Genomic DNA, 45,804 nt, shown 5'->3' with positions numbered 1-45,804 from the left:
GGACACGCGCGGCGCGACGGTCGGCGCGGCCCCGTCGGGCGCGGCGGTCGGCGCGGACACGCGCGACGCGGCGTTCGGCGCGGCCCCGTCGGGCGCGGCGGCCGGGGACGACGGCTCGGTGGAGGGGGTTGGTCCTTCTGTTCCGGTGTGACCGGACGTTCCGTACCCACCCCCTTCGTGGAAGGTCTCGAAGACCGGGTGGGCCGGGACCGCCGTCGACGGCGGCGGGGTGTAGGGGCCGGGAATTTGGACCTCGCCCGTCGCCGGGAGCGCGGAGACGCGGCGCCAGCGCGGGCCTTCGACCGCCAGGACGAGCTCCTCGAGCGTCTCCCAGGCGTCCACCGCGGACGGGGGCCGCGCGGCCGGGTCCTTCTCCATCAACGCCGAGATCCAGTCCGCGAGGCGGGGGTCGACACCGGTCGCCCGCGGGGGCGCTTCGTTGATGTGGCGCAGGAGGATCGCCATCGGGGCGTCGGAGTCGCCGAACGGGAGCCGCCCCGTGACCAGCTCGAAGGCCATGCAGCCGACCGAGTAGAGGTCGGTCCACGGGCCGACGGTCTGGCCCATCGCCTGCTCGGGTGCCATGTAGTGCGGGGTGCCGAGCGTCGTGCCGGCGGCGGTCAGCAGGCTCGCCGCGCCCGTGGCCTTCGCGATGCCGAAGTCGGCGAGCTTCACGCGACCGTCGGCGGTGACCATCACGTTCTCGGGCTTGAGGTCGCGGTGCACGATGCCGTGGCGCTCGGCGCAGCCCAGCGCGGCGAGCACGCCTTCGAGCACGCCGGCGACCTGCGCGAGGGTCAGCGCACCCACGTACGGCCGCAGCGAACCGCGCGGGACGTACTCCATCGCGATGTAGCCGACGCCGTCGGCCTCGAAGAAGTCGTGGACGGTGACGATGTTCGGGTGCGAGAGCGAGCCCGCCAGGCGGGACTCGCGCTCCAGGCGCCGGACGAGCGACGGATCGCGGCCCTCGGGATGCAGCTCTTTGAGGGCGACCCAGCGGTCGAGATCGGTCTGGCGCGCGAGGTAGACGACGGCCATCCCGCCACGCCCGAGCTCGCGGCTCAGCTCGTAGCGGTCGAGAACGGGCGTGAGCTTCACGACCCGTAATGAGCGCCGTCGCGGTGCGGGAAATACACGTTCCTGCACCTGGGTCGCAGGGAGTTTTACAACCGCGGATGAGGGTCGCGCGCAGTGCCTGTTGTCCCTCTAACCCCAGGAGTTCCCACCATGCGGACACGCCTAGTGGGGGCGGCCACTGCTGCCGTCCTCGCCGCCGGCGCGCTGGCCACCACCGGCGTCTTCGGCTCCTCGCACCGCGAGGCCCCACGCATCATGCTCGACCCCAGCGCCGACAACACGGACGTCTACGCGTTCGTCGCGCCGGACGCCCCGGGCAAGCTCACCGTCGTCTCCAACTGGGTTCCCCTCCAGAACCCGGCCGGCGGCCCGTACTTCGGCAAGCTCGATCCGGAGGCCCGCTACTACGTCAAGATCGACAACACCGGTGACGGCGTCGAGGACGTCGCCTATCGCTGGCAGTTCCACAACAAGTTCCGCAACCCGAAGTCGTTCCTGTACGCGGTTCCGCCGGTCAACTCGATCGGCGACGCGAACCTGAACTTCGTCCAGACGTACGACCTCTACTACGAGACCTACCGGGCCGGGCGCCAGGTCTCCTCGCGACGGATCGCGAACAACGTGCCGGTCGCCCCGGACAACGTGGGCCCGAAGACGATGCCCAACTACGCCAACGTCTCCAACGGCGCCATCAAGGGCCTGCCGGGCGGCGGCAAGTCGTTCGTCGGCCCGGTCGACGACCCGTTCTTCGTCGACCTCGGCGCGGTCTTCGACGGCATCAACATCGACAAGCCCGGCCGGCCGATGATCGGCCTCGGCAACCAGGGCGGCGGCAAGGACGACGTCTCCGGCTTCAACGTGCACTCGTTCGTGCTGCAGGTCCCGGCCGCCGACGTGACCCGCGACGGCAAGGCCGTCACCGGTCCGAAGGCGGGCAACGCGGTCGTCGGCGTCTGGTCGAGCACCGAGCGCAAGTCGATCAAGGTCAACCGCGGCCACGGCGACGATCAGTACACGTGGAAGCAGGTCAGCCGCCTCGGTAACCCGCTCATCAACGAGGTGATCATCCCGATCGGCCTCAAGGACAAGTACAACGCGACGTCGCCCGCCGACGACGGGAAGAACTTCGGCGCCAACGCGCTGAGCCCCGAGCCCGCCGCGATCCTGAACGCGCTGTTCGGCCTCGGCATCAAGGAGAACAACCGCACGGACATCGTGCAGGCGCTGCTGACCGGCGTTCCCGGCCTGACGCAGATCTCCCGCAACGCGGTGCCCGCCGACACGCTGAAGATCAACCTCGGCGTGCCCGCGTCCGCCACCCCGAACCGCTTCGGCGTGCTCGCGGGTGACACGCAGGGCTTCCCGAACGGCCGCCGCCTGGCCGACGACGTCACCGACATCGAGCTGCGCGTCATCGGCGGCGCGCTGCTGAAGCCCGAGGACGGCGGCAAGCAGCTCCCGCTCGGCGACGGCATCGACACCAACGACAAGCCGTTCCGCGCCGGGTTCCCGTACGTCGCGCTGCCCGACAGCGGCTTCGACGCGAAGTTCGGCCGGATCGAGCCGGCCCACGCCCCGGTCCCGCAGCCGCCGGCCTGATGATGAAGGCGCTCGCCGTCATCGCACTCGCGTTCGGCATCGGCCTCGCCGTCCTCCTTGCGGAGGGCGGCGGGGCCGCGGCGCCGTCCCCGGTCGCGCGCCCCGTCCTGACCGGGACGTCGGCCGACATCCCCAAGCTGCAGAGCGCGGTGCGCCGGTCCCCGAACCGCGAGGACCTGCGGGCCTCACTCGCCGCGGCCTACCTGCAGCGCGTGCGCGAGACCGGCGATCCGTCCTTCTACACGCGCGCCGAGGGCGTCCTGCGCAATCCGCGCACCCCCGACGGCCTCGCCACGGCGGGCGAGCTCGCGCTGGCGCGACATGACTTCTCCGGCGGCCTGCAGCTCGGCCGCCGGGCCGGGGCCGAGGGCGCGTTCGTGCGCGTCGACGCCCTGGTCGAGCTCGGCCGCTACGCCGCCGCCGAGCGTGAGCTGCAGGCGATGGTCGACCGCAAGCCGAACCTCGCCGCCTACGCGCGGGTCTCGTACCTGCGCGAGCTGCATGGCGACCTCACCGGCGCGGCGACGGCGATGCGGCTGGCCGTGGCCGCCGGCGGGCCCGCGCCGGAGAACAACGCCTACGTGCTCGCGCTGCTCGGCGAGCTGGAGCGGCGGCTGGGCCACGCGGGTGAGGCGCACGCGGCGTTCGCGAAGGCGCTCGCGCTCGTGCCGGGCTTCCCGGCCGCGGAGGCGGGAATGGCGCGGCTGGAGAGTGCGGCGCGCGTCGAGCGTCGACTTTCTCGTGTACAGCGCGAGAAACTCGACGCTCGCGGACTCGCCGCCGCCGCAACGCGCCTGCGCGGCATCGTCGACACGCTCCCGCTGCCCGAGTACGTCGTCGCGCTGGGCGAGACCGAGCTCGCCGCCGGCAAGGCCGGCGCGGCGAAGCAGGACCTCGCGCTCGTGCAGGCGGAGGAGCAGTTGCAGCGGGCCGCGGGGGTCGACGTGGACGTCGAGCTCGCGGTGTTCGAGGCCGACCACGGCGATCCGGCCAAGGCGGTCGCGCTCGCGCGGCGCGGCTGGGCCAAGGCGCCGAGTGTCCGCGCGGCCGACGCGCTCGGCTGGGCGCTGACCCGTAGCGGCGACCCGCGAAGCGGCTACCGATGGGCGAAGCGGGCACTGCGGCTCGGCGCGCTCGACCCGGTCTGGCGGGCGCACGCGGGGCTCTCCGCGCTCGCCGCCGGCCACGCCCGCGAGGGTCGCAAGCAGCTGCGGATCGCGTTCGCGCACGGGCTCGACGGCTACCCGTGGCAGGCGCAGCGCGCCCGCGCCGCGCTGCGATGACGTGGGGGGTGCCCCGCCTGGGCGGGGCACCCCTTCGCGCTGAAGTGATCCGAACCGGGGGTCGGTGCGCTATGCAGCCACATGAGCCTGCCGACCCTGCTTAACACGGTCCGTTCACACGGCATGCGGGTGTCCACCGCACGCCGGTCGGTGCTCGAGACCCTCCTCGCGGCGGGTGAGCCGCTGACCGCGGAGGAGCTCGCCGGAGACGCCGACCTCGCGTCGACCTACCGCAACCTCGAGACGCTCGAGGCGATCGGCATCGTCAACCACGTGCACCTCGGTCATGGGCCCGGCCGCTACGAGCTGAGCGGCCGCAGCGCGGGCTGGACCACGTGCGAGGCGTGCGGGCGCTCGACGCCGCTCCCCTCCCCGGCGCTGCAGGCGATCCGCCTCGCGGTGCGCGAAGCGGCCGGGTTCGAGGCCGCCTTCACCCACTTCCCGCTCGTCGGGCGCTGCCGGGACTGCAGCACTTCCTTATAGCCTGACGGCCATGTCCGACGTCGCCATGCCCCGCCTGTCCGACTCCATGGAGGAGGGCACGATCCTGAAGTGGCTCAAGTCCGACGGCGACGAGGTCTCAAGGGGCGAAGAGCTCGTCGAGATCGAGACGGACAAGGCCAACATGACGTACGAGGCCGGCGAGGGAGGAACGCTCGAGATCGTGGCCTCCGAGGGCGACACGCTCGCCGTCGGCGCGACGATCGCACGGATCGGCGAGGGTGCACCGGACTCGCCCGAGGCCGAGGAGGCCGAGCCCGAGGGGCCCGCGGAGGAGCCAGAGCCAGAGCCCGAGCCCACGGAGGAAGCGCCCGCCGACGCCGACCGCGTGAAGGCCTCCCCGATCGCCCGCCGGATGGCGAGCGACCGCGGCCTCGACCTGTCCGAGATCCAGGGCACCGGCCCGGGTGGGCGGATCGTCAAGGCCGACATCCAGGCCGCCTCCGGCGAGACCGACCCTGAGCCCGAGCCTGCGCCAGAGCCCGAGCCCCAAGCCGCAACGCCCAGCCAGGAGCCGAAGCCACCCGCCCGCGACAGCGAGTCCGGCCGCGGCGACGTCACCCACCAGGAGCTCAACCGGCTGCAGCGGACCGTCGCGCGCCGGATGGCCGAGTCCAAGGCGACCGCCCCCGACTTCGTGATGACGCTCGAGGTCGACATGGAGGACGCCGTCGAGTTCCGCAAGCAGCTCAAGGTCGCCGCGGGCGACGGGCCCGCCCCGTCCTTCAACGACCTCGTGATCAAGGCCGCCGCGCTCGCGCTGAAGGACTTCCCGCGCGCGAACGGCGCCTACCGCGACGGGCAGTTCGAGCTCTACTCCCGGGTCAACATCGGCATCGCGGTCGCGGGTCAGGACGCGCTCGTCGTCCCCACGGTGTTCGACGCCGACAAGAAGAGCCTCGGCACGATCGCCGGCGAGGCCCGCCACCTCGCCGGGCGCGTCCGCGACGGCAACATCACCCCGCCCGAGCTCTCCTCCGGCACGTTCACGATCTCCAATCTCGGCATGTACGGCATCCGCCGCTTCGTCGCCGTGATCAACCCGCCGCAAGCCGCGATCCTCGCCGTCGGGGAGCTCTCCCCCAAGGCGGTCGTGCGCGACGGCGAGCTGACCATCCGCAACACGATGGAGCTCACCCTGACCTGCGACCACCGCATCCTCTACGGCGCCGAAGCCGCCGAGTTCCTCGCGAAGATCCGCGAGTACCTGCAAGCACCGCTGCGCCTAGCGCTCTAACGGTCGGCGAACGGGGCGTTCGGCTCGCGCGAGGGGTCGCGCTTGACGCCCGCGGGCGACTGGTCCGTGTTCACGAACATGCAGAGCGGGAGGTTCTCCCGGCCCATGACGCAGACGCGGTAGCTGTCGGCCTCGAGCTTGACGCGATCCATGGTTCCCAGGCCGACCATGAAGCGCGGAGCGGACGCGGCGACGTAGTGATTCACGGCGGCGGTCACCGCGCGCTGGTCGGCGCGCTCCTCGACCACCGCCGAGCGGTGCACCAGCCCGCCCGCCAGCAGCCCGCAGGTGGTGAGGACGAGCAGCGCGGTGCCCGCGTAGTCGCGGGCGATCATGAACGGCAGATCGCGCCGCCGGCGGCGCAGCAGCATCCCGAACGCGGGCGCCAGCAGCGCGACGGCGAGCAGGTTGAAGAAGCCCGCGACCAGGAACGCGCCGATCACGTCGGTCCCCTCGCCCTGGAAGGGCAGCCGCGCGACCAGGAGCGCGTCCACGAACGTCAGCACGACGAACGCGGGCCACTGCCACGCACCCCGCAACTGCCAGCGCAGCCGCCGCCAACGTACGGACTCGACCATCGGAGGCGTCAAGCCTAAACCCCCATCGAATAGTCTGGGACGGACCGTCGACCCCGAGCTCAAGCGGAGATCCCGCCCGCCCGGAACGGCGCGCCACCTGGCGATCCCGGGCGGCGCTTAGACACCTGAAGGGAGAGAAACCGCCAGATGGCGACCGAAACCGCTCGTACCGAAGAACTACCGCCCGACGTAACCGAGCATCTCACCACCGAGGATCGCGCCGGACTGTTGCGCGCGATGCTGATGATGCGAGGTATCGAAGAGCGGGCGATGACGCTCTACCGCCAGGGCAAGGTCCCCGGCAGCTTCTACGACGGGTTCGGCCAGGAGGCCGTGTCCGCGGGGGCGACGTGGGCGATGTCGGCCCAGGACCGCCTGTGCATCCTCCACCGCGACCTCGCCGCCCACATCATCCGCGGCGTCGAGCCACGGCGGATCTTCGCCCAGTACATGGGCCGCCAGGACGGCATCACCCACGGGCGCGACGGCAACGTGCACTTCGGCGACCGCACCAAGGGCTGCGTCGGCATGGTCTCGATGCTCCCCGACATGATGCTGATCGCGACCGGCATGGCGATGGCGTTCAAGCTGCGCAACGAGCAGCGCTGCGCGATCACCTGGTTCGGCGACGGCTCCACGTCGCGCGGCGATTTCCACGAGGCGATGAACTGGGCGGGCGTGCAGAAGCTCCCGGTCATCTTCGTGCTGGAGAACAACCAGTACGCCTACTCGACCCCGCTGGACCAGCAGTTCGCGGTCAACCCGGTCGAGCGCGCCGCGGCGTACGGCTTCCCGGGCGTGAGCGCCGACGGCAACGACCCCGAGGCGATGTTCGAGGTCGTCCGCATCGCCCGCGAGCGCGCGCTCGCCGGCGAAGGCCCGACGCTCGTCGAGGCCGTGACGATGCGCATGCACGGCCACGCCGCGCACGACGACATGAAGTACGTGCCGAACGAGAAGGTCGAGGAGTGGCGCCGCAAGGACCCGATCGACCGCCAGGTCAAGCGCCTCGAGGCGCTCGGCGTCGACACACAGGCGATTCGCGAGAGCGTCAAGGCGGAGATCGAGCAAGCCGTCGAGGAGGCGCTGAAGTCGCCGATGCCTGACGGCAACACGGTGCTCGACGGGCTGTTCGCGGACGAGCCCGCCCTGCTCGAAGACGGCAACGCCCCCTGGTCGGGCTTCCAGAAGGCATAGCGACATGGCCACCATGACCTACCTGCAGGCCATCGCCGATGCCATGCGCGAGGAGATGCGCTCCGACGAGCGCGTCTTCCTGATGGGCGAGGACATCGGGACGTTCGGCGGCGCCTTCAAGGTGACCGACGGCTTCATCGACGAGTTCGGCCCCAAGCGCGTGATGGACACGCCGCTGGCGGAGTCCGCGATCGTCGGCTGCGCGATCGGCGCCGCCGTCGAGGGGTTGCGCCCCGTCGCCGAGATGCAGTTCTCGGACTTCGTGAGCTGCGGCTTCGACCAACTGGTCAACGTCGCCGGCAAGACCTACTACCGGATGGGCCTCTCGGTGAACATCACCGTCCGCCTGCCCTCCGGCGGCGGGTTCTCCGGCGGCCCGTACCACTCGCAGAACCCGGAGGCGTGGTTCATGCACGCGCCGGGCTTGAAGATCGTGGCGCCGTCGACCGCCGAGGACGCGAAGGGCCTGCTGATCTCCGCGATCCGCGACCCCAACCCCGTGCTCTTCATGGAGCACAAGCACCTCTATCGCCGCGTCAAGGGCGAAGTGCCCACCGGCACCTACGAGACGCCCTTCACGGCGCGGATCGCGCGACCCGGTGAGGACCTGACGGTCATCGCCTACGGCGCGATGGTCCATACCGCGCTGGAGGCGACCGCGGACCTCGACGGCAGCATCGAGGTCCTCGACCTCCGCTCGCTCGTCCCGCTCGACGAGGAGGCGATCCTCGCCAGCGTCCGCAAGACGAGCAAGGTCGTGATCATCGACGAGGCCAACCAGACCTGCGCGGCGGGCGCCCAGGTCGCGGCGCTGATCGCCGAGCGCGCGTGGGAGGACCTGGACGGCCCGGTCGTCCGCGTCGCCACGCCGGACGTGCCGATCCCGTTCTCGCCCCCGCTGGAACAGGCGGTCCTGCCGCAGGTCGAAGACGTCAGGGAGGCGTGCCGTGAGCTCCTCGAATACTGAGACGTTGATCGACGTCACGATGCCCCAGATGGGCGTGTCCGTCGCCGAGGGCACGGTCGTCGAGTACAAGAAGCAGGTCGGTGACTGGATCGAGGCCGACGAGATCATCGCCTCGATCTCGACCGACAAGATCGACACCGACGTCGAGTCCCCCGCGAGCGGCCGCGTGGCCGAGATCCTGGTGCCGGTCGGCGAGACCGTCGACGTCGGCACGGTGATGGCGCGGATCGCGACCGACGCCAAGCCCGGCGAGGCGCACATGTCCGAGAACGGGCTCGGTACGGGTGAAGCGGCCGCCGCGATCGAGGCGCCCGGCGAGGCCGGAGAGTTGGTCGGAGACGCGACGGAGCCCCCGAAGCGAGCGGCCGGCCTGCGCCGCTACTCGCCCGTGGTTCAGCGGATCGCCGCCGAGCACGACGTGGACCTCGACCAGGTCGAGGGCACCGGCCGCGGCGGACGGGTGAGCAAGAAGGACGTGCTCGCGTATGTCGAAGGCGGCGCGAAGGAAGAGCCGCCGATGCACATCGAGAGCCCGTACAAGCCCGACGAGCCCGTCGTCCCCCGGCAGCGGCGCCCGCGCCTGCAGCGGGTCGAGGAGGTTTCCGCGCAAGCGGCGGCACCCGTCACGCCGCCGCAACCCGCGGTGACCGGCGAAGTCGGCGGTCAGAAGCTCTCGCGCATGCGCCAGGCGATCGGCTCCCGGATGGTGCAGTCGCTGCAGACCGCGGCGACCTGCACGACGATCGCCGAAGCCGACATGACCCGCATCGAGGCCGCCCGCAAGGCATCCGGCCTCAGCTACCTGCCCTACCAGGCCCGGGCCACGGTCGAGACGCTGCTCGAGTTCCCGCAGCTCAACGCCACGCTCGAGGGCGACATCCACACCGTCCACACGGACGCCGTGCACCTCGGCATCGCCGTCAGCCTCGGCACCGAAGGGCTGATCGTGCCGATCATCCGCGACGCGCAGGACCTCAGCGTGGAAGGCCTGGCCAAGCGCATCAAGGACATCGCCCGCCGCGCCCGCTCGAACCAGCTCAAGCCCGACGAGGTCAGCGGCGGGACGTTCACGATCACCAACCCCGGCGGCTTCGGCTCGATCATGGCGACGCCCGTGATCAACCTGCCGCAGGTCGGCATCCTCGACACCGAGGCAGTCGTCAAGCGCGCGGTCGTCATCACCGACGACGCGGGCAACGATTCGATCGCGATCCGGTCCATGACCTACCTGTGCATGGGCTGGGATCACCGCGCCCTCGACGGCGCGTACGCGGCCCAATTTCTCACCGCGCTGCGCAAGAAGTTGGAAGCGTGGCCGATCAAGTAGGGAACACGGTCTGACGGACACCCGCCCCGGCTCACGCCGGGGCGGGACAGGCTCAAGCGCCAAGGCGCCAAGCCGACTACTGGGGACGTGTCCCGCGCCCGCCGCCCGCCCCTCTGGGCGGCTTATCTCGCCTTCGGGCTCGTCGCGTGCGGCGCCTATCTGACCGGTCCGCTCGCCGGCGCGCACTGGCTGATGAACGCGCTCGGCCTCTCGCCCGTGATCGCGATCGCGGTCGGCATCCGCCGCCATCATCCCGCCGCGAAGTCCGCCTGGATCCTGCTCGCCGCGGGCTCCGCGCTGTTCTGGGCCGGCGACGTGATCACGTACAACTACGAGCGCGTGATGCACCGGCCGGTCCCGTTCCCCTCGCTCGGGGACGCGGCCTACGTCGGGATGTACCCGGTGATGATGGCCGGCCTGCTGCTGCTCGTCCGCCGGCGCAGCAACGGCACCGACCGCGGCGGGCTGATCGACGGCCTCGTGCTCACCGTCGGCCTCGCGCTGCCCTCCTGGGTCGCGCTCGTCGCCCCGTACCTGCATCAGCACGACCTGGGGATCTGGGCGAAGATGACCTCGGTCGCCTACCCGATGGGCGACGTGATCCTGCTCGGCGCGGTCGTCCGCCTCGCGCTGGACGCAGGCCGCCGCGAGCCCGCGTTCCGCCTGCTCACGAGCAGCATCGCGCTGCTGCTGGTCACCGACTTCACCTACGGCGTGCTGACGCTGCACGACGCCTTCACCCACCAGGTGTGGCTGGACGCGGGCTGGATCGGCTCGTACCTGCTGTGGGGCGCGGCCGGCCTGCATCCCTCGATGGCCCGGCTCGCTGAGCCCGTGCCAGGCAGGCAGACCGTCCTCACCCGCTTCCGGCTCGGCCTGCTGACCCTCGCCTCGCTGATCCCGCCCTCGATCGCCCTGCTCAACGACTTCGGCGAGAACGACGTCGACTCGGCCGTGGTCGAGGTCGCGTCGATCGCGCTGTTCGCGCTCGTGCTGACCCGCATGGCCGGCCTGATCGGGCGCCAGCGCACGCTCAGCGACGAGCTGCACCGGCGCCAGGGCGAGGCCCGCTTCGGCGCCCTCGTCGGACAGGCCAGCGACCTGATCGTGGTGCTCGACCCCGACGGCACCGTCACGTTCTCGAGCCCGTCGGTCAAACGGGTGCTCGGGCGCTGCCTGATGGACGCCTTCGCCGACCCGCTCGACCGCGCTCGCCTGGACCAGGCGATCGACCGCGAGGAGACCGAGCCGTTCGAGTGCACGTTGCTCGCCCGCGGCGGCACCCCGCGCGAGTTCGAGTTCCGGTTGACGAACCTGACCGGCGAGGAGTCGGTCGGCGGCATCCTCCTCAACGCCCGCGACGTGAGCGAGCGCAAGTCCTTCGAGGCCGAGCTGAAGAACCTCGCGTTCCGCGACACGGTCACCGGCCTCGCGAACCGCCCGATGTTCATCGAGGCCACGCGCCAGGCGCTCGCCCGCGGGCGCCGCGACGAGTCCACGCTCGCGGTGCTCTTCCTCGATCTCGACGACTTCAAGGAGATCAACGACTCGCTCGGGCACGGGGTCGGCGACGAGGTCCTCGTGGCGGTCGCCCAGCGTCTGGACGGAGCGGTGCGGGGCGCGGACATCGCCGCGCGCTTCGGCGGCGACGAGTTCGCCGTCCTGCTCGAGGACGTGGGCAGCCAGGAGGCCGCCGATGCGGCCCAGCGCGTCCTCAATCTCCTCGCCGCGCCCGCGAGACTCGGCGGGCGGGAGATCGCGCTGCGCACCAGCCTCGGCGTGTCCGTCGCGGTCGCCGGCGACTCCCGCACGGCGGAGGAGCTGATCCGCGACGCCGACGCCGCGATGTACACCGCCAAGCGCGACGGCAAGGGCGGCTACCGGCTCTTCGAGCCCGCGATGCACGCCGACGTGCTGCACCGCCTCGAGCTGCGCAGCGACCTCGAGCGCGCGATCGGCGCCGGCGAGCTGGAGCTCTACTACCAGCCGGTCGTCCGGCTCGGCGACGGCTCGGTCTCGGGCTTCGAGGCGCTCCTGCGCTGGCATCACCCGACGCGCGGCATGGTCTCCCCCGTCGAGTTCATCCCGATCGCCGAGGAGACGGGCCTGATCGTGCCGATCGGGCGCTGGGTGCTGCACGAGGCGACCCAGCACGCCCGCCGGCTGGAGGAGGCGACCGGCGGTCCGCTGCGGATGAACGTCAACCTCTCCGCCAAGCAGCTCCAGCACGGCGGCATCGTCGCGGACGTCAAGTCGGCGCTGGCGGCGAGCGGCTTCCCGCCGGAGCGGCTCGTGCTCGAGCTCACCGAGTCCGTGCTGCTGGAGGACGGCGACCTCGCCGTCATGCGCCTGAACGCGCTCAAGAGTTTCGGCATCCGGCTCGCGCTCGACGACTTCGGCACCGGGTTCTCGTCGCTGAGCTACCTGAGCCGGCTCCCCGTCGACGTGCTCAAGCTCGACCGGTCCTTCCTGCGCGACGGTGCGCCGGCGCTGACGGCGGGCATCGTCGGGCTCGGCGCCGCGCTCCAGCTGGAGGTCGTGGCCGAGGGGATCGAGACCGACGACCAGTGGTACGCGCTGCAGGCGCTCGGCTGCGACTACGGCCAGGGCTTCTACTTCTCGCGCCCGCTCGACGCCGCCGCGTCTCTGGCCTACCGGGCCATCGCCGTAAGCTAGGAGGCATGGCCGCAAACGAGCTGTGGGTCTGCCATCTCGGCCGCGTCGAGTACCGCGAGGCCGCGGCCCTGCAGGAGCGCCTGCGCGAGCGCGTGGTCGCCGGCGAGCTGCCGGACCTGATGCTGCTGCTCGAGCACCCGCCGATCTACACGATCGGGCGCCGCTCGGACGAGGGCGACCTGCCGTTCGGCGAGGCCTTCTACCGCGAGCGCGGGATCGACATCGTGCGCACGCCGCGCGGCGGCCAGCTGACCTACCACGGGCCCGGGCAGCTCGTCGGCTACCCGATCATGCACGTGTCCAGCGTGCCGGAGTACATCCTCACGATGGAGCGGGCGATCGTGCGCGCGCTCGACGCCGCGGGGGTGGCGGCGGCGACCAAGCTCGGCCACAAGCACGTGGGCGTGTGGGTGGGCGAGCGCAAGATCGCCTCCGTCGGGGTGCACATCTCCCACGGCGTCTCCTCGCACGGCTTCGCCGTCAACGTGGCCAACGACCTCGACCCGTTCACGTGGGTGGTGGCGTGCGGGCTGCCGGAGGTGCAGATGACGTCGATGGCGGTCGAAGGCTCGGCCGAAGGCCTCGCGTGCTTCCGCAAGCGGGTCGGGCATCGCTTCAGCGAGGCGTTCGGGCTGCGGCAGCGGCTGGTGAGCGCGCACCGCCTCGGCATCGAACCGCTGGTGACGGTATGAAGGTCGGGATCGCCACCTTCTTGGTCGGCGACGGCGTTCGTCCCGACGTGCTCGCCCAGGCGGCCGAGGAGCGTGGCCTCGACTCGCTGTTCCTGACCGAGCACACCCACATCCCCGTCTCGGCGGGCATGGTCGACCGCAACGGCGGCCCGCTGGACGACAAGTACCGCCGCACCCACGACCCGTTCATCGCGCTCGCGTTCGCCGCGGCGGCGACGACCACGTTGACCATCGGCACGAGCGTCAGCCTCGTGATCGAGCACGACCCGATCGTGCTGGCCAAGGTCTGTTCCTCGCTGGACGTGCTCTCGGGCGGGCGTTTCGTGCTCGGCGTCGGCGCGGGCTGGAACAAGCCCGAGATGCGCAATCACGGCACCCATCCCGCGACGCGGCACGGCGACATGCGCGAGCGCGTCGAGGCGATGCAGGCGATCTGGCGCGACGACGAGGCTGAATATCACGGCAAGCACGTCGATTTCGACCCGATCTGGCAGTGGCCGAAGCCGCTGGCCGGCAAGGTCCCGGTCTACATCGGCGGCAACGGACCGCGCGTCGAGGACCGCGTGCTGCGCTACGGCGACGGCTGGATGCCGAACATGCCCGACACCGACGAGCTGGCCCGCCGCGTGGCGGCGCTGCGCGAGCGCGCCGGCCGGGACGTCCCGGTCATCTACTACGGCGCGAAGGCGGAAAACCTGGACGCGGTGCGCGACGCGGGTGTCGATCACGCGCTGGTCGTCCTCGAGTCGGGCTCGGAAGCCGAAGTACTCGCCTCGATACCCTCACTCTAAGTGAGCGACGAACCGGTCCTTCGCATCCACCAGACCCGCTCCCGGTCCAACCCGGGCGGGATGGACGTCACCAAGATCATCGGCGAGGACGTCCTGCCGTTCCGCAGCCGCAAGCCCGCGTGGTTCAAGGTCCCGCGGCCCGGCAGCGCGAAGTACCGCGAGCTGTCGAAGACGATCGCCGACGAGGGCCTGCACACGGTCTGCAAGGAAGCGGCCTGCCCGAACATCGGCGACTGCTGGGACCGCGGCACCGCGACCTTCATGATCCTCGGCGACACCTGCACCCGCCGCTGCGGCTTCTGCAACGTCAAGACCGGCAAGCCGACGTGGAACGACCCGCTGGAGCCGCTGCGCGTCGCCCGCTCCGTCGCCCGCATGAACCTGCGCCACGCCGTCATCACGAGCGTGGATCGCGACGACCTGCCGGACCTCGGCTCGTCGGTCTGGTGCGGCGTCATCCGCTCGATCCGCATGCAGGCGCCGAACACGAAGATCGAGTGCCTCACACCCGACTTCCGCGGCGAGGAGATGCCGCTGGCGCGGGTCATCGCCGAGCGCCCCGATGTCTTCAACCACAACCTCGAGGTCGCGCCGCGGCTCTACCCCGTCGCGCGCCGCGGCTCGACCTGGAAGCGCTCGCTGCGGGTGCTGCGCAACGCGCTCGAGATGGGCGAGGGCGAGGTCGCGACCAAGTCCGGCCTGATGGTCGGCTTCGGCGAGACGCACGACGAGCTCGTCGAGGCCTTCGGCGAGATGCGCGAGGCGGGCGTCCAGATCCTCACCGTCGGCCAGTACCTGCGCCCGACCGAGCGTCACCTGCCGGTCGTGCGTTACTGGGCGCCGGAGGAGTTCGCCGCGCTCGAGGCGGCGGCCTACGACCTGGGCTTCGAGCACGTGGCGGCCGGGCCGCTCGTGCGCTCCTCGTATCACGCCGACGAGCACGTCAAGCAGGACCGTCCAGGCGTCGGTCCGCTGGCCGCAACCGCTTAACCGCTTTTCCGGCGGACCACCGGGTACGGTTGACGCTCGATGCTGCCGCTGCGCGACAACATCCCGACTTCGCGGACCGCGTACGTCACGTACGGGCTCATCATCGCGAACGTCCTCGTCTACTTCTTCTGGCAGCGCGGCGGGCTGACGCTCGGGGATCCGAGCTCGGCGCACTACATCTGCCAGCTGCAGGACTACGCGGCGATCCCGAAGGAGATCACGCACCCGGGCGGCGAGCAGGTGATGATCGCCACCGGCTGCCCGAACCCGCCGACGGCGAACTCGTATCTGACGATCTTCACCGCGATGTTCATGCACGGCGGGCTGCTGCATCTCGGCGGCAACATGCTGTTCCTCTACATCTTCGGCAACAACCTCGAAGACGCGATGGGGCCGGTGAAGTTCCTGCTCTTCTACCTGCTGGGCGGCGTCGCGGCGCTCGCGCTGCAGGTCGCGATCGACCCGAGCTCGACGGTGCCCACGCTTGGCGCCTCGGGAGCGATCGCCGGCGTGCTCGGCGGCTACATCCTGCTGTTCCCGCGCGCGAAGGTCGTGACGGTGATCTTCATCGTCTTCTTCTTCACGATCCTCGAACTTCCAGCGATGCTCGTCCTGGGGATCTGGTTCCTCCAGCAGGCGCTGTTCGGCTATTTCGATCTCGCCCAGCCCTCGGGCGGGGGCGGCGGCGTCGCGTACTTCGCGCACATCGGCGGCTTCATCTTCGGGCTGCTCGCGGTGCGAGCGTTCTCCAGTAGGCAGCGGGTGAGCCGCCAGACCGATCGGGCCGCGCTGAGCTGATGCGGCGCGTCCTCGGATTCATCATGCTGCTGTTGATCGGCGGCGGCGGGTGGTACGCGTTCCTCAACAAGGACGCGGACGCGCCGGTCGTGAAGACGACGACCGCGCCGCCGGGCCTGCTCAAGGACTCCGCGACCGCCCCGTTGGCCGGCGGCGGCACCGCGCCTTCGCCGCTGGCCGTCCGGCTCGACGTCCCCGGCGATCCGGTCAAGATCAAGTTCAAGAAGCCGCCGCGCTCCGCGCTGCTCTTCGACCTCGACACGGGCCGGGTGCTCTGGCGGCGCGACCCGACCGTGGTCCGGCCGATCGCCTCGCTGACGAAGATGATGACCGCGCTCGTGGTCGCCGACCGCGTCAAGCCCGGATCCAAGGTGCTGATCACCAAGGAGGCCGTGCACTACGAGGCCGGCGGCTCGGCCGTCGGGCTGCTGCCCAAGGGCAAGTGGATCGGCGTGAACACGATGCTCTATGGCCTGATGCTGCCGTCCGGCAACGACGCGGCGATCGCGCTCGCGCAGCGGGCCGCGGGCGGCAGCGAGCAGCGCTTCGTGCGCTACATGAACGAGAAGGCGGAGCAGATGGGCCTCGTCTGCACCCACTTCTCCACCCCCAGCGGGTTCGAGGACAAGGACAACCACTCGTGCGCCGCCGACCTGGCGGCGATCGGACGGGCGGTCCTGCGCGAGCCGCGCCTCGCCCACATCGTCGCCAAGCGCGAGGCGATCGTCCCGTTCCCGATCAAGGGCGGGAAGCTCTACCTCTACAACCACAACCCGCTGCTGCAGCAGGGCTACCGCGGCACGACCGGCATCAAGACCGGCTACACCGACGCCGCCGGCCGCTGCCTGGTCGCGACGGTGCGACGCGGCGCGATCAAACTGGGCGTCGTCCTCCTGGACTCGCCAGACCCCGGAAAACAGGCGATGCAGCTCCTGGACCGGGGCTTCAAGGCCTCAGCCACCGGTTAAGCGGGTACGTCCAGGCGGATGACCGAGTCGTCCGCCGTTTACCGACGCAGGCGCATCGCCGCCATCGTCGGCGCAGCGGTGGCCGCCGCGCTGATCGTCTTCGCCATCACGCAGCTGACGGGCTCGAACGCCGCCGAGCCCTCCAAGGGCGGCGCGCCCCGCGCCGAGGCCACACCCAAGCCCAAGCCCGCGGCCGAACTGCCGCGCGGCGGGCGCACGATCCTGCCGGACTTCCGCGTCGTCGCCTACTACGGCGCGCCGCAGGACAAGCAGCTCGGGGCGCTGGGGATCGGGTCGCCGACGCAGATGACGAAGAAGCTCGAGCGCCAGGCCCAGCCCTACGCCCGCAAGACGCGCCCGATCCTGCCCGCGATGGAGCTGATCGCGGTGGTCGCCGCCGCCCACCCGGGAGACGGCGACCGCTACAACCTGCGCCAGCCCGACTCGGTGATCCGCCGCTACCTGAAGGCCGCGCGCAAGGCGAAGGCCCTCCTGATCCTGGACATCCAGCCGGGCCGCTCGGACTTCTTCACCGAGACCAAGCGGCTGCGCAAGTGGCTCAAGGAGCCCGACGTCGGCCTGGCGCTGGACCCGGAGTGGCGGATGGCGCCGGGGCAGATCCCGGGTGAGGTGATCGGCTCGGTCAGCGCCCGCGAGGTCAACGCGACCAGCGCGTGGCTCGACCAGCTCGTGACGCACTACAACCTGCCGCAGAAGCTCCTGCTCGTGCACGAGTTCACCGACGACATGGTCCCCGAGGCGCAGCTCAAGCCGCGCAAGGGCCTCGCCTACGTCATGAACGTCGACGGCTTCGGCGGCCAGGCGCTGAAGATCGCCAAGTACAAGGGCTTCGCGGGGCAGGACCAGCAGTTCCGGCGCGGCTTCAAGCTCTTCTACCAGGAGGACCAGGGGATGATGTCCCCGGCCCAGGTCATGCGGCTGCAGCCGCGGCCGGACGTCGTCGTCTACGAATGAGCGCGGTCACCGCGAGCGAGAACACCAGGACCGCGAGCCAGCCTTCGACGGCCTGCCAGACCACGTGGCCGGTGGCCAGGCCGTCGGCGTTGAAGTCGCCGTCGAACAGGAACGCGGCGGTGCTGAGGCCGCTCATCGCCACCAGCACCCACGCGCCGGCGATCCTGCCGCGCAGGAACGCGTAGGCGGCGAGCAGCTCGACGACGAGGATGAAGAACGGCGCGCTGGTCTTGGAGCCGTTGCCGAAGACCTCGGCGACCGAGGCGATGCCGCCGGCGACGGCGATCACCGCGCCGATGGCGTAGGCCGCGACGAGCGCGACGGTGGCGAGAACGAGTGGAGGAGTCCTGGTCATGGCGTCCGAAGCTACGGACGCGCCCGCCCGCCGCCATCGCCCTGGCGTGCGATCCAGCTCAGCCCACGGGCTGATGACGCGCTCCGCCCGCCCGGATACTTTCCGCCCATCAGCTTCCGTCGCGCCGATCTCCTGCTCGCCCTCGCGCTCGCCGTGCCCTCCGTGGTGCAGGTGCTCGTGTGGCCGCTCGCGCCCCGCCCCGTCGGCGTGGCGATCGCGCTCGTCTCGACGCTGCCGATCGCCTGGCGGCTGACCCACCCCGCGGCCGCGGCATTCGTCGGGACGCTGCCGTGGTGCATTCCCACCGACGGCTATGTCGTCGTCGGCTTCATCGCCGCGTTCGTCCTCTTCTACTCGCTGGGCGCGCACGTCGCGGACCTGCGGCTCGTCGCCGCGATCACGCTCTTCGGCGTCGCTCTCTCGGTCCTCGGCTCTTGGCTCAATCACGAGGTCCCCGGCGAGTACATGGGGGCGGTGACCGCGGTCGTCCTGCCCGCGCTGGTGGGCCGGGTCGTGCGCCGCCAGCGCCAGCAGACCAGCAAGCTCGAGCAGCTCACCGCCGAGCTCGAGCATGAGCGCGAGCGCACCGCCCAGCTCGCGGTTGCCGAGGAGCGGGCGCGGATCGCGCGCGAGCTGCACGACGTCGTCGCCCACGGGCTGAGCGTGATCGCCATCCAGGCCGACGGCGCCGAGGCCGCCCTCGACCGCGACCCGGCGCTCGCGCGTAAACCTCTGACCGCGATCAGACAATCGGCCGAGGAGTCGCTCGGCGAGATGCGGCGGCTGCTCGGCGTCCTGCGCGAGGACGGGGCGGGCGCCGACCTCGCCCCGCAACCCGGGCTCGCCCAGCTGCCGGCGCTGGTCGAGCGCGCCCGCGCGACGGGCACGCCCGTCACGCTCGACGTCGAAGGCGAGCCGCGGCCGCTGCCGGCGAGCCTCGATCTCTCCGCGTTCCGGATCGTCCAGGAGGCGCTGACCAATGTCCACAAGCACGCGGCCGGGGCGCCCGCGACCGTGCGGGTCGTCTGGGGCAGTCAGGTGCTCGCGCTGCGCGTGCTCGACACGGGCACGGGCGGCGTCGGCGCGCCTCGGGTCAACGGTTCGGGCCACGGGCTCGTGGGGATGCGCGAGCGGGTCAAGCTGCACGGGGGCGAGCTGCGCACCGGCGCGCGGCCGGACGGCGGCTTCGAGGTCACCGCGGAGCTGCCGCTATGACCACCGTGCTGCTGGCCGACGATCAGGAGCTGGTGCGGGCGGGCTTCCGGCTGATCCTCGAGCTCGAGGGCTTCGAGGTCGTGGGCGAGGCGGGTGACGGGGCGGTCGCGCTCGAGCTCGCCCGCGAGCTGGAGCCGGACGTCGTGCTGATGGACGTGCGGATGCCGCGGATGGACGGCATCGAGTCCACACGCCGGATCGGGCAGGCGGGGCTGCGGACGCGCGTCCTCGTCCTCACGACGTTCGACATGGACGAGCACGTCTACGACGCGCTGCGGGCGGGCGCGAGCGGCTTCCTGCTCAAGGACGCGGGGCGCGAGCGGCTGATCGAGGGCGTGCGGACCGTCGCTGCCGGCGAGTCGCTGTTCGCCCCGAGCGTGCTGCGCCGGCTCGTCGACCACTACGTCGCCCGCCCACCGGTCGGGCGCCCGCACGGCCTCGACGAGCTCTCCGAACGGGAGCTCGAGGTGCTCGGGCTGATCGGCCGCGGCCTGTCCAACACGGAGATCGGCGAGGCCCTGTTCATCTCGCTCGCGACCGTCAAGACCCACGTCCGCCACGTGCTCGCCAAGCTCGGCCTCCGCGACCGAGTGCAGGCCGTCGTGCTGGCATACGAATCCGGGCTCGTCTCGCCTGGCCGCTGACCAGGTTGTTCACGAGCTGGTGACGGGCGGGTAACAAACCTGACCCCCTCGGCCGAAAGTCTCACGCGCGCATCACAAATCGAGACGAAGTTCGGGGGAGATCGTGAACGAAGCAGAACGGCCGAAGGTTCTTTCGCGCCGGAAATTCCTGGTGGCGGCAGGCTCCGCCAGCGCCGTAGCGGTGGCGTCGCAGTATCCGTTCGCGAAGGCGCGCACCGCGCCGATGCGGTTCGTGGGCGACCCGTTCCAGCTGGGCGTCGCCTCCGGCGATCCGTCCACGGACGGCATGGTGCTGTGGACCCGGCTCGCGCCGGCGCCGCTCAGCCCGGGCGGCGGCATGCCGGACAAGGCGGTCGCGGTCAAGTGGGAGGTCGCCAAGGACGAGGCCTTCAAGCAGATCGTCGCCACCGGCGAGGAGCAGGCGGTCGCGAGCGAGGCGCACTCGGTCCACGCCGAGCCGCGCGGGCTCCAGCCCGGCTCCGAGTACTTCTACCGCTTCACCGCGGGCGGGGCGCAGAGCCCGATCGGGCGCACCAAGACGACGACGGCCGGTCCGCTGTCGTCGATGAAGTTCGCCTTCGCCTCGTGCCAGCAGTACGAGCACGGCTACTACACGGCCTACAAGCACATGGCCAACGAGGACCTGGATCTGATCCTCCACCTCGGCGACTACATCTACGAGTACTCGACGAACTCGTACACGGCGGGCGGCGGCGGCAACGTCCGCGGGCACTCCAACCACGAGGTCATGGAGCTCGCCGACTACCGCGAGCGCCACGCCCAATACAAGACCGACGTCAACCTCCAGGCGGCACACGCCTCGGCGCCATGGTTCGTCACGTTCGACGACCACGAGGTCGACGACAACTGGGCCGGCATCGCGCCCGGCGACGGCTCGCCGCCGAAGTCCTACACCAACCGCAAGGCCGCGGCCTTCCAGGCCTACTGGGAGCACATGCCGCTGCGCCGCGCCGCCAAGCCGAACGGTGCCGCGATTCCGATCTACCGCCGCGGCGCCTTCGGCGACCTGGCGACGTTCCACGTCCTGGACACGCGCCAGTTCCGCTCCGACCAGCCGTGCAACGACGGCATCAAGGCCTGCTCGGACCGCTCCAGCGACGCGCTGACGATGACCGGCAACGCGCAGGAGGCGTGGCTCCTCGACGGTCTCGAGAAATCCACCGCCAAGTGGCAGATCTTCGCCCAGCAGGTGGTCATGGCGCAGATGGACTGGTCCGTCGGCGCGAACGAGACGTGGAACGTCGACGCGTGGGACGGCTACACCGCCGAGCGCACGCGCCTGTTCAACTACATCAACCAGAAGGGCACGCTGAACCCGCTCGTCCTCACGGGCGACATCCATCAGCACTGGGCCGCCGACCTGCTCGCCGACTTCCGCGATCCAAACTCGAAGATCCTCGGCTCCGAGTTGGTAGGCACGTCGATCAGCACCGGCGCCGACGGCTCGGACAACCCCAACGACGCCAAGCTGGCCGAGAACCCCTGGTTCAAGTTCGTCAACTCCCAGCGCGGCTACGTCACCGTCGAGCTCGGACAGGACCAGGCCAAGGCGGACTTCAAGGTCCTGCCGTACGTCCGCCGTCCCGGCGCGCCGATCAGCACCCGCAAGTCGTTCGTCATCGAAGCGGGCCACCCCGGCCTGCAGAACGCGTAGGAGCCCCGATGAAGCGTCTGCTCTCCTTCGCCGCGGGCATGGCGGCCATCGCGGCCCCGGTCGTCGTCATCGTCAGCCGTGAGGCCTCGGCGGTCGACGGCGTGCCCGCCAAGCACTACCAGATGATCGAGGCGGAGTTCATGACTCCGGTCCTCGAGTCCTACGCCGGCGTCGCCTCCGGCACGGCCACCACGTCGGTCCTGAAACGCATGAGCAACAGCGGGACGACGACGTTCTCCGGCTCGGCCGGCATGCAGCTCGACAACCACAACGCGGACGGCAGCCCCGGCACGCTCCCGTTCGAGGTCGAGGACACCGACACCTACGGCGTCGGCGTCCGCTACGTCAAGGGCCCGACGTACGGCGTCGTGCAGTTCGTGATCGACGGCGACCCGATCGGCGCGCCGATCGACGCCTACGCGACCGCCGTCACCGCCGACGAGATCACGCTCGGCGCGCTCGGTCTGACCGAGGGCAAGCACCAGGTCAGCATGGTCGTGACGGGCAAGAACGACGCCGCGACCGACTACCTGGCCGGGTTCGACTACCTCGAGCTGGACTCGACCGCCGTCCCGGCGGCCACACCGACCGCCGTCGCGACGGCCGAGGTCGGTGCGCAGGTGCCGGCGACGCTGGCGCTCAGCGTCGGCGCTCCCGCGTCATTCGCCCAGCTGCAGCCGGGCGTCGAGAAGGACTACAGCGCCACGACGACCGCGACCGTCACGTCAACGGCCGGTGACGCGGCGCTGACCGTGACCGATCCGAGTACGACCGCGCCCGGCAAGCTCGTCAACGGCAGCTTCAGCCTCGCCGAGCCGCTGCGCGTGGCCGGTGGGCCGTTGCCGGCGACGGTGAAGACCTGGAGCGGGCCGACGAGCTCCGAACCGGTCGAGCTGGCGTTCACTCAGCACATCGGCGCCCGCGAGCCGCTGCGCACGGGCAATTACGGCAAGACGCTGACACTGACGCTGTCGACGACGAACCCGTAGTGCTCAGGGGTGCGGCGCGGGCCCGCGCCGCACCCCTTCGTTTCCGGTGTTTGGCGGTTGGGTAGGCCCCCGGACACTCGAACGGCTCCATAAGGGGGAGACGTCCTGATGAGCAGTCTTGCCGAGCCCGATTGGGAGGCCCTGGCACGCCATCCGCAGTTCCGTGAGCTCGTTTCGAACCGCCGCCGGTTCGTCGCGAAGGTCACAGCGTTCTACTTTGCGTACTTCGTCGTCTACCTGGCGCTGCTGGGCTACGCGAAGGACTTCATGGCGAACGAGGTGGTCGGCATCTCGCTCGCTTTGTGGGGCGGGTTCTCGATCTGCGCGCTGACCATGATCATGGCCGTCGCCTACGCGCGGCGCGCGCCTGAATGGGAGCGAATGGCGCAGCAAGTGGTCGTGGAGGCGAGCCGATGATCGCCCAGACCGGCGACTTCAACGGCCTCGCCGTCGGCGTCTTCGCCTGCGTCCTCGCCGTCACGCTCGTCATCACCCGCTGGGCGGCCAAGCGCACGCACAGCGCGACCGAGTTCTACGCCGCGGGCCGTGGCATCTCCGGCCGCGCGAACGGCGTCGCCACCGCGGGCGACTATCTCAGCGCCTCGACGTTCCTCGGCTACGCCGGCCTGATGTACCTCTACGGCTTCGACGGCTGGGTCATCGGCCTCGGCGCCTGCCTCTCGTTCCTGCCGGTGCTCTACCTGCTGGCCGAGCGGATGCGCAACGCCGGCAAGTTCACCGTCGCCGACGTGCTCTCGTTCCGCCTGAAGGCGCGCCCCGTGCGCGTCGCCACCGCGATCAACACGCTGCTGATCTCCGGCATCTACCTGGTCGCGCAGCTGGTCGGCGCGGGTGCGGTGATCGAGGCGCTCGCGGGCATCTCGTTCCCGATCGCCGTGCTGATCTGCGGCGTGTTCATGGTCGTCTACGTCGTCTTCGGCGGCATGCTGGCCACGACGTGGGTGCAGATCATCAAGGCCATCATGCTGATGATCGCGGGCACGATCGTCTCCGTCGCCGTGCTGGCGAAGTTCAACTTCAACCCGAGCACGCTGCTCGACACCGCGGCGAAGAACCACCCCGACGGCAAGGCGATCCTCGGCCCGGGCACGTACCTGACGTCGCCGATCCTGGTGATCTCGACCGGCCTGACGATCTTCATCGGCACCGCCGGCCTGCCGCACATCCTCACCCGCTTCTTCACCGTGCCGGACTCGAACGCCGCGCGTAAGTCGGTGCTGTGGACGATCGGGATCATCGCCACGTTCACCGCGATGGTCACGGTCATCGGCTTCGGCGCGCGGGCGCTGCTCGGCCAGGGCGCTTCGGAGTCGGTCGGCAAGGGCGGCAACCTCGCGGCGCCGCTGCTGGCCCAGTTCCTCGGCGGCGGCGAAGGCACCGTCGGCGGCGACATCGCGCTCGCGCTCTTCTCCGCCGCCGCCTTCGCGACGATCCTCGCGGTGGTCGCCGGGCTCGTGATCGCGTCCGCCGGCGCGATCGCCCACGACCTCTGGAAGAACGTGCTCGGACGCGGGACCGAGGAGGGCGAGCGCAAGGTCGCGCGCATCGCCTCGATCGGCGTCGGCGTCGCCGCCATCCTCGGCACGCTGGCGATCGGCTCGGGCTTCAACGTCACCGTGCTCGTCTCGATGGCGTTCGTCTTCGCGGCGAGCGCCAACTTCCCGCCGCTGCTGCTGGCGCTGCTCTGGCGGCGCTTCAACACCACGGGTGCGCTGACCGGCATCGCCTTCGGCATCACCGCCTCGGTGATCATGATCGTGCTGTCGCCGCCGGTGTGGCCGGGCCCGGACTCGCAGGGCTCGCCGTCACCGCTGACGTTCCCGGGCATCGTGACGATCCCGATCGGCTTCCTCGGCTGCGTCCTCGGCACGCTGTTGAGCAAGGAGGAAGTGGGCACCGAGCGCAGCTATGACGAGCTGCTCGTGCGCTCCGAGACCGGGATCGGCTCCGAGGGCGGGCCGATCACGACCCCGCGGACCGGCCGGTTCGACCGCACCCCGGAGCCGCTGCCCACGCGCTAGACGAACTCCTCGCGGCGGCGGCGCGTGCCCCTCAAAGGTTACGCGCCGCCGTGCGAGACACCCTTCCGGTGCGTCGTTATACGAACCGGAGGCGCGAGAGTGATGAGTCGGCTACGCGACCGCGGCCCGGCGCGCTGCCAACAGCGCGCCGCCGTGGGCCCCGCCGAGGTCGCCGAGCTCGGCCAGCATCACGGGCGGCGGGTCGGTGTCGACGAACAGGTGCGGGTGCATCGCCTCGCGGATCCGCTGCACCCACGGCTCGCCCAGCCGGATCCCGAGGCCGCCGCCGATCACGACCGCCTCCGGGTCGAGCAGGTTGACCGCGGAGGCGACGCCGGCGCCGAGCGCTTCGACGGCCTCCTCGAGCAGGTCGATCGCCATGTGGTCGTCGCGGGCCAGCGCGCGCTCCCAGATGCCGGAGGAGAGCCGGTCGCGGCCGCGCTCCTCCATGATCCGGAACAGCGACGTCTTCTCGCCCTGGTTGACGCGCTTGCGGGCGCGGGCCTCCATCGCCCCGCGGCCGGCGTAGGCCTCCATGCAGCCACGACGGCCGCACGGGCAGTGCGCGCCGTTGAGGCGAACGACCATGTGCCCGATCTCGCCCGCCGTCTTGCGGCCCACCCAGGGCTTGCCGTCGAGGATCAGGCCGCCGCCGACGCCGGTGCCCCAGAAGACGCCGAGGAGGCTGTCGTACTGCTTGGCGGCGCCGATCTCGAACTCCGCGTCGGTCGCGAGGTCCACGTCGTTGCCGAGCGCGACCGGCGCGCCGCCGAACTCCTTCTCCAAGACGCGTCGCAGGTTGAACGAGCCGGCCCAGTCGGAGAGGTTCATGGCGCCCGCGACGGTGCCCTTCTGGTCGTCGACGCTTCCCGGCGAACCGACGCCGACGCCGTCGAGGTCGGAGACGCTCAGCCCGGCCTCCTCGAGCGATTCGACCAGCACTGCGGCCATCCGCGCCGCGATCGCCTTCGGGCCGCCTTTCAGGGGCGTCTGGTCGCGCTTGGCGCCGAGGACGGCGTGGTCGTTGCCCTCGTCCACGACCGCCGCCTGGATCTTCGTACCGCCGAGGTCGATGCCGCCGTAGATCGCCATGGAAGGCATCTTGCCCGTTCGCGGACGAGTCATGCTCTGTTGGTGGACGTCTGGGCTCACGATCGCTGGCGCATCCCGCTCCCCGCGGGGCACAAGTTCCCGATCGACAAGTACCGCCTGCTGCGCGAGCGGGTGCAGGATTCCGTGACCGTCCACGAGTCCGAGGCGGTGCCGTGGGAGTGGCTGGCGGAGGTCCACGAGGCGGATCTGCTGGAGCGCATCCGGACCGGCACGATGACGCTGCGCGAGATCCGCGGGCTCGGGCTGCCCTGGTCGGAGGTGCTGGTGGAACGCGGCCGGCGCTCGGTCGGCGGGACGGTGGCCGCGGCGCGGCGGGCGGTGGAGCACGGCATCGGGATGAACCTCGGCGGCGGGACCCACCACGCCGGCCGCGACTTCGCCCGCGGCTACTGCCTCTTCAACGACGTCGTCGTGACCTTGGCGCGCCTGCGCTCGGAGGGCGCCGTCCAGCGCGCGCTGGTCGTCGACTGCGACGTCCACCAGGGCGACGGCACCGCCCAGCTCCTCAGGCCCGATCGGGACGCGTTCACGCTCTCGCTGCACGGCGCGCGCAACTACCCGTTCGAGCGGATCCCGTCCGACCTCGACGTCGACCTCCCCAGCGGGACGGGCGACGACGAGTACCTGCGGGTGCTTTCGGAATCGCTCGACGTCGCGCTCGACGCGGGTGTGCCGGACATCGCGTTCTTCCTCGCGGGCGCCGATCCATGGGAGGGCGACCGCCTCGGCCGCCTCGCGCTGACCAAGGCGGGCCTGCGCGCTCGCGACGAGCTCGTCCTCGACCGCCTGCTCGAGACCGGCGCGCCGGTCGTCGTGGTGCTCGCGGGCGGCTACGCGCCCGACGTCGTCGACACCGTCGACATCAACGCCGCCACGGTCGCCGCCGTCGCCGCGCGCGACACCGCCCGTCTAAGCTGAGGCGTCCCGGGGGCGTAGTGATAACGGGAGCACGCGGCCTTTGCACGGCCGAGGTAGGGGTTCGATTCCCCTCGCCTCCATTTGGGAGCACCGCCCGCGGGTCCAGTCGACCCGCGCGATAGTCGGACCGCCGGAACCTGTCCGACCGCGCTGCGCACCGGCAGGGTTCCCGCCTCACCACCGAGTGGAGGGGTCATGGCTGGGGTCACACGAAGGCGGTTCATCCAGACGTCGGCGGCGACGGGCGCCGCAGCGGCGCTGTTGCCGGCAAGCCGGGCACGCGGCGAGCGAACGGTGCCCGCGCCCGCGGACGTCAGTGCGCGCACGCGCGCCTATCTCGAGGAGCAGCGCAAGGCCGGCGTGCGGGCGGGCGGGGACCTGGCGTTCCTCACGGGCACGCAGCTGGCGGCGATGCTCGCCGCGCGCGACGTCTCCAGCCGCGAGGTCACGCAGGCGTTCCTGGCTCGCATCAACGCGCTCAACGGCGACGGCGGGTTCTCGGTTCCGTCGCGGCCGGTGACCGGCACCACGCCCAACCCCGACATCCCGGTCTACGGGAACAACGGCAAGCTCAACGCGTACGTCCGCGTGTACGACGACCTCGCGCTGAGCATGGCCAAGGAGGCCGACGCGCGGCTAGATGCTGGGGGTGCGCCGCTCGGCTGCGGCGTGCCGATCGCGATCAAGGACATCTTCGCCGTCGGCGGCCACGAGCTCACGCTCGGCTGCCCGCTGATGAAGGGCAATGTCGCGACGGGCGACTCGACCGTCGCCGCGCGTGCCCGTGCCGCGGGGATGCCGATCCTGGGCCAGACCCACACCGGGCCGTGGACGTCGGACGACACCTGCCCGCAGACCGCCAACCCGTGGAAGCGCAGCAAGGCCGTGGGTGGGTCCTCGGGCGGGTCGGCGGCCGCGGTGGCGTCGCGGCTGGCGGTGCTGAGCGTCGGCTCCGACACCGGCAACTCGGTCCGCAACCCCGCCTGCAACACCGGGGTCGGGACGATCAAGCCGACGTATGGACTGATCCCGCTCTACGGGGCGACGCCGCTGACCGTGAGCAACGATCACGCCGGGCCGATCTGCCGCGCGATGACGGACGTGTCGCTGTTGCTCGGCGTGCTCGCCGGGCCGGACCCGCTCGATCCGCGCTCGCTGCAGGCGCCGCCCGCACCCGCGTACTACCCGCTGGCGCCGACGCCCGGGGATCTCCCGCTCGCCGGCGTCCGGATCGGCTCGACGATCGAGACTGAGACGTCACCCGCGCGGGCGAGCTGGGCGCCGGGCATCCTCGCGCGGCTGCGGGCGGCGGTCGAGCAGTTCCGCGCGCTGGGCGCCACGATCGTCGACGTCGCGCCCGCGACGTCCAACCTCGGCAGCACGGCCTACTTCAAGGCCGCCGCGCCTGACCCGTTCACGGGCGCCGCCGTATCGGCGAGCGGCGTCTACGGGAACGCCGAGAACGCCTACGTCCTGCGCGACACGTACACGCAGACAGCGGACCCGCTTCTCGTCGGCGCGGTGAAGACCCGCTTCCGTCGCACCGCCGCGATCAGCGGCGTCGAAGGCAAGGACCAGCTGCTCCAGCGCGCCGCCAAGTTCACGCCGGAGGACCTCTTCGGCGCCTATCAGGTGCGTCGCGAGTACTGCGAGGCGTGGGCCAAGGTCTTCGCCGACAACGACCTGCACGCCTGCCTGTGGCCGCAGAAGGTCCAGACCCCGCCGGACCGGGCGGACGACTTCACGGGCAGCTTCTCGGGCGTCGAGTCCAGCCGCCCGAACACCACCGGCTGGCCCTGCGTGGACGTCCCGGTGGGCCGTGACGCGAGCACCGGGATCCCCGTCGGCATCGACATCGCCGCGCCGCTCGGAGCCGACGCGACGGTCCTGCAGATCGCGATCGACTACCAGGCGCACTTCCCCTACCACCTCGACGTCCCCACCGACCTCTGATGACCGACCCGACGAACGCGCGCATGCGCACGCTCAACAGCTTCTTCGAGTCCCCGCGGTTCGCGCTGAAGGGGCTGCCGGTCGTCCCGGACGAGCCGGAAGCGACGCCGACGCCGACACCGGCGCCGTTGGCGGCCGCACCCGCGCCGGTGGCCGTCGCCGCGGCCCCGCCGGAGCTCACCCTCGCCCTCCAGCCGGCGGCCAAGCGCACGCTGAAGACGTTCCTGGCGGACGGGCTCGTGGTCAAGGTGTCCGCGAGCCGCCCGGTGGTGGACGTCGAGGCGCGGCTCTTCGAAGTCCTCGCCGGGGGTGGGCTGCGCCCGCTCGGCTCGGCCTTCAGGGTCGAGCCGGGACCTGACGGCGCGACGCTGCGCATCGAGGCGACGCGCTTCGCACGCTCGGCCCTCAAGCGCGGGAAGGGCACGCGCAGCCTGCAGCTCGAAGCGACGGCGACCGGCCGCGACGGCGTCGTGGGCAAGCGCCGCTCGACCTTCCACCTGCGCTGAACGCGAGCGTCCGGGCGCCTACGCGCGGTAGGCGCCCGGAGTGCGGCCCATGGTGCGCTGGAACGTGTCGATGAAGCTGCTCGTCGTGGCCCAGCCACAGCGGTGGGCGGTCTCGGTGACGGGGGTGCCGCCGGCGAGGAGGATCATCGCCTCGAAGACGCGCAGGCGGGTGCGCCACTGCGGGTAGGTCATGCCGAACTCGTCGCGGAAGAGGCGGGAGAGCGTGCGCTCGCCCGCGCCGACGCGGCTCGCGAGCGCCGCCAGCGGGTGCGGCGTGGCGAGGTCTGACGCGACGATCGCGCAGGCCTCGGCGAGCCGCGGGTCCTCCGCCGCGGGCAGCATGATCGGCTCCTGGCGGGTGCGGCGGAGCTGGTCGCGCAGCACCGCGCGGATGCGACGGACCTCAGGCGCGGACAGCGTCTCATCGGTGCACGCGACCAGCAGCTCGCGCAGCAGCGGGCTGACCGCGATCACCGTCGGCTCGCGGTCGGCCAGGGGCGCGCTGTCGACGTCGAAGCCGACGGCGTGGAACGCGCTGGCGCCGTAGAAGCGGTGCTCGTGCCACGTCCCGGCGGGAAGCCAGACCGCGCGCTCCGCCGAGGCCACCCAGCGGCCGCCCGCGGTGCTGACGGCGAGCACGCCGGTGCTCACGTACACGAGCTGGTGCTCGTCGTGGCGGTGGCGCCGGATCCGGTCGCCGCCGGCGCGCAGCTCGGTGACCGTCGGGGCGAACGGCTGGTGGCTGATTCCCGACACTTTCCGGCAGATTACCGGAAGACGCCACGCTCGCCCGGAGCTACGGTCAAAGGCGATGGCCGTCCTCGAGCTTCCAGAACCCGCCGTTGCACCCGCCCCGCGGTCGGCGTGGCAGCGCATGCGGGTGTGGGCGACCGCGCACGCCGTCGACGACCTCTATCAGGGCCTCGTCCCCGCGACCGTGCCGTACTTCGTCCTCGAACGCGACTTCAGCTACTCAGCCGCTTCGGGGCTGGCACTGGCCGCAACCGTGGGGAGCGCGGTGCCGCAGTTGCTGGTCGGCTGGGCGGCGGACCGGCGCGGGCTGAGCTGGCTCTCACCGGTCGGGCTCGCCCTGGCGGCGACTGGGTTCGGGCTCGCCGGCCTCGCGCCCACCTACGCCACGATCTGGCTGGCGCTGTTGCTCTCCGGCCTCGGCGTCGCCATGTTCCACCCGCCCGCCGGCCGCGACGCCCGGGTCGAGGCCGGTCAGAGCGCCACGGCGATGAGCTACTTCGCCGCGGGCGGCTCGGTCGGCTTCTTCCTCGGCCCGACGCTCGCGACGCCGGTGCTCGACACCTGGGGCCTGGGCGCCACCGCGGTCTTCATCCCACCGGGCCTGCTGATGGGCTTCGTGCTCTACCGCCACTCGCGGCGCATCACGGCGAAGGCGCGCGCGAAGGTGTACGGCTCGGGCGTCGACCGCCCACGGATGTTCGCGCTGCTGATCGGCGTCGAAGTCGCCCGCTCCTCGGTCTCCTTCGGGGTGAACACGTTCGTCGCGCTCTATTGGATCCGCCACCTCGGCGCCTCCAGCGCGCTGGGCGGCACCGCCCTGGCGCTCGAGCTCGGCGGCGGCGTGCTCGGCACGCTCCTCGGGGGACGGATCGCGGACCGGCTCGGCCTCGTCCGCACCGTCCAGCTGGGCAACACGCTGCTGATCCCGGCGCTGATCGCGCTCCTGCTGTGTCGCGACCAGTACGCCGCGCTGCCGCTGATCTTCCTCGTCGGGCTCGTGACGAACATCCCGTTCGCGGTCCTGATCAAGCTCGGGCAGGACTACCTCCCGACGCGCCCCGGCACCGCCGCCGGCGTCACGCTCGGCCTGGCCGTGAGCGCCGGCGGGCTGTTCATGCCGGTCCTCGGGCTCGTCGCCGACCATCACGGCCCGCAGGGCGCGTTCGTCGTGCTCGCGGCGATCCCGGTCGTCGCCGTGCTCTTGTCCAGCCGCCTCGCTGAACCGGTTTAGATCCCCGCGAGGAAGCGCGCGGCGATCGGCGCGGCGACCTCGCCCCCGGCCCGCCCGTTCTCGACCAGGACGGCGACCGCGAGGTCGTCGCGGAAGGCGATGAACCAGGCGTGGGTGGGCGGTGGGTCGCCGCCGCCGTACTCGGCGGTCCCGCTCTTGCCCGCCACGAACCCGGGGAGCGACGCGAGCGCGGTGCCGGTGCCGGAGGTGACGACGGCGCGCATGAGGTCGCGCAGGGTGCTCGCTTGAGCGATCCGCGGGCCTGACTGCTTGGGATCGTCGTCCAGCAGGCGCGGCGAGTGCCAGCGGCCCGCCGCGACCGTTCCCGCCACGCCCGCCATGTTCAGCGGGCTGGCGACGATCCGGTCCTGGCCGATCATCATCGCCGCGCGGGCAACCTGGGAGTCACCCTCAGGGACCTTTGCGTCGGCGACCGGGAGGCCGAGCTTCAACGACTCGCCGAGCCCGAAGTCCTTTGCCGTGTCCGGCAGCGCCGTCTGCGACAGGCGCGAGGCGAGCGAGATGAACGCCGTGTTGCAGGACTGCGCGAAGTCCGTCCGGAACGGCACGGGCCCGGCGGCCTCGCCCTCGAAGTTCTTGAACGACCGCCCGTCGACGACTTCGTTCTGCGGGCACGGCACGGTCTTGTCGACCGAGAGCCCGTCGCGCAGCAGCGCGGTCGTGGTGACCACTTTGAACGTCGAGCCGGGCGGGTAGAGGCCGGTCAGCGCGCGATCGAGCGTCGAGTCCGACGGCCGGTTCGCCACCGCCAGCACGTCGCCCGTCGACGGCTGCAGCGCCACCAGCGCGACCTTCTTCTTCGTCGTCCCCAGCGCCTGCTCGGCCGCCCGCTGGACGTCGAGGTCCAGCGTCGTCTTGAGGTTGGAGGCCTGCTTCCCGCGCCAGCGGCGCAGCGTCTTCTCGACGACGCCGTCCTCGACGTCGCGGAGCACGACCGAGCGCGTCTCCGTCCCCGCGAGCTGCTGGTCGAACGCCGCCTGCAGCCCCCACTGCCCGACGGCGTCACCCGCCGCGAGCCGGCCGCCGGACTTCTCGACCTGCTCGGCGGTGGCCGGCCCGACGGCGCCGAGCAGCGCCCGGGCGAAGTCCTTGGTCGGCGCCAAGGGCTCGCTGCCGGGCGCGGTCGAGGCGCCGGGGATCTTCTGCAGCTTGGCCGCGACCTTGTCATAGGCGGCCTTGCGCAGCGTGACGACGGGCACGAAGTGACCCTTCCCGGCAGCGCTGATCTTCTGCTCCAGCTCGTCCGCGTCCACGTCGGTCAGCTCCGCAAGGCGCTGGGCCGTGTCCGTCGCGTCCTTGACGCGGCTGGTGTCGACGTCGATGGCCGTGACCGAGCGCTCGGCCATCAGCGCGCGGCCCTGGCGATCGTCGATGCGGCCGCGCGAGGGCGCCTTGACGGACGTGCCGAGGCGGGTCGCGGCGGTCAGGCGAGGATGGAGGTCCGCCGGGCGCCAGTGCACCTGCCAGACGTCCTTGACGCGCTGCGCGGGCACTTTCACGCGGTAGGTCCAGCTTCCGATCCGCGGGATGTCCCACGCGACCGCGAGCGTCGCCGTCGCGGCGTCGTCCTTCTCGGTGACCGAGCGGACCGTCGCCTTCACCTTCGCGCCGTCGAGGCCCTTGCGGGACGCCGCGAGCCGGGTCTGGGCGGCCTTCGGCTGGTCGGTCAGCGCGGCGGCGGCGCGATCGTCCCCGCCGCTCCAGGCGGCGGCGTAGCGGGCGAACGTGTCGTCGGCGGGGTCCGGGCTCGAGCGCGTCAGGAAGAACACGGCCACGGCGACGATCGGCACGAGCAGAGCGAAAACTGCGATGAGGCGACGTCTGAGCATCGCTCTCAAGTGAAGCGAACGCCGCGCCGATGACGACGCGTATGGTCGCCGACGCGCCCTCGAGCGCCTGCCACGACGAGACACGCACGGACGTCGCCGGCGCTCCCCGCGGCGCATCCGCGATCCGCTCGATCTGGTGGCTCCTGGCGGCCCTGGTGGGCGCGGAGGCCGCGCAGCGCATCTTCGGCGTCGGTGAGCCGGCAGCGCTCTACACGCAGTGGTTCCACGACGCGGTGATGATCGGCGCGGCGGCGCTGTGCTTCGCCCGCGCGATCAACGACCCGCGCCTGCGGACCGCCTGGCTGTGCTTCGGCGCGGCCCAGACGTCCTGGGCGCTCAGCAGCGTGATCTGGAGCGTCGTCTACGACCCGATGGCCTCGCCGCCGTACCCCTCGGCGTCGGACTACCTCTGGCTCGCGTGGTACCCGTTCGTGGCCGCCGGCATCGCGGTGCTCGCCCGGGCGCACGTGCCGCGCTTCGCGCTCGAGCGCTGGATGGACGGCCTCTCCGCCGTGCTCGTCGTCCTCACCGCGGGCGTCGCGCTGGTGCTGCAGCCGCTGGCCGAAACGACCCACGACACCGAGTGGGCGACCCTGGTCAACTTCAGCTTCCCGGTCCTCGACGTCCTGCTGATCGGCGGGATCCTCGGCGTCTACGGGCTGCTCTCCTGGCACGTCGGGCGCATGTGGCTGGCGATCGCCGCGGGCTGCATCGTTGCGACGATCCCGGACGTCGTGTTCGCCGTCCAGGAGGCGCGGGGGATCCCGCGCGGTGAGGGCCTCGACTTCGCATGGACGGCCGGCGCCGCGCTGCTCGCCTACGCCGCCTGGGCGTCGGATTTCCCGCCGGAAGCGCGCTCGGAGCCGTTCGGCTGGCGGGCGATCGTGCTCGCGGTCGCCGCGCAGGTCTTCGCCGGCACCCTGCAGATCTACGGCCTGTTTCACCCGGTCGACTGGAGCGAGCGGGTGGTCACGCTCGCGGTGCTGATCGTCGCGACCGTCCAGATCGTCGTCTCCCGCCCGCGCGCCCCAGCGGGTGAGTGGACGCGGCGAAGCGCGGTCCGGGGCTTGAGGTCCGCGCTTCGCCGTTGATCCGTCCGAGGCCTCCCTCGGGGGAGGAGGCACGATCGGGGTCATCGGCGGCGACGCGCGGAACTTGAAGGGGGTTTATTTATCCCAGTCGAAGTCGCGCGGAGGCTTCTGCTCAAACCACAGGCGGTCGTGCTCCGGCGTCTCCTGGAGGAAGTCGGGCGTCTCTTCGAGCACGTCCTCGTCCTCGCCGTCGGCGGTTCGCCGCGGACGCTCCTGCAGAGCCTCGGTGGCCGGGACCTCGTCGGGCTCGTCGTCGAGCCACGGGTCCTCGTCATAGCCCGGCGCCTGCGCGGAGGGCGGTTCCTCTGGAATGCCGGGCTCGCCCTCGGGGAGCTCGTCGACCGGCGCGGGGTCCTCGAACACCGGCGGCGCTTCGGCCTCCGGCTCCGGAGCGGCCACCGGTTCGGCTTCAGGCGGCGCCTGCGCGGCGCCCTCAGGCTGCGCGAACTCGTTGCGCTGCCCCGGGCCGAGCGCCTCCTGTTCCTGGCGCGCGACATCGTCCGGATTGGCTCCGTGCTTGCGTTTGAGCTCTAGATGCTCACGGATGGCGTCGTCGAGGAGTCCCATGGCCGCCGTCTCCCTTCAGCCTACTCGGCCTTGACCGTCCGGTTCTTACCCGAGCGTTTCGCCCGGTAAAGCGCGGCATCCGCCGCCGCCACCAGGCCCTCCTTGTCAGATTGTGGCGCGCTCGACAGGGACGCCGCGCCAAACGATGCGGTAACTCGGAGAATTCCGTCGCCGTCGAGGAGCGGAAGCTCGAGCGCCTCGATCCGCTGCCGGACGCGCTCGGCGAAGCGGTACGCCCCGTCCAGATCGGTCTGCGGGAGCGCGACCGCCATCTCCTCGCCGCCGTAGCGCGCGGGTTCGTCGATCTCGCGCGCCGACTGGCGCAGGACCCGCGCGACCTCGCGCAGGACCATGTCCCCCTGCATGTGACCGTAGGTGTCGTTGACGCGCTTGAAGTTGTCGATGTCGAGCATGATGAGCCCCATCTCGGCGTCATAGCGGCGGGCGCGCTCCACCTCGGCCGCCATGACCTCCTGGAAACGGCGGTGATTGAAGAGCCCGGTGAGCTCGTCGGTGACCGCCTGGCGCTGCACGGTTTCGTGCAGATCGACGTTCTCGACGCTGACCGCCGCCTGGCTGGTCAGGTAGGCGAAGAGCTCGCGCTCGGCGGGGGCGAACGGCCGGTCGCCGCGGGCGACCGAGACGATCGCGAGCACCCGGTCGCCGGCCTCGGTGGCGCTGAGCGGCGCGGCCATCGCGCTCGCGCCCGCGATCTGGATCTCCGCCACCTGCCCGGCGTCCATCACCGCCGCCTCGGCCGCGTGCAGGGCGCGGTGGAAGGACTCGGGCTCCCCGCTGCGGGTGACCTCCTCCATCGGCGCGTCCGCGCGGCGGCGCATCGTGGCGCGCCCGCACGACGCACCGGAGCCGTCGACCGCGGTCTGCACGACGATCTCGAGCACGCCGACGCGGTCCAGCCCGCGCGCGAACGACTCGCCCACGCGCCGGATCGCCTCCTGGAGCCGCCCACGCTCTCTCCGAAGGTCCTCGAGCCGCGCCTCGAGCTGGAGCGCCATGTTGTTGAACTCCTTGCCCAGCGCGGCGAACTCGTCGTTGCCCTCGGCGGGGACCTGGACGCTGAAGTCGCCGCGGCCGAGGCGCCGCGCCGCGGTCAGCAGCCGCTCGACCTCGGCCTGCAACGTCCGGTTGACGATCACCGCGAAGATGAACGCCATCGCGAGGAACACGAGCGTGAGGCCGATCACGAGGATCGTCGCGCCGCCGCCGTTGGCGGGCAGCTGCGCGATCAGGCGCACCGTCGTGGGCTGCATCCCGGGCTCGGGAACCGTGAAACTCGTGACCCGGTAGTCGCGGCTGGACAGGCGGACGTCCTCGCCCTGCCCGTCGGGCAACTTGGCGGTCTGAGCCGCGCGCGAGGACGACGCGAGCACGACGTCGCCGCGATCGACGCGGCAGCCGACCTCCGTCAAGCTCCGCACCTCGTCGGCGTACTCCTGCGCCGTCGTGACCGACAGCGTGATCCGCCCGATCCTCTGCTGCTTGGCGTCCTGCAGGATCGCCTGCGACGCCGCGATCGCCAGCGGCGTGCCGACCTGAATCGGTTCGTGCCCGGTGAGCTCGAGCTTGATCCACTCCGCCCCCAGCGACTCACGCTGCGCCTCCAGCTGCCGCTGGATGGCGGGCCGAGCCCCGTCATCGACCGCCGTCGCCAGCTCGACGTTGCTCTGCAACTTCTCGGTCGCCGTCATCGCGCGCGTCCGCGCCTCCTGGAAGAGGTGCTGTGCGACCGTCTGCGCCGTCCCGAGCGAGGAGTTGAACTTCGAGTTGTCACCCGCGTCGAGCAGGAAGAACAACGCGACCCCCACCGCGATCATGGGGACGACGACGATCACGGCGAAGAAGAGCCGCAAACGGCCGCGAAAGGAGGGATGGAGCAAGGTCATTGAGCTGGGGCCGCGTGGCCAATCTAGCCGGGTCGCCACACTGGACGTCTCGCGCCATCTGGCTACAATGGTCCTTGGACGGCAGGTTCCGGAATCCTGCCGCTCGGCTTGGGGCTATAGCTCAGCTGGGAGAGTGCCTGGATCGCACCCAGGAGGTCGCCGGTTCGAGCCCGGCTAGCTCCATTCAATGAAACCCCTGCTAATGCGGGGGTTTCATCGTTTAAGGCTCGAGGCCGTGCGGAGCGCCAACGAGACCGGAGTCCGCAGTCAACCTCAACCCCGCCGACACCAGCTACGGCGAGCAGGTCCTGCCACCCGCGCTGCGGCGCCGTTGAATCGCATTTCGCGTGACGCCTGAGGGCGGGGCCGACTAACCGCGCGCTCATGTGAGAGGACCCGTCCAGGCGTAGGGTCGCGTTCACCGTTGGAGTTCCGTCTGCTCGGACCCCTCGAAGTCATCGGCGACGAAGGCACGACGATCGCCATCGGGACCGGACGGCAACGTGCGCTCCTGGCGCTGCTGATCCTGCGGGCCAACGTGCTGGTCTCAAACGACCGGCTGGTCGAGGAGCTGTGGGGCGCCGCTCCGCCCACGACGGCGCCGAAGATGCTGCACAACCAGGTCTCGGCGCTGCGGCAGGCGCTCGGCCGGGACGGGCCGCTGGAGACGCTCGGCAGTGCCTACCGGCTGAACGTGGGCCCCGAGGAGCGCGACCTCGACCGCTTCGAGGATCTGGTCACCCGCGGCCGTGCGGCCGAGCCCGAGCAGGCGGCCGCGTGCCTCCGGCTCGCGCTCGATCTGTGGCGCGGCCCGCCGCTTGCCGACCTGGCGTTCGAGCCGTTCGCCCAGACCGAGATCCTGCGGCTCGACGAGCGCCGCTGGGCGGTGTTCGAGGCGTGGGTCGAGGCGGAGCTGACGCTCGGGCGTCACGCCGACCTGATCGCGGAGCTCGAAGTCGCGGTGGCGGAGCAGCCCCTGCGCGAGCGCCTGTATGGCGCGCTGATGCTCGCGCTCTACCGGTGCGGGCGTCAGGCGGACGCGCTGGAGACCTACCGTCGCGCGCACCACACGCTGGTCGAGGAGATCGGCGTCGAGCCCAACGGCAGCCTGCGCGCGCTCCAGCAAGCGATCCTCGACCACGATCCCGCACTCGATCCGCTCGGCGACGACGCGATCGCCGAGATCGCGCGCGGGTACGGCGTCGCCGACGCGGCGATCGGAGCGATCGTCGACGAGAGCCATGGCGATGCGCGCGCCGCCCGTCGCAAGGCGGCCGAATGGGCGGCCGCCGCAAGCGCCGGGCGCGCCGCCAACGGACGCGCCGAGCTGCGCGCCGCCGAGCGCGAACTCGCCGGCGACGTGCTCGTGCGCCAGGCACTGGAGGCGCCCCAGGACGACGTGCCGTCGCCGGCCGTCTGTCCGTATATGGGGCTCAGCCCGTTCGACGCCGCGCACGCGCCGTACTTCTTCGGCCGCGAGCGGCTGGTGGCCGAACTCGTCGCGCGGCTGGTCGGCTCGCCCCTGCTCGCCGTCGTCGGCGCGTCCGGGAGCGGCAAGTCGTCGGCCGTGCGCGCGGGGCTGCTGCCCGCGCTGGCGGGCGGCGCGCTCCCCGGCTCGGATCGTTGGTCGGTGCGGGTCATGCGCCCCGGCGAGCACCCGCGGGTACAGGCCGCCGACCTGCTCGTGGTCGACCAGTTCGAAGAGGTCTTCGCGGTCTGCCGCGACGCCGCCGAGCGTACGGCCTTCCTCGACGCGCTGGTCGAACACGACGGCCAGGTCGTGCTCGCCGTGCGCGCCGACTTCTACGGCCGGTGCGCGACGCACGAGCGGCTCGCCCGGCTGGTCGGCGCCCACCAGGTGCTGGTCGGGCCGATGCGGCGCGACGAGCTGCGGCGGGCGATCGAATCTCCGGCCGAGCGCGCCGGGCTGCGCGTCGAGCCCGAGCTCACCGACGCGCTGATCGCCGACGTGCTCGACGAGCCGGGTGGCCTGCCGCTGCTCTCGGCGGCGTTGCTCGAGCAGTGGCGCGAGCGTGACGGTCTCGTGATGCGCCACGCGGCCTACGAGCGCACGGGCGGGGTGCGCGGCGCGGTCGGCCGCTTGGCGGAGCACACGTACACCCAGCTTAGCGAGCCCGAGCAACGCGCCGCACGGCGGACCCTCTTGCGACTGGCCGGCGACGGCGACGTGCGCCGGCGCGTCCCGCTGGCGGAACTGGAAGCGCTCGACGCGCTCGCGGACAGCCGGCTCGTGACCGTCGACGACGGCGCCGCGGAGGTCGCTCACGAAGCGCTGCTGCGCGAGTGGCCGCGGTTGCGCGGGTGGCTCGACGACGACGCCCAAGGCCGCCGGCTGCACCTGCACGTCACCGAGGCCGCGCGCGAATGGGCGGGCGCCGGGCGCGAGCCGGGGGAGCTCTACCGGGGCGCGCGGCTCGCCGCGGCGCTCGAGTGGGCCGCCGTTCACCGCGGGGACCTCAACCCGCTCGAGCGCGAGTTCCTGGAGGCCGGCCTCGCCGCCGCCGAGCGGGAGACCGAGGCGCAGCGGCGCGCCAACCGCCGCCTGCGCTCGCTGCTCGCGGGCCTCGCCGTGCTGCTCGTCGTCGCGCTCGGCGCGGGCGTCGTCGCGCTGCACCAGCGCGGCCAGGCGCGCCACTCGGCGGTGGTCGCCGACGCGAATCGGCTCGGCGCGGACGCGGTCAACGAGGACCGGCTGGACCGGGCGGTGCTGCTCGCCCGCCACGGCGTCGCGCTCGACGACTCGCCCACCACGCGCAGCAATCTGCTCTCCGTGCTGCTGCGCAACCCGGCGGTCCTGGGCGAGGTGGACACCGGCTGGCGCATGTTCGCCACGGCGCTGAGCCCCGACGGGCGACTGATGGCCCTCGGCGACGAGCGCGGCAACCTGTCCGTCTATGACGCGGCGACGCGGCTCCCGGTCGGCCGTCCCTACTGGATCCAGGGCGGGCTGATCCAGTCGGCGAGCTTCTCGCCGGACGGGCGGACGCTCGCGCTCGGCTCGGTCAACCCGGCCCACGTGTCCCGCCCGCTCGTCGACCTGATCGATCCACTCAGCGGCCGCCGCCGGTTGCGGATCGAACTCCCTTCAGTCAGCAAGACCGATCCGTTCGTATACGCCAAAGTCGTGTACCTGCCGGGCGTGCTGGCCGTGCTCGCCGGCACCCCCGGCGGGCCCCCGCCGGTGCTCTATCGCGTCGACCCCGCAAGCGGGGCGATCGCGGGCCGGCTGACGCTCGACGCCAGCCCGGGCGCCCTGAGCGCGGGAGGCGGCCGGCTGTACGCGACCGGCGCGCACCGGACGTGGGAGCTCGATCCGCGGGGACCGGCGGTATTGCGGACGTTCGCTTTCGGCGACGAGGTCGCCATGGTCAGCGCGGACGGGCGCCACTACGCGCTCGGCGGTCCGGGCGGGCGACTGCGACTGCTCGACCTCGTCTCCGGCGCGGTCGAGTCGCTGCCCGCGGAGCACGCGGCGGCGATCAGCGCGCTGCGGTTCACCCCCGACTCGCGCACGCTGGTGAGCGCGGACGAGGCGGGCAAGCTGATCGCCTGGGACGTTGCGAGCCGCGCGATCGCGCAGCGTTTCCCCGGGCACGTCGGGGAGGTCGGACGGCTTGACATCTCGCCTGACGGGCGCACGCTGCTCAGCACCGGAGCCGACCGGCACACGCTCCTGTGGGACCTGTCGGGCGACCAGCGCCTCGATCGCCGCTTCGCGGTCGGCCCGGACTTCACGCCGATCGACGACACGCCGCGCGGGATCGCGATCAGCCCGAGCGGGCGCACGCTCGCGCTGACGCAGGTCGACGGAACGGTCGACCTGCTCGACACCGGCACGCTGCGGCGACGCGCTCGCCTGCGAGCGCTCGTCGGCAAGGCGATGTCGATCGCCTTCAGCCACGACGGGCGGCTGCTCGCCGCGACCGGCGCGAGCGGGCGCGTGACCCTGTGGGACGCGCGCACGTTGGCGCCCGCAGGCGAGTTGGTCGGGCTGCACGCCGGCTCGCAAGCACTCGCCTTCTCGCCCGACGGGACGCTGCTCGCCGCCGCCGAGGCCGAGTTCGGGACCGGCCGTCCGCCGCAGCCGGTGCGCGTGTGGGACGTGCGCACGCGTCGCCTCACCGGCTTCCGCGCCCGGACCTGGGCCGCCCTGATCGCGTTCAGCCCGAACGGCCGGCAGCTCGCCATCGCGGCCGACGAGCGCGGCACCGAGATCCATGACGTGGCCACGGGCCACCTGGTCAAGCACATCGGCATCGGCGACTTCGCCGGCGACGGGGACTTCTCGCGCTCGGTCGCGTTCTCCCCCGACGGCCAGCTGCTCTTCGTCGGCCAGTACGACGGCCACGGACAGGTCTATTCGACCCAGACCTGGAAGCCGGTCGGCCGGGTCTTCGAGGGCCATACGGACCGGATCACGTTCGCGCAGTTCTCGCGCGACGGACGCATGCTGGTCACGGCCGGGGCGGAGGGAACGGTCATCCTGTGGGATGCGGCGACGCACAAGCCGATCGGCGCGCCGCTGGCGCTCACCCCCGGCGCCTACGCGTCGGTCGTGCTGGCCGGGACGCACGTGTACGCGATCGCGACCACGGGTCCCGGGATCAGCTTCGACACCTCGCCGCAGGCCTGGGAACGACACGCGTGCGTCGTCGGCGGGCACGAGTTGAGCGCCCAGGAGTGGGCGGACGCGCTGCCCGGACGGCCGCTGGAGAACGTCTGCGGCGCCGATTACCGGCGCGTGAGCGGGTAGTTACCGGCGCGCGGAAGCGTCCGCGCCATGCACATCACTCTTCCTCGCGCCGGCCTGCTGGCCGCGCTCTGCCTGCTCGCCGGCGCGCCGGCGGCACGCGCCGACACCGTGACCGAGTGGAACGACATCGCCTCGACGGCGATCGTCGCGACCGCCGGCCAGCCGCCACCTTCCGCCGAGCTCAGCTTCGCGATGGTGCAGGGCGCGGTCTACGACGCGGTCAACGCCATCGACCGCGGCCACCGCCCGTACCTCGTCCAGCCCGCGGCGCGCCCGACCGACTCCAAGGACGCGGCCGCCGCCACCGCGGCGTTCGGGGTCCTCGACGGGCTGTTCTCCGCCACCCAGCACGCGACGCTGCAAGCGCGCTACGACGCCTCGCTGGCCGCCATCGCCGATGTACCACCGGGTGCGAAGGCGGCCGGAATCGCCATCGGCACCCAGGCCGCGGCCGCCATGCTCGCCGCCCGCTCAGGCGACGGCCGCTTCGGCCCGTTCACGCCGGTGTACGGCACGACCCCGGGCGTCTATCGGCCGACGCCGCCGCTGTTCGCCCCGGATCCTGCGCCGTGGGTCGGCAACGTCCGGCCGTTCGTCGTGCCGAGCGTCGAGATGCTGCGACTCGGCCCGCCCAAACCGCTGACGAGCCGGTCCTATGCTCGCGACTTCAACGAGATCAAGAGCGTCGGCGCCCTGCACAGCACGACCCGCACCGCCGACCAGACGGACGCCGCGATCTTCTGGCAGGACCATGGCTTCGCCCTCTGGAACCGCGCCTTCCGCACGATCGCCACGGACCGCGCGCTCCCGATCGCCGACAGCGCGCGGATGTTCGCGATGGCGGACCTCGCCGGGGCCGACGGGGCGATCGGCTGCTGGAACAACAAGTACCGCTACAACTTCTGGCGCCCGGTCACCGCCATCCGCGAGGCCGCCGGTGACGGGAACCCGCTGACCGTGGCCGACACCGGCTGGACGCCGCTGTTCGATCCCGCCACACCCGTGGCGCCCGGGCAGGCCCCGCTCGTCACGCCGCCGTTCCCCGAATACCCGTCCGGCCACAACTGCGCGGCCGGCTCGATCCTGACCACGCTGTACAACTTCTTCGGCACCGACCGGGTCCCCTTCAGCCTGCACAGCAACAAGTCCGGCACGACCCGCAGCTTCGACCGGCTCTCCGACGTGCTCCGAGAGTCCATCAACGCCCGCATCTGGGGCGGCATCCACTTCCGCTCGTCGGACGTGCAGGGCGCCCGACTGGGGATCAGGGTCGCGGGCTATCTCCGCGACCACTACTTCCAGCCGGCGTGCCGCTCCCACTCACCGTGGAGGTGCGAGCGCCAGCACTAGCCGATCCTGCGTGGACCGGGTACGCCGCGGGAGGTGCTGCGCCCGCGGCGTACAGCGGTCTGCGCTGTGCGTTTGCTTCAGCCGGGGAGCGCCCCGACCTGCTGGAGGACCGTGAGGACGTCGAGGTGATGGGTGACCTCCCGCGCCTTGTCGCCCTCGAAGGTGATCCACAGGGTTCCGAGGACGCTGACGCGGTTACCGGACGCCTCGATCGTGCCGGCGGGCGTCTGCATCGGCCCGGTGTGCGTGCCTTCCCACAGCACCTCTTGGGCGACCGTGCCGTCTCCGGCGATCGACTTGCGGATGGTTCCGCTGACGTCGGGCATCGCCTCCTTCCAGCCCTTGCACAGCGCGAGGTAGGCGTCGACGCCCTCGACGCGACGTCCGGTGCCCGTCTCGCTGTAGACGGCGTTGGCGGCCAGTCCGCTGCGGAACCGGTCCCAGTCGGCGTCGTTGAACGCGTGGGTGAGGTCTGCTGCCGCCTGATTGATATCGGTCGCGGTGTGCGACATGGCGGCCTCCTCTCTGTACGTCGGTGGTGCTGTCACACCGACCCTACGCCCGCGCTCCCGACGAAGCAACGGCCACGCAAGGCGCGCTGCCCTCGCGTGGCCGGAGAAATGCGCCCTGGCGGCTATTCGCGAGCCATCATCGCGACGGCTTCGCGTTCGAGGTCGACATACGGCTCGCCGCTGACGTCGACGGCGACGCGCTTGAGCGTCCCGCCGGTGAAGGCCCACGGCGCTGCGCCGGAGTAGTCCTGGGTGACCGGGTCGCTGCTGTCGCGCCCGATGCAGAGGCCGTCGCCGCCGAGCGTGAACTTGCCCGGTTGGGTGCGGATGCGTCCCTCGCCGACCTTCTCGTCGCCGTGGTAGAGCGACAGCGTGCCGTTCGCGACGCCGGGCGGGTCCTCGCCGTCCTTGTCGAACGCGGCGGACAGGATCAGGTCATCGCCCGTCGGCAGTTCCACGTCGGCGACGACCTGCTGCTCGAAGCTGCCGACGAAGCTGTAGACGTACTGCAGGCGGTTGTCCTTGATGTAGAGCGAGTGGCCGCCGAAGCGCGAGCCGTGGGCGAACAGCACCCCGTTCGCGCCGCTCGCCCCATTGCTGCCGCGCGCGGGGATGTCGACGAGCGCGGCGATCGCGTACGAGCGATTGCGCACGTTGACCGCTTGGGACTCGGGCACGTCGGCGATTCCCGGGTAGTAGATGTACCGGTTGCGCGCCGGTGAGAGCTGCGGCCGCGGCGTGGTGAGCAGCTCCAGGCCCGAGCGGTCATCGAGCGGGAACGCGCCGTTGGCACCGGCCTCGGCATACCAGAGGTTGACCATCGCCTGCAGGCGCTCCGGCTCTTGGGCGGCGAGGTCGTGCAGCTCGGAGCGGTCGACGTCGACGTGGTAGAGCTCCCAGGTGTCCTGGTCGAAGTGGCCCCAGCCGCTGAGCGTCGGGTGCGTGGTCACGGCCTTCCAGCCCTCGTGCCAGATGCTGCGGGAGCCGAGCATCGAATAGAACTGCGTCGCGCGCGCGCTCGGGAGCGCCGCGGCGTCGAAGCTGTAGCGCATGCTGACGCCGTCGAAGTGGCTCTGCGTGTGACCGCCGATCGCCTCCGGGGACTCCACGCCGAGCACGTCGAGGATCGTCGGGACGAGATCGACGGCGTGGTGGTACTGCTCGCGCAGCTCGCCCTGCGCGGAGATGCCCTTCGGCCACGAGATGATGCACGGGTCCGAGCTGCCCCCGTTGAACTCGTACCGCTTCCACATCTTGAACGGCGCGCTGAACGCCATCGCCCAGCCGTTGGGGTAATGGTTGTAGGTCTTGGGGCTGCCGAGATCGTCGAGCATCGCGAGGTTCTCGGCGATGTCGTCGGGGATCCCGTTGGCGATCTTGTTCTCGTTGACCGACCCGTTCGGGCCGCCCTCGCCGCTGGCGCCGTTGTCGGACACCAGGATGACCAGCGTGTTCTCGCGCTGGCCCGTCTCCTCCAGATAGTCCAGCAGCCGCCCGATCTGCGCATCGGTGTGTGCCAGGAAGCCGGCGTAGACCTCCGCCATCCGGCTGAACAGCCGCTGCTCCTCAGGCGACAGTGAGTCCCACGGGCGCGTGTAGTCGACCTCCGGGAAGGGCTTGCCGTCGGGGCCGGTGCGGGTCTCGGGCGTGCCGATCGGGTTCAGCGGCGGAAGCTCCGTGTTGGCCGGGACGACGCCCAGCTCCTTCTGGCGTGCGAGCGTCTGCACGCGCAACGCCTCGTAACCCATGTCGAAGCGGCCCTTGAAACGGTCGGCCCATTCCTTGGGGACGTGATGCGGGGCGTGGCACGCGCCCGGCGCGTAGTACAGGAAGAACGGCTTCTCCGGTGCCAGCGCCTTGGCGTCCCGGATGAACTCCAGCGCCTTGTCGGTGAGGTCCACCGTCAGGTGGTAGCCCTCCTCCGGCGTGCTCGGCGGGTTGACCGGATGGCTGTCATAGACCAGTTCCGGATACCACTGGTTGGTGTCCGCTCCGAGGAACCCGTAGAAGCGCTCGAAGCCGCGGCCCGTCGGCCAGTTGCGCCGCGTCGAGGCGAGGTTCATCTCCGCCTCGGGGCACAGATGCCACTTGCCGACCATGTACGTGTTCCAGCCCTGAGCGCCGAGGATCTCCTGGATCTGGCCGTTCTCGGGCGGGATCACGCCGTTGGCGTTCGGGAACCCGCTGGCGCACTCGGTGATGCACGCCATGCCGTTGCGAGTGTGGTTGCGTCCGGTCAGCAGACACGAGCGCGTCGGCGAGCACAGCGCCGTCGTGTGCCACTGCGTGTAGCGCACCCCGGCGTCCACGAGCCGGTCGATGTTCGGCGTCTCGATCGGGCCCCCGTACGAGGACATCGCCGAGAAGCCGACGTCATCGAGCACCGCGTACACCACGTTCGGCGCCCCCTCCGGGGCCTTCGGCGGCTCAAACGGCGACCAGTCAGGTACCGAATCGCGGATGTCAACGTTGATCTTGCCCTTGAACGGCTTGCTCATGATGCCCTTTCCTCGCCGTCAGCCGCGCTCCGGCGGACGAAGCGCGGCGGGTCCCCTCCGAACTCTTGCCGACCGGACCGCACCCGCACGTCATCCCGATCGGATGACCTCAGGCCGTTCGCCGACCGATCGGCGGCGCGTTCAGGTCACGGGTCGCGCAACTCGAGGGCGGCCTCGACGTCGTAGCCGAGCGCGAGCGCGAGCT

37 protein-coding genes and 2 tRNA genes are annotated in these 45,804 nt (G+C 71.5%); 29 read left to right on the top strand and 10 right to left on the bottom strand.

What is annotated here, in order from left to right; translation table 11 throughout:
• A partial coding sequence (locus OM076_RS39235) for a serine/threonine-protein kinase (RefSeq protein ID WP_270045646.1) occupies positions 1-1,101 on the bottom strand: 1,101 nt, incomplete at its 3' end.
• A 129-nt stretch (positions 1,102-1,230) separates the two neighbouring features.
• Here OM076_RS39235 and OM076_RS39230 point away from each other — a divergent pair.
• The 4 genes from OM076_RS39230 to OM076_RS39215 all read left to right on the top strand — a co-directional run bounded on the left by OM076_RS39230 (position 1,231) and on the right by OM076_RS39215 (position 5,700).
• The gene (locus OM076_RS39230; RefSeq protein ID WP_270045645.1) at positions 1,231-2,679 is read left to right on the top strand and encodes a DUF4331 domain-containing protein; all 1,449 of its coding nucleotides are present in this window, start codon (positions 1,231-1,233) and stop codon (positions 2,677-2,679) included.
• A complete protein-coding gene (locus OM076_RS39225) occupies positions 2,679-3,962 on the top strand; it encodes a hypothetical protein (RefSeq protein ID WP_270045644.1) in 1,284 nt (427 codons plus the stop codon). Before OM076_RS39230 ends, OM076_RS39225 begins: the two co-directional genes overlap by 1 nt.
• A gap of 81 nt (positions 3,963-4,043) precedes the next feature.
• Complete coding sequence (locus tag OM076_RS39220) at positions 4,044-4,445, top strand: Fur family transcriptional regulator (protein WP_270045643.1); 402 nt, start codon at positions 4,044-4,046, stop codon at positions 4,443-4,445.
• 10 nt (positions 4,446-4,455) lie between these two features.
• Positions 4,456-5,700, top strand: a complete 1,245-nt coding sequence (locus OM076_RS39215) for a dihydrolipoamide acetyltransferase family protein (protein ID WP_270045642.1) — start codon at positions 4,456-4,458, stop codon at positions 5,698-5,700.
• On the opposite strand, the gene OM076_RS39210 is transcribed toward OM076_RS39215, so the two are convergent.
• On the bottom strand, positions 5,697-6,278 hold the full coding sequence (locus OM076_RS39210) for a hypothetical protein (RefSeq protein ID WP_270045641.1): 582 nt from the start codon (positions 6,276-6,278) through the stop codon (positions 5,697-5,699). The two genes, OM076_RS39215 and OM076_RS39210, sit on opposite strands and share 4 nt — an antisense overlap.
• 147 nt (positions 6,279-6,425) lie before the next feature.
• Between OM076_RS39210 and OM076_RS39205 the strand changes: the two genes are divergently transcribed.
• From OM076_RS39205 to OM076_RS39160, 10 genes are all read left to right on the top strand, one after another.
• The gene (locus OM076_RS39205) at positions 6,426-7,475 is read left to right on the top strand and encodes a thiamine pyrophosphate-dependent dehydrogenase E1 component subunit alpha (protein ID WP_270045640.1); all 1,050 of its coding nucleotides are present in this window, start codon (positions 6,426-6,428) and stop codon (positions 7,473-7,475) included.
• A gap of 4 nt (positions 7,476-7,479) precedes the next feature.
• A complete protein-coding gene (locus tag OM076_RS39200; RefSeq protein ID WP_270045639.1) occupies positions 7,480-8,442 on the top strand; it encodes an alpha-ketoacid dehydrogenase subunit beta in 963 nt (320 codons plus the stop codon).
• A gap of 4 nt (positions 8,443-8,446) precedes the next feature.
• Positions 8,447-9,769 (top strand): dihydrolipoamide acetyltransferase family protein, encoded by a 1,323-nt coding sequence (locus OM076_RS39195; RefSeq protein ID WP_270045638.1) that lies wholly within the window; start codon positions 8,447-8,449, stop codon positions 9,767-9,769.
• Between the two features lie 87 nt (positions 9,770-9,856).
• Complete coding sequence (locus OM076_RS46565; protein ID WP_270045637.1) at positions 9,857-12,445, top strand: EAL domain-containing protein; 2,589 nt, start codon at positions 9,857-9,859, stop codon at positions 12,443-12,445.
• 5 nt (positions 12,446-12,450) lie between these two features.
• Entirely contained in the window at positions 12,451-13,137 is a 687-nt protein-coding gene (gene lipB / locus OM076_RS39185) for a lipoyl(octanoyl) transferase LipB (RefSeq protein ID WP_270045636.1), read from the top strand.
• Positions 13,134-13,928 carry an LLM class F420-dependent oxidoreductase gene (locus OM076_RS39180; protein WP_270045635.1) on the top strand — a complete coding sequence of 265 codons (795 nt, stop codon included), beginning with the start codon at positions 13,134-13,136 and terminating at the stop codon, positions 13,926-13,928. Before lipB ends, OM076_RS39180 begins: the two co-directional genes overlap by 4 nt.
• Positions 13,929-14,918, top strand: coding sequence for a lipoyl synthase (gene lipA, locus OM076_RS39175; protein WP_270045634.1), 990 nt, complete (start codon positions 13,929-13,931; stop codon positions 14,916-14,918).
• A gap of 39 nt (positions 14,919-14,957) precedes the next feature.
• Complete coding sequence (locus OM076_RS39170) at positions 14,958-15,716, top strand: rhomboid family intramembrane serine protease (RefSeq protein WP_270045633.1); 759 nt, start codon at positions 14,958-14,960, stop codon at positions 15,714-15,716.
• 23 nt (positions 15,717-15,739) lie between these two features.
• On the top strand, positions 15,740-16,684 hold the full coding sequence (locus OM076_RS39165) for a D-alanyl-D-alanine carboxypeptidase family protein (RefSeq protein ID WP_270045632.1): 945 nt from the start codon (positions 15,740-15,742) through the stop codon (positions 16,682-16,684).
• Positions 16,685-16,702: 18 nt separating this feature from the next.
• Positions 16,703-17,659, top strand: coding sequence for a hypothetical protein (locus OM076_RS39160; RefSeq protein WP_270045631.1), 957 nt, complete (start codon positions 16,703-16,705; stop codon positions 17,657-17,659).
• Here the strand turns inward: OM076_RS39160 and OM076_RS39155 are convergent.
• On the bottom strand, positions 17,616-18,014 hold the full coding sequence (locus OM076_RS39155; RefSeq protein ID WP_270045630.1) for a hypothetical protein: 399 nt from the start codon (positions 18,012-18,014) through the stop codon (positions 17,616-17,618). The genes OM076_RS39160 and OM076_RS39155 overlap by 44 nt on opposite strands.
• 153 nt (positions 18,015-18,167) lie before the next feature.
• On the opposite strand from OM076_RS39155, the gene OM076_RS39150 reads away from it, so the two are divergent.
• The 6 genes from OM076_RS39150 (at position 18,168) to OM076_RS39125 (ending at position 24,579) form a co-directional block, all read left to right on the top strand.
• The gene (locus tag OM076_RS39150; RefSeq protein WP_270045629.1) at positions 18,168-19,229 is read left to right on the top strand and encodes a sensor histidine kinase; all 1,062 of its coding nucleotides are present in this window, start codon (positions 18,168-18,170) and stop codon (positions 19,227-19,229) included.
• On the top strand, positions 19,226-19,873 hold the full coding sequence (locus tag OM076_RS39145; RefSeq protein ID WP_270045628.1) for a response regulator: 648 nt from the start codon (positions 19,226-19,228) through the stop codon (positions 19,871-19,873). The genes OM076_RS39150 and OM076_RS39145 overlap by 4 nt, the downstream gene beginning before the upstream one ends.
• A 181-nt stretch (positions 19,874-20,054) precedes the next feature.
• Positions 20,055-21,548 (top strand): alkaline phosphatase D family protein, encoded by a 1,494-nt coding sequence (locus OM076_RS39140; protein ID WP_270045627.1) that lies wholly within the window; start codon positions 20,055-20,057, stop codon positions 21,546-21,548.
• Positions 21,549-21,556: 8 nt separating this feature from the next.
• Complete coding sequence (locus OM076_RS39135) at positions 21,557-22,537, top strand: hypothetical protein (protein WP_270045626.1); 981 nt, start codon at positions 21,557-21,559, stop codon at positions 22,535-22,537.
• A 108-nt stretch (positions 22,538-22,645) separates the two neighbouring features.
• Positions 22,646-22,954 carry a DUF485 domain-containing protein gene (locus OM076_RS39130; protein WP_270045625.1) on the top strand — a complete coding sequence of 103 codons (309 nt, stop codon included), beginning with the start codon at positions 22,646-22,648 and terminating at the stop codon, positions 22,952-22,954.
• Positions 22,951-24,579, top strand: a complete 1,629-nt coding sequence (locus tag OM076_RS39125; protein ID WP_270045624.1) for a solute symporter family protein — start codon at positions 22,951-22,953, stop codon at positions 24,577-24,579. The genes OM076_RS39130 and OM076_RS39125 overlap by 4 nt, the downstream gene beginning before the upstream one ends.
• A gap of 111 nt (positions 24,580-24,690) precedes the next feature.
• On the opposite strand, the gene OM076_RS39120 is transcribed toward OM076_RS39125, so the two are convergent.
• Positions 24,691-25,671 carry an ROK family protein gene (locus OM076_RS39120; protein ID WP_270045623.1) on the bottom strand — a complete coding sequence of 327 codons (981 nt, stop codon included), beginning with the start codon at positions 25,669-25,671 and terminating at the stop codon, positions 24,691-24,693.
• A gap of 42 nt (positions 25,672-25,713) precedes the next feature.
• On the opposite strand from OM076_RS39120, the gene OM076_RS39115 reads away from it, so the two are divergent.
• From OM076_RS39115 to OM076_RS39100, 4 genes are all read left to right on the top strand, one after another.
• Positions 25,714-26,610 carry a histone deacetylase family protein gene (locus tag OM076_RS39115; protein ID WP_270045622.1) on the top strand — a complete coding sequence of 299 codons (897 nt, stop codon included), beginning with the start codon at positions 25,714-25,716 and terminating at the stop codon, positions 26,608-26,610.
• A gap of 8 nt (positions 26,611-26,618) precedes the next feature.
• Positions 26,619-26,690, top strand: a tRNA-Ala gene (locus OM076_RS39110).
• A gap of 115 nt (positions 26,691-26,805) precedes the next feature.
• Positions 26,806-28,563 (top strand): amidase, encoded by a 1,758-nt coding sequence (locus OM076_RS39105; RefSeq protein ID WP_270045621.1) that lies wholly within the window; start codon positions 26,806-26,808, stop codon positions 28,561-28,563.
• Positions 28,563-29,069 carry a hypothetical protein gene (locus OM076_RS39100; protein ID WP_270045620.1) on the top strand — a complete coding sequence of 169 codons (507 nt, stop codon included), beginning with the start codon at positions 28,563-28,565 and terminating at the stop codon, positions 29,067-29,069. The genes OM076_RS39105 and OM076_RS39100 overlap by 1 nt, the downstream gene beginning before the upstream one ends.
• Before the next feature lie 18 nt (positions 29,070-29,087).
• On the opposite strand, the gene OM076_RS39095 is transcribed toward OM076_RS39100, so the two are convergent.
• Positions 29,088-29,825 (bottom strand): AraC family transcriptional regulator, encoded by a 738-nt coding sequence (locus OM076_RS39095; protein WP_270045619.1) that lies wholly within the window; start codon positions 29,823-29,825, stop codon positions 29,088-29,090.
• A 55-nt stretch (positions 29,826-29,880) separates the two neighbouring features.
• Between OM076_RS39095 and OM076_RS39090 the strand changes: the two genes are divergently transcribed.
• On the top strand, positions 29,881-31,053 hold the full coding sequence (locus OM076_RS39090; protein ID WP_270045618.1) for an MFS transporter: 1,173 nt from the start codon (positions 29,881-29,883) through the stop codon (positions 31,051-31,053).
• Here OM076_RS39090 and OM076_RS39085 read toward each other — a convergent pair.
• Complete coding sequence (locus OM076_RS39085) at positions 31,050-32,903, bottom strand: penicillin-binding transpeptidase domain-containing protein (RefSeq protein WP_270045617.1); 1,854 nt, start codon at positions 32,901-32,903, stop codon at positions 31,050-31,052. The genes OM076_RS39090 and OM076_RS39085 overlap by 4 nt on opposite strands.
• 29 nt (positions 32,904-32,932) lie before the next feature.
• On the opposite strand from OM076_RS39085, the gene OM076_RS39080 reads away from it, so the two are divergent.
• Positions 32,933-33,994, top strand: a complete 1,062-nt coding sequence (locus tag OM076_RS39080; RefSeq protein ID WP_270045616.1) for a hypothetical protein — start codon at positions 32,933-32,935, stop codon at positions 33,992-33,994.
• A gap of 75 nt (positions 33,995-34,069) precedes the next feature.
• Here OM076_RS39080 and OM076_RS39075 read toward each other — a convergent pair whose 3' ends face one another.
• Together OM076_RS39075 and OM076_RS39070 are read right to left on the bottom strand one after the other, a co-directional pair.
• A complete protein-coding gene (locus OM076_RS39075; protein ID WP_270045615.1) occupies positions 34,070-34,561 on the bottom strand; it encodes a hypothetical protein in 492 nt (163 codons plus the stop codon).
• A 20-nt stretch (positions 34,562-34,581) separates the two neighbouring features.
• Positions 34,582-36,432: a diguanylate cyclase gene (locus OM076_RS39070; protein ID WP_270045614.1), complete on the bottom strand. Its 1,851-nt coding sequence runs from the start codon at positions 36,430-36,432 to the stop codon at positions 34,582-34,584.
• 143 nt (positions 36,433-36,575) lie between these two features.
• On the opposite strand from OM076_RS39070, the gene OM076_RS39065 reads away from it, so the two are divergent.
• From OM076_RS39065 to OM076_RS39055, 3 genes are all read left to right on the top strand, one after another.
• Positions 36,576-36,648 (top strand) — tRNA-Ala (locus tag OM076_RS39065).
• Between the two features lie 241 nt (positions 36,649-36,889).
• The gene (locus OM076_RS39060; protein WP_270045613.1) at positions 36,890-41,239 is read left to right on the top strand and encodes an nSTAND1 domain-containing NTPase; all 4,350 of its coding nucleotides are present in this window, start codon (positions 36,890-36,892) and stop codon (positions 41,237-41,239) included.
• A 27-nt stretch (positions 41,240-41,266) separates the two neighbouring features.
• Positions 41,267-42,589 carry a vanadium-dependent haloperoxidase gene (locus OM076_RS39055; protein WP_270045612.1) on the top strand — a complete coding sequence of 441 codons (1,323 nt, stop codon included), beginning with the start codon at positions 41,267-41,269 and terminating at the stop codon, positions 42,587-42,589.
• A gap of 77 nt (positions 42,590-42,666) precedes the next feature.
• On the opposite strand, the gene OM076_RS39050 is transcribed toward OM076_RS39055, so the two are convergent.
• Positions 42,667-43,101: an ester cyclase gene (locus OM076_RS39050; RefSeq protein ID WP_270045611.1), complete on the bottom strand. Its 435-nt coding sequence runs from the start codon at positions 43,099-43,101 to the stop codon at positions 42,667-42,669.
• Between the two features lie 122 nt (positions 43,102-43,223).
• Positions 43,224-45,599 carry an arylsulfatase gene (locus OM076_RS39045; protein WP_270045610.1) on the bottom strand — a complete coding sequence of 792 codons (2,376 nt, stop codon included), beginning with the start codon at positions 45,597-45,599 and terminating at the stop codon, positions 43,224-43,226.
• Between the last annotated feature and the right edge of the window lie 205 nt (positions 45,600-45,804).

This window comes from Solirubrobacter ginsenosidimutans (assembly GCF_027587205.1).
This window is presented reverse-complemented; position numbering and strand designations above follow the sequence as displayed.

What these genes read in the sequence shown, in the direction of transcription:
- lipB (WP_270045636.1), top strand. Translation starts at nt 12,451, where the DNA reads ATGGCCGCAAACGAGCTGTGGGTCTGCCATCTCGGCCGCGTCGAGTAC.
- OM076_RS39125 (WP_270045624.1), top strand. Translation starts at nt 22,951, where the DNA reads ATGATCGCCCAGACCGGCGACTTCAACGGCCTCGCCGTCGGCGTCTTC.
- OM076_RS39225 (WP_270045644.1), top strand. Translation starts at nt 2,679, where the DNA reads ATGATGAAGGCGCTCGCCGTCATCGCACTCGCGTTCGGCATCGGCCTC.
- OM076_RS39105 (WP_270045621.1), top strand. Translation starts at nt 26,806, where the DNA reads ATGGCTGGGGTCACACGAAGGCGGTTCATCCAGACGTCGGCGGCGACG.
- OM076_RS39080 (WP_270045616.1), top strand. Translation starts at nt 32,933, where the DNA reads ATGACGACGCGTATGGTCGCCGACGCGCCCTCGAGCGCCTGCCACGAC.
- OM076_RS39100 (WP_270045620.1), top strand. Translation starts at nt 28,563, where the DNA reads ATGACCGACCCGACGAACGCGCGCATGCGCACGCTCAACAGCTTCTTC.
- OM076_RS39050 (WP_270045611.1), bottom strand. Translation starts at nt 43,101, where the DNA reads ATGTCGCACACCGCGACCGATATCAATCAGGCGGCAGCAGACCTCACC.
- OM076_RS39155 (WP_270045630.1), bottom strand. Translation starts at nt 18,014, where the DNA reads ATGACCAGGACTCCTCCACTCGTTCTCGCCACCGTCGCGCTCGTCGCG.
- OM076_RS39220 (WP_270045643.1), top strand. Translation starts at nt 4,044, where the DNA reads ATGAGCCTGCCGACCCTGCTTAACACGGTCCGTTCACACGGCATGCGG.
- OM076_RS39210 (WP_270045641.1), bottom strand. Translation starts at nt 6,278, where the DNA reads ATGGTCGAGTCCGTACGTTGGCGGCGGCTGCGCTGGCAGTTGCGGGGT.
- OM076_RS39230 (WP_270045645.1), top strand. Translation starts at nt 1,231, where the DNA reads ATGCGGACACGCCTAGTGGGGGCGGCCACTGCTGCCGTCCTCGCCGCC.
- OM076_RS39090 (WP_270045618.1), top strand. Translation starts at nt 29,881, where the DNA reads ATGGCCGTCCTCGAGCTTCCAGAACCCGCCGTTGCACCCGCCCCGCGG.
- OM076_RS39055 (WP_270045612.1), top strand. Translation starts at nt 41,267, where the DNA reads ATGCACATCACTCTTCCTCGCGCCGGCCTGCTGGCCGCGCTCTGCCTG.
- OM076_RS39130 (WP_270045625.1), top strand. Translation starts at nt 22,646, where the DNA reads ATGAGCAGTCTTGCCGAGCCCGATTGGGAGGCCCTGGCACGCCATCCG.
- OM076_RS39160 (WP_270045631.1), top strand. Translation starts at nt 16,703, where the DNA reads ATGACCGAGTCGTCCGCCGTTTACCGACGCAGGCGCATCGCCGCCATC.
- OM076_RS39085 (WP_270045617.1), bottom strand. Translation starts at nt 32,903, where the DNA reads ATGCTCAGACGTCGCCTCATCGCAGTTTTCGCTCTGCTCGTGCCGATC.
- OM076_RS39180 (WP_270045635.1), top strand. Translation starts at nt 13,134, where the DNA reads ATGAAGGTCGGGATCGCCACCTTCTTGGTCGGCGACGGCGTTCGTCCC.
- OM076_RS39215 (WP_270045642.1), top strand. Translation starts at nt 4,456, where the DNA reads ATGTCCGACGTCGCCATGCCCCGCCTGTCCGACTCCATGGAGGAGGGC.
- OM076_RS39075 (WP_270045615.1), bottom strand. Translation starts at nt 34,561, where the DNA reads ATGGGACTCCTCGACGACGCCATCCGTGAGCATCTAGAGCTCAAACGC.
- OM076_RS39045 (WP_270045610.1), bottom strand. Translation starts at nt 45,599, where the DNA reads ATGAGCAAGCCGTTCAAGGGCAAGATCAACGTTGACATCCGCGATTCG.
- OM076_RS39170 (WP_270045633.1), top strand. Translation starts at nt 14,958, where the DNA reads ATGCTGCCGCTGCGCGACAACATCCCGACTTCGCGGACCGCGTACGTC.
- OM076_RS39135 (WP_270045626.1), top strand. Translation starts at nt 21,557, where the DNA reads ATGAAGCGTCTGCTCTCCTTCGCCGCGGGCATGGCGGCCATCGCGGCC.
- OM076_RS39120 (WP_270045623.1), bottom strand. Translation starts at nt 25,671, where the DNA reads ATGGCGATCTACGGCGGCATCGACCTCGGCGGTACGAAGATCCAGGCG.
- OM076_RS39205 (WP_270045640.1), top strand. Translation starts at nt 6,426, where the DNA reads ATGGCGACCGAAACCGCTCGTACCGAAGAACTACCGCCCGACGTAACC.
- OM076_RS39145 (WP_270045628.1), top strand. Translation starts at nt 19,226, where the DNA reads ATGACCACCGTGCTGCTGGCCGACGATCAGGAGCTGGTGCGGGCGGGC.
- OM076_RS39165 (WP_270045632.1), top strand. Translation starts at nt 15,740, where the DNA reads ATGCTGCTGTTGATCGGCGGCGGCGGGTGGTACGCGTTCCTCAACAAG.
- OM076_RS39200 (WP_270045639.1), top strand. Translation starts at nt 7,480, where the DNA reads ATGGCCACCATGACCTACCTGCAGGCCATCGCCGATGCCATGCGCGAG.